At 72.5% G+C, this 56,561-nt stretch carries 50 protein-coding genes and 1 tRNA gene (2 of these 51 cut by a window edge); 25 read left to right on the top strand and 26 right to left on the bottom strand.

Annotation, left to right across the window (positions count from 1 at the left end; translation table 11 throughout):
* Positions 1 to 438, bottom strand: partial view of a cation:proton antiporter domain-containing protein gene (locus tag ACH54P_RS06470; protein WP_489911405.1) — the start only. The gene continues 825 nt to the left of window position 1, outside the view; only the first 438 of its 1,263 coding nucleotides appear in the window; the start codon lies at positions 436 to 438; its stop codon lies off the left edge, out of view.
* Positions 439 to 638: 200 nt separating this feature from the next.
* On the opposite strand from ACH54P_RS06470, the gene ACH54P_RS06465 reads away from it, so the two are divergent.
* Positions 639 to 983, top strand: coding sequence for a hypothetical protein (locus ACH54P_RS06465; RefSeq protein WP_489911404.1), 345 nt, complete (start codon positions 639 to 641; stop codon positions 981 to 983).
* A gap of 38 nt (positions 984 to 1,021) precedes the next feature.
* Positions 1,022 to 2,359, top strand: a complete 1,338-nt coding sequence (locus ACH54P_RS06460) for a cytochrome P450 (RefSeq protein WP_489911403.1) — start codon at positions 1,022 to 1,024, stop codon at positions 2,357 to 2,359.
* 34 nt (positions 2,360 to 2,393) lie between these two features.
* Here the strand turns inward: ACH54P_RS06460 and ACH54P_RS06455 are convergent, their stop codons facing one another.
* The gene (locus tag ACH54P_RS06455; RefSeq protein ID WP_489911402.1) at positions 2,394 to 6,050 is read right to left on the bottom strand and encodes a family 78 glycoside hydrolase catalytic domain; all 3,657 of its coding nucleotides are present in this window, start codon (positions 6,048 to 6,050) and stop codon (positions 2,394 to 2,396) included.
* 273 nt (positions 6,051 to 6,323) lie between these two features.
* Between ACH54P_RS06455 and ACH54P_RS06450 the strand changes: the two genes are divergently transcribed.
* Positions 6,324 to 7,892, top strand: a complete 1,569-nt coding sequence (locus tag ACH54P_RS06450) for an alpha-L-arabinofuranosidase B (protein ID WP_489911401.1) — start codon at positions 6,324 to 6,326, stop codon at positions 7,890 to 7,892.
* On the opposite strand, the gene ACH54P_RS06445 is transcribed toward ACH54P_RS06450, so the two are convergent.
* From ACH54P_RS06445 to ACH54P_RS06430, 4 genes are all read right to left on the bottom strand, one after another.
* Entirely contained in the window at positions 7,874 to 9,181 is a 1,308-nt protein-coding gene (locus ACH54P_RS06445) for a DJ-1/PfpI family protein (protein WP_489911400.1), read from the bottom strand. The two genes, ACH54P_RS06450 and ACH54P_RS06445, sit on opposite strands and share 19 nt — an antisense overlap.
* 1 nt (position 9,182) lies before the next feature.
* On the bottom strand, positions 9,183 to 9,572 hold the full coding sequence (locus ACH54P_RS06440; RefSeq protein WP_489911399.1) for a hypothetical protein: 390 nt from the start codon (positions 9,570 to 9,572) through the stop codon (positions 9,183 to 9,185).
* Positions 9,573 to 9,665: 93 nt separating this feature from the next.
* Positions 9,666 to 10,319, bottom strand: a complete 654-nt coding sequence (locus tag ACH54P_RS06435) for a response regulator (protein WP_489911398.1) — start codon at positions 10,317 to 10,319, stop codon at positions 9,666 to 9,668.
* Positions 10,316 to 11,398, bottom strand: a complete 1,083-nt coding sequence (locus ACH54P_RS06430) for a sensor histidine kinase (RefSeq protein ID WP_489911397.1) — start codon at positions 11,396 to 11,398, stop codon at positions 10,316 to 10,318. Before ACH54P_RS06430 ends, ACH54P_RS06435 begins: the two co-directional genes overlap by 4 nt.
* A 137-nt stretch (positions 11,399 to 11,535) precedes the next feature.
* Here ACH54P_RS06430 and ACH54P_RS06425 point away from each other — a divergent pair, with 137 nt between their 5' ends.
* From ACH54P_RS06425 to ACH54P_RS06415, 3 genes are all read left to right on the top strand, one after another.
* Positions 11,536 to 14,115 (top strand): glycosyltransferase, encoded by a 2,580-nt coding sequence (locus ACH54P_RS06425; protein WP_489911396.1) that lies wholly within the window; start codon positions 11,536 to 11,538, stop codon positions 14,113 to 14,115.
* A complete protein-coding gene (locus tag ACH54P_RS06420; protein ID WP_489911395.1) occupies positions 14,115 to 15,563 on the top strand; it encodes a radical SAM protein in 1,449 nt (482 codons plus the stop codon). The genes ACH54P_RS06425 and ACH54P_RS06420 overlap by 1 nt, the downstream gene beginning before the upstream one ends.
* Positions 15,564 to 15,662: 99 nt before the next feature.
* Positions 15,663 to 16,505 carry a GH25 family lysozyme gene (locus tag ACH54P_RS06415; RefSeq protein ID WP_489911394.1) on the top strand — a complete coding sequence of 281 codons (843 nt, stop codon included), beginning with the start codon at positions 15,663 to 15,665 and terminating at the stop codon, positions 16,503 to 16,505.
* On the opposite strand, the gene ACH54P_RS06410 is transcribed toward ACH54P_RS06415, so the two are convergent.
* Positions 16,502 to 16,762, bottom strand: coding sequence for a hypothetical protein (locus ACH54P_RS06410; RefSeq protein ID WP_489911393.1), 261 nt, complete (start codon positions 16,760 to 16,762; stop codon positions 16,502 to 16,504). The genes ACH54P_RS06415 and ACH54P_RS06410 overlap by 4 nt on opposite strands.
* A 146-nt stretch (positions 16,763 to 16,908) precedes the next feature.
* Between ACH54P_RS06410 and ACH54P_RS06405 the strand changes: the two genes are divergently transcribed.
* From ACH54P_RS06405 to ACH54P_RS06395, 3 genes are all read left to right on the top strand, one after another.
* Entirely contained in the window at positions 16,909 to 18,150 is a 1,242-nt protein-coding gene (locus ACH54P_RS06405) for a GDSL-type esterase/lipase family protein (protein WP_489911392.1), read from the top strand.
* A gap of 91 nt (positions 18,151 to 18,241) precedes the next feature.
* A complete protein-coding gene (locus ACH54P_RS06400; RefSeq protein WP_489911391.1) occupies positions 18,242 to 18,634 on the top strand; it encodes a hypothetical protein in 393 nt (130 codons plus the stop codon).
* A 35-nt stretch (positions 18,635 to 18,669) separates the two neighbouring features.
* Positions 18,670 to 19,038 (top strand): ClpX C4-type zinc finger protein, encoded by a 369-nt coding sequence (locus ACH54P_RS06395; protein ID WP_489911390.1) that lies wholly within the window; start codon positions 18,670 to 18,672, stop codon positions 19,036 to 19,038.
* 17 nt (positions 19,039 to 19,055) lie between these two features.
* Here ACH54P_RS06395 and ACH54P_RS06390 read toward each other — a convergent pair whose 3' ends face one another.
* On the bottom strand, positions 19,056 to 19,898 hold the full coding sequence (locus ACH54P_RS06390) for an SAM-dependent methyltransferase (RefSeq protein ID WP_489911389.1): 843 nt from the start codon (positions 19,896 to 19,898) through the stop codon (positions 19,056 to 19,058).
* Between the two features lie 55 nt (positions 19,899 to 19,953).
* Between ACH54P_RS06390 and ACH54P_RS06385 the strand changes: the two genes are divergently transcribed.
* The 12 genes from ACH54P_RS06385 (at position 19,954) to ACH54P_RS06330 (ending at position 31,585) form a co-directional block, all read left to right on the top strand.
* Entirely contained in the window at positions 19,954 to 20,487 is a 534-nt protein-coding gene (locus tag ACH54P_RS06385; protein WP_489911388.1) for a Chromate resistance protein ChrB, read from the top strand.
* Positions 20,488 to 20,740: 253 nt separating this feature from the next.
* On the top strand, positions 20,741 to 21,892 hold the full coding sequence (locus ACH54P_RS06380) for an MFS transporter (RefSeq protein ID WP_489911387.1): 1,152 nt from the start codon (positions 20,741 to 20,743) through the stop codon (positions 21,890 to 21,892).
* A gap of 207 nt (positions 21,893 to 22,099) precedes the next feature.
* The gene (locus ACH54P_RS06375; protein WP_489911386.1) at positions 22,100 to 22,723 is read left to right on the top strand and encodes a response regulator transcription factor; all 624 of its coding nucleotides are present in this window, start codon (positions 22,100 to 22,102) and stop codon (positions 22,721 to 22,723) included.
* A 265-nt stretch (positions 22,724 to 22,988) separates the two neighbouring features.
* The gene (locus ACH54P_RS06370; RefSeq protein ID WP_489911385.1) at positions 22,989 to 23,894 is read left to right on the top strand and encodes an AraC family transcriptional regulator; all 906 of its coding nucleotides are present in this window, start codon (positions 22,989 to 22,991) and stop codon (positions 23,892 to 23,894) included.
* Positions 23,895 to 23,973: 79 nt separating this feature from the next.
* Positions 23,974 to 25,089: an ATP-binding cassette domain-containing protein gene (locus ACH54P_RS06365; RefSeq protein WP_489916333.1), complete on the top strand. Its 1,116-nt coding sequence runs from the start codon at positions 23,974 to 23,976 to the stop codon at positions 25,087 to 25,089.
* A complete protein-coding gene (locus ACH54P_RS06360) occupies positions 25,086 to 25,865 on the top strand; it encodes an ABC transporter permease (RefSeq protein WP_489911384.1) in 780 nt (259 codons plus the stop codon). The genes ACH54P_RS06365 and ACH54P_RS06360 overlap by 4 nt, the downstream gene beginning before the upstream one ends.
* Before the next feature lie 19 nt (positions 25,866 to 25,884).
* Positions 25,885 to 26,103 carry a DUF5988 family protein gene (locus tag ACH54P_RS06355; protein ID WP_489911383.1) on the top strand — a complete coding sequence of 73 codons (219 nt, stop codon included), beginning with the start codon at positions 25,885 to 25,887 and terminating at the stop codon, positions 26,101 to 26,103.
* A gap of 10 nt (positions 26,104 to 26,113) precedes the next feature.
* On the top strand, positions 26,114 to 27,124 hold the full coding sequence (locus tag ACH54P_RS06350) for a 3-oxoacyl-ACP synthase III family protein (protein ID WP_489911382.1): 1,011 nt from the start codon (positions 26,114 to 26,116) through the stop codon (positions 27,122 to 27,124).
* Positions 27,121 to 29,106: a CocE/NonD family hydrolase gene (locus tag ACH54P_RS06345; RefSeq protein ID WP_489911381.1), complete on the top strand. Its 1,986-nt coding sequence runs from the start codon at positions 27,121 to 27,123 to the stop codon at positions 29,104 to 29,106. The genes ACH54P_RS06350 and ACH54P_RS06345 overlap by 4 nt, the downstream gene beginning before the upstream one ends.
* Positions 29,097 to 29,537, top strand: a complete 441-nt coding sequence (locus tag ACH54P_RS06340; protein WP_489911380.1) for a hypothetical protein — start codon at positions 29,097 to 29,099, stop codon at positions 29,535 to 29,537. The genes ACH54P_RS06345 and ACH54P_RS06340 overlap by 10 nt, the downstream gene beginning before the upstream one ends.
* Positions 29,534 to 30,292 (top strand): phthiocerol/phthiodiolone dimycocerosyl transferase family protein, encoded by a 759-nt coding sequence (locus ACH54P_RS06335; protein WP_489911379.1) that lies wholly within the window; start codon positions 29,534 to 29,536, stop codon positions 30,290 to 30,292. The genes ACH54P_RS06340 and ACH54P_RS06335 overlap by 4 nt, the downstream gene beginning before the upstream one ends.
* A gap of 12 nt (positions 30,293 to 30,304) precedes the next feature.
* A complete protein-coding gene (locus ACH54P_RS06330; protein WP_489911378.1) occupies positions 30,305 to 31,585 on the top strand; it encodes a glycosyltransferase in 1,281 nt (426 codons plus the stop codon).
* Positions 31,586 to 31,858: 273 nt separating this feature from the next.
* Here the strand turns inward: ACH54P_RS06330 and ACH54P_RS06325 are convergent, their stop codons facing one another.
* From ACH54P_RS06325 to ACH54P_RS06290, 8 genes are all read right to left on the bottom strand, one after another.
* Positions 31,859 to 32,551: an ABC transporter ATP-binding protein gene (locus ACH54P_RS06325; protein ID WP_489911377.1), complete on the bottom strand. Its 693-nt coding sequence runs from the start codon at positions 32,549 to 32,551 to the stop codon at positions 31,859 to 31,861.
* On the bottom strand, positions 32,538 to 34,451 hold the full coding sequence (locus ACH54P_RS06320; protein ID WP_489911376.1) for a dipeptide/oligopeptide/nickel ABC transporter permease/ATP-binding protein: 1,914 nt from the start codon (positions 34,449 to 34,451) through the stop codon (positions 32,538 to 32,540). Before ACH54P_RS06320 ends, ACH54P_RS06325 begins: the two co-directional genes overlap by 14 nt.
* Positions 34,448 to 35,389 (bottom strand): ABC transporter permease, encoded by a 942-nt coding sequence (locus tag ACH54P_RS06315; protein ID WP_489911375.1) that lies wholly within the window; start codon positions 35,387 to 35,389, stop codon positions 34,448 to 34,450. Before ACH54P_RS06315 ends, ACH54P_RS06320 begins: the two co-directional genes overlap by 4 nt.
* Positions 35,377 to 36,732 (bottom strand): GH1 family beta-glucosidase, encoded by a 1,356-nt coding sequence (locus tag ACH54P_RS06310; RefSeq protein ID WP_489911374.1) that lies wholly within the window; start codon positions 36,730 to 36,732, stop codon positions 35,377 to 35,379. The genes ACH54P_RS06315 and ACH54P_RS06310 overlap by 13 nt, the downstream gene beginning before the upstream one ends.
* 1 nt (position 36,733) lies before the next feature.
* Complete coding sequence (locus tag ACH54P_RS06305) at positions 36,734 to 38,272, bottom strand: ABC transporter substrate-binding protein (protein ID WP_489911373.1); 1,539 nt, start codon at positions 38,270 to 38,272, stop codon at positions 36,734 to 36,736.
* A 26-nt stretch (positions 38,273 to 38,298) separates the two neighbouring features.
* Positions 38,299 to 40,167 carry a CocE/NonD family hydrolase gene (locus ACH54P_RS06300; protein ID WP_489911372.1) on the bottom strand — a complete coding sequence of 623 codons (1,869 nt, stop codon included), beginning with the start codon at positions 40,165 to 40,167 and terminating at the stop codon, positions 38,299 to 38,301.
* A gap of 117 nt (positions 40,168 to 40,284) precedes the next feature.
* Positions 40,285 to 40,857, bottom strand: coding sequence for a TetR/AcrR family transcriptional regulator (locus tag ACH54P_RS06295; protein WP_489911371.1), 573 nt, complete (start codon positions 40,855 to 40,857; stop codon positions 40,285 to 40,287).
* Positions 40,858 to 40,986: 129 nt separating this feature from the next.
* Positions 40,987 to 41,835, bottom strand: a complete 849-nt coding sequence (locus tag ACH54P_RS06290; protein ID WP_489911370.1) for a helix-turn-helix transcriptional regulator — start codon at positions 41,833 to 41,835, stop codon at positions 40,987 to 40,989.
* 133 nt (positions 41,836 to 41,968) lie between these two features.
* Here ACH54P_RS06290 and ACH54P_RS06285 point away from each other — a divergent pair, with 133 nt between their 5' ends.
* The 3 genes from ACH54P_RS06285 (at position 41,969) to ACH54P_RS06275 (ending at position 44,222) form a co-directional block, all read left to right on the top strand.
* Positions 41,969 to 42,358, top strand: coding sequence for a hypothetical protein (locus ACH54P_RS06285; protein ID WP_489911369.1), 390 nt, complete (start codon positions 41,969 to 41,971; stop codon positions 42,356 to 42,358).
* Positions 42,359 to 42,547: 189 nt separating this feature from the next.
* Positions 42,548 to 43,570 (top strand): alpha/beta hydrolase, encoded by a 1,023-nt coding sequence (locus ACH54P_RS06280; protein WP_489911368.1) that lies wholly within the window; start codon positions 42,548 to 42,550, stop codon positions 43,568 to 43,570.
* A 127-nt stretch (positions 43,571 to 43,697) separates the two neighbouring features.
* Positions 43,698 to 44,222, top strand: a complete 525-nt coding sequence (locus ACH54P_RS06275; RefSeq protein WP_489911367.1) for a DUF4142 domain-containing protein — start codon at positions 43,698 to 43,700, stop codon at positions 44,220 to 44,222.
* Here ACH54P_RS06275 and ACH54P_RS06270 read toward each other — a convergent pair.
* The 6 genes from ACH54P_RS06270 to ACH54P_RS06245 form a co-directional block, all read right to left on the bottom strand.
* Complete coding sequence (locus ACH54P_RS06270; RefSeq protein WP_489911366.1) at positions 44,185 to 44,496, bottom strand: putative quinol monooxygenase; 312 nt, start codon at positions 44,494 to 44,496, stop codon at positions 44,185 to 44,187. The genes ACH54P_RS06275 and ACH54P_RS06270 overlap by 38 nt on opposite strands.
* A gap of 96 nt (positions 44,497 to 44,592) precedes the next feature.
* Positions 44,593 to 44,666: transfer RNA gene (locus tag ACH54P_RS06265), tRNA-Pro, on the bottom strand.
* A 109-nt stretch (positions 44,667 to 44,775) separates the two neighbouring features.
* Positions 44,776 to 45,948, bottom strand: a complete 1,173-nt coding sequence (locus ACH54P_RS06260) for an alginate lyase family protein (RefSeq protein WP_489911365.1) — start codon at positions 45,946 to 45,948, stop codon at positions 44,776 to 44,778.
* A 188-nt stretch (positions 45,949 to 46,136) separates the two neighbouring features.
* Positions 46,137 to 48,392 (bottom strand): glycosyl hydrolase family 18 protein, encoded by a 2,256-nt coding sequence (locus ACH54P_RS06255; RefSeq protein WP_489911364.1) that lies wholly within the window; start codon positions 48,390 to 48,392, stop codon positions 46,137 to 46,139.
* A gap of 113 nt (positions 48,393 to 48,505) precedes the next feature.
* Complete coding sequence (locus ACH54P_RS06250; protein WP_489911363.1) at positions 48,506 to 49,285, bottom strand: enoyl-CoA hydratase/isomerase family protein; 780 nt, start codon at positions 49,283 to 49,285, stop codon at positions 48,506 to 48,508.
* A gap of 2 nt (positions 49,286 to 49,287) precedes the next feature.
* A complete protein-coding gene (locus ACH54P_RS06245; RefSeq protein WP_489911362.1) occupies positions 49,288 to 50,199 on the bottom strand; it encodes a PaaX family transcriptional regulator in 912 nt (303 codons plus the stop codon).
* 147 nt (positions 50,200 to 50,346) lie between these two features.
* Between ACH54P_RS06245 and ACH54P_RS06240 the strand changes: the two genes are divergently transcribed.
* The gene (locus tag ACH54P_RS06240; RefSeq protein WP_489911361.1) at positions 50,347 to 51,984 is read left to right on the top strand and encodes an ABC-F family ATP-binding cassette domain-containing protein; all 1,638 of its coding nucleotides are present in this window, start codon (positions 50,347 to 50,349) and stop codon (positions 51,982 to 51,984) included.
* Between the two features lie 521 nt (positions 51,985 to 52,505).
* Here ACH54P_RS06240 and ACH54P_RS06235 read toward each other — a convergent pair.
* From ACH54P_RS06235 to ACH54P_RS06220, 4 genes are all read right to left on the bottom strand, one after another.
* A complete protein-coding gene (locus ACH54P_RS06235) occupies positions 52,506 to 53,327 on the bottom strand; it encodes a carbohydrate ABC transporter permease (RefSeq protein WP_489911360.1) in 822 nt (273 codons plus the stop codon).
* A complete protein-coding gene (locus ACH54P_RS06230) occupies positions 53,324 to 54,295 on the bottom strand; it encodes a carbohydrate ABC transporter permease (protein ID WP_489911359.1) in 972 nt (323 codons plus the stop codon). Before ACH54P_RS06230 ends, ACH54P_RS06235 begins: the two co-directional genes overlap by 4 nt.
* Positions 54,277 to 55,551, bottom strand: a complete 1,275-nt coding sequence (locus tag ACH54P_RS06225; protein ID WP_489911358.1) for an extracellular solute-binding protein — start codon at positions 55,549 to 55,551, stop codon at positions 54,277 to 54,279. Before ACH54P_RS06225 ends, ACH54P_RS06230 begins: the two co-directional genes overlap by 19 nt.
* 112 nt (positions 55,552 to 55,663) lie before the next feature.
* A protein-coding gene (locus tag ACH54P_RS06220; RefSeq protein WP_489911357.1) for an alpha-galactosidase crosses the window boundary here: on the bottom strand, positions 55,664 to 56,561 show its final stretch. The gene runs 1,193 nt beyond the window's last position; 898 of the gene's 2,091 nt are visible here — the last part of the coding sequence; its start codon lies off the right edge, out of view; it ends in the stop codon at positions 55,664 to 55,666.

The raw sequence follows: 56,561 nt of genomic DNA, 5'->3' as shown, positions 1-56,561 counted from the left end.
GCCGATGTCGCCCGCCAGCACCGGGTCGGTCGGCGCGAGCGCCGCGGCCAGCAGCAACGCCACGCCGGGCGCGAGCGCGAGCCACCAGTACCCCAGCACGGCGATCGCCAGGATCGACAGCGGCATGGTCACGGCGAGCAGCCGCCACGTCGAGCCCCAGCGCCGCAGGCCGAACGGCCGGTCGACGGACAGGCCCGCCCCGGCGAGCGCGACCAGGATGCCCAGCTGGGTGAAGGATTCGACCCCGTGCAGGTGGGCGGCGGGGTCGCCCCAGCCGTCGCCGTAGGGGGCGGGCAGCGGCAGCAGCCCGAGCCCGATCCCGGCGACGAGCATCACCAGCGGCACCGAGAACGGCCGGTCCGCGACGAGCTTCGGCACGATGGCCGCGGCGAGCGCCAGCAGCCCGGCCACCCCGAACAACACGGTCAACGACGACAAAGTCTCCTCCTGCCCGCTCGTGCCCGCGCCACCGCGGTCGGGAGGTCCGCGTGTTGCCGATACCCGGCCGAGCGTAAGTCCGGGTGCCGCCGGGCGCACCGCGATCGCCGGGTACCCGGGAGCCGGGTAGCGTGGCGGGAGAGGCGCGCCGCGGCCCGGATTCCCGGCGCGTGGGCGGCGAAACCGTGAGGAGGCCGCGGGTGACGGCGACGAACGGGGCCGGCGCACCCTGCCGGTTCTGCGGCAGGCGGCGCGACCCCCGCGTGCCCGGCCGCAACGGGCCGATCTGCCTGGACTGCGTGCGGGCCGGCCTGCGGGTGGTGCGGGACGGCGCGGACCGCGAGAGCGGGTCCGGGGACGTCCTGGCGGCGGTGACGTCGCCGCTGGCCGCGGTCTGCGGGTTCTGCGGCCGCCGGGAGCGCCGGACGTTCCTCGGTCTCCGGCGCCCTCTGCTGCGCGTCACCTGCGCCGCGCGGGACGCGGTGATCTGCGCGGACTGCCTGGACCACGCGGGTGACGTGCTGAACCTCGCCCTGCGCCGCTGACGGCGTTTCCGGACCGGCCCACCGGGTAGCCGGACCTCATGACTTCCACTCAGGGGAAGCCCACGAGGACCGAACCGGTGACCGCGTCCGTGGCCGAAACCGTGCAGGTCGCGGTGGGGGTGGCGCTGCCCACCCTGCTGGGCGGGGTGATCAAGCGCCGGCCCGCGGCGATGGCCATGGCGGAGAAGCTCCAGTTCGACCGCCCGGCCGTCCGCCTGCTGCGGCGCCTGCGCGACCGGCACGGCGCCCGGCCGCTGAAGCTGCGCGTTCCCGGCCGGTCCGTCGAGCTGGCGCTCTCCGGTGAGGACGTCGGGGCGGTGCTGGCCGGTTCGCCCACGCCGTTCAGTCCGTCCACAGTGGAGAAGCGGGCCGCGCTCGGGCACTTCCAGCCGCACGGCGTGCTGATCTCGGACGCCGAAGACCGCGTCGCGCGACGGCGGTTCACCGAAGCCGTCCTCGAGCCCGGCCGTCCGCTGCACGAGCTCGCGGCGCCGTTCGCGCGGGCGATCGCCGGGGAAGCCGCCGTCCTGCTCGCCGAAGCCACGCCCGGCGGCGAGCTGAGCTGGGAGGCCTTCAACACCGCCTGGTGGCGGCTCGTCCGCCGCGTCGTGCTCGGTGACCACGCCCGCGACGACGACACGGTCACCGACCAGCTCGCCCGTCTGCGGCTCGCCGCCAACTGGGCCTACGCGCACCCCCGGCGCAAGCAGCTGCGCGCGCGGTTCCACGACCGGCTGACCGCGCACCTCGGCCGGGCCGAGCCCGGCAGCCTCGTGGCCGTGGTCGCCGCCGCCGGCGCCGACCCGCACGTCGGCCCGGCCGACCAGGTCGCGCACTGGCTGTTCGCGTTCGACGCGGCGGGCATGGCGACCTTCCGGACGCTGGCCCTGCTGGCCACGCACCCGGCGGCGCTGGAACGCGCCCGCACGGACGCCGGGGGCATCGACCTCGCCGAGCCGCACCAGCTGAGCTACCTGCGGGCCTGCACGCTGGAGGCGGTGCGGTTGTGGCCGACCACGCCGATGGTGCTGCGCGAGACCACGGAGGAGACGTCCTGGGGCCCGGCGGGCACGACGGTGCTCATCTTCGCCCCGTTCTTCCACCGCGACGCGGACCTGCCGTACGCGGACAGGTTCGAGCCGGAGATCTGGCTCGACGGCCGCGCCGGCGCGAACCCCGCGCTCGTCCCGTTCAGCGCGGGCCCGGCCGTCTGCCCGGGCCGGGATCTGGTGCTGTTCTGCGCGAGCACGATGCTGGCCAACCTGCTGCGTGAGCACCGTTTCGAGCAGGCGTCGGGGCCGGTACTGGCCCCGGACCGCCCGCTCCCGGCGACGCTGGACAACTTTCACCTGCGGCTGAAGCTGCTCCCGGGCTGAGCCGGTGCCGCCGGAGCGGCACCGGCTCACCGGGTCACGCCGGGGCGGTGAACGCGTACGACCCGGCCGGGAGGAAGTACGTTCCCGGCGCCGACGGCACCGCCTGCGGAGGCGCCACCACCGAGCCCGGCGCCGAAGTCGGCACCTGGACCGTGGCCGAGGCGCCGGCCGGGATCGTCACCCGCAGCGTCAGCTTCCCGGCCGCGATCGACCAGTCGCTGACCGCGCCGCCGTACGGCGTCTCGTACGCCGCCTTCGCCGACGTCAGCCCGCCGCCCGGGCGCGGGGCCACCAGCAGCGACGCGTACCCCGGTGTTGCCGGGGCGAGGCCGCCCACCGAGCGGTAGAGGAAGTCGCCCACCGAGCCGAGGCCGTAGTGGTTGAACGAGTTCATCCCCGGGTCGTTGAAGGTGCCGTCCGGCTTGATGCCGTCCCAGCGCTCCCAGATCGTCGTCGCGCCGTGGCCGATCATGTAGCCCCAGCCGGGGAAGCCCGGCTGCAGCAGCACCTGGTAGGCGACGTCGGCGTGGCCGTGCGCCGCCAGCACCGGCAGCAGGTTCTCCACGCCGAGGAAGCCGACGCTCAGGTGTCCGCCGGACGCCGCGACCTTGGCCGCCAGCTTGTCCGCCGCGGGCTGGACCCGGGAGGCGGGCAGCAGCCCGAACGCCAGCGCCAGGACGTACCCGGTCTGCGTGTTCGCCCCCACCGTGCCGTCGGCCGCCACGAACCGCGCGGTGAAGGCCGCCCCGACCTGGTCGGCGAGCGTGCCGTACTTCGCCGCCTCGGCGGTGTGCCCGGTCGCCGCCGCCATCCGCGACACCAGCCGGGACGACCACGCGAAGAACGCCGTCGAGATCAGGTCCTGCGCGGTGTTGTCGTCGACGTTCAGCCAGTCCCCGTAGGTCTGGTGGTCGCGGATCAGGTCGGCACCGGACGTCGAGCGCAGGTACTCGACCCACTTCACCATCGCGGCGAAGTGCTCGTCGATCACGCCGGTGTCGCCGTACCGCTGCCACAGCGTGTAGGGCACGATGACGCCCGCGTCGCCCCAGCCCGCCGTGCCCGAGCCGCCGAGCACGTCCGGCGCGACGTCGGTGAACGACCCGTCGGCGTGCTGCGCGTCGGCCAGGTCGTCGCTGAACTTGCCGAGGAAGTTCGCGACGTCGAGGTTGAACGTCGAGGTGCCGGCGAAGATCCCGATGTCACCGGTCCAGCCGAGCCGCTCGTCGCGCTGCGGGCAGTCGCTCGGCACCGACAGCATGTTCGAGCGCTCACCCCACAGGATGTTGTGCTGCAGCTGGTTCACCACCGTGTTCGACGTCGTGAACGTCCCGGTCTGCGCGCCGGACGTCCACATCGCCCGGCCGGTCAACGTCACTGTCGCCAACGCCGACGGCAGACCGGTCAGCTCGACGTACCGGTAGCCGTGCACGGTGAACCGCGGCTCGTACGTCTCGGCGCCGCCGGTGCCCGCCAGCGTGAACCGGTCGGTGGCCTGGGCCGCGCGCAGGTTCGCCGTGTAGATCGTGCCGTCCGGGTTGAGCACCTCGGCGTGCCGCATGGTGACCGTGGTGCCGGCCGGGCCGGTCACGGACAGCCGGTTCCAGCCGCTGAAGTTCTGGCCGAGGTCGGCGACCCACACGCCCGGCTTGGGCTGCGTCCACGCGACGGGCTTGAACTCCTGCTGCACGGTGACGCCGTTGTCCACCTGGGACACCAGGTTCGGCTTCGCCCCGGTCCTGACGCGGGGTGCCGCCCAGCCGCGGTTGTCGAACCCGGGCCGGTCCCAGCCGGCCGCCGCGAGCCGCGCGTCGTAGGTCTCGCCCTGGTAGAGGTTGTCGGCGCGGATCGGGCCGTCGCCGGCCTTCCAGCTGCCGTCGGTCGCGATCGTGGTGGTCGTGCCGTCGGTGAAGGTCAGCCGCAGCTGCGCGGAGTACCACGGCTCGGTGCCGTACTTCTGGCTGCCGGCGATGCCGATGCTCCCGGAGTACCAGCCGTTGCCGACCATCGCGCCGAGCACGTTCTCCCCGGCGCGGACCTGACCGGTGACGTCGGAAACGCGGTACTGCAGGCGTTTGGTGTAGTCGGTCCAGCCGGGTTCCAGGACCTCGCCGCCGACCTTGGCGCCGTTGAGGTGGGTCTCCTGCAGCCCGAGCGCGGTAGTGAGCAGCCGCGCGCTCGCGACCGGCTTCGAGACGGTGAAGCTCTTGCGCAGCAGGGGAGCGGGGGCGCTCACGGCGACGTTCGCGCCCCACGGCCCGGTGCCGTACGCGGTCAGCGCGCGGGCCGCGGGCCAGGCGCTGTCGTCGAAGGCGCGCTGCTGCCAGCCGTCCGGCCCGGTCTGGCTCGCCTTCCACGTGCCGTCGGTGACGAGTGCCGGTCCACCTGGGACGGTGAGCTTCGCGATCGTCCCGGCCGGGCTCTGGGTGGTGTTCTCGGTGCTGACCGCGATCGTGTTCGTCCCGGCCGTCAGCAGGCTGCCGACCTCGACGACGGCGGCGGTCTTCCACGAGTCGGGCACCCGCGGCGAGTCGCTGACGCGGGTGCCGTTGACCCACACCGTGGCCGTGTCGTCCCCGGTCACGACGAGGGTGGCCTTCGCGGGGGCGGCGGCCAGGTCCAGGGTCCTGCGGAAGAACCGGGTGGCCGGCGGCACGCCGCCGAGCGGATCGCCCTCGGGGTACCAGATCCAGCTCGCGCCGGCGAGGTCCGGACCGGCCGTGGCGCGGCCGAGGAACGCGCCGGTCCACTCGGTCGCCGGAGCGCGCAGCGCGGTTTCGAACCGCTGCACCGGGCTCCAGCCGCTCATCCGGCCTTCGCCGTCCCAGACGCGGACGCGCCAGGTGTAGGCGGCCAGCGAGGTCAGCGCGGGACCCCCGTAGGCGACGTCGGCCTGCTGCGCGGAGGCGACGCGGCCGCTGTCCCAGAGGTCGGTTCCGCCCGCGGAGACCACGAGCTGGTACGCCGACTGGCGCTGCTGCGGTGCCGAAGACGCGAGCTTCCAGCCGAACCGCACCTGGGCGGGATCGACGCCGAGCGGGTTCGCCCGCTGCCCGACCGTCGCGCTCGCGACCGAGAGCGGCGTCCCCGCCGACGGGTTCGGGGTCGTGACCCGGGTGCCCCAGGGCGTCGTGCCGTAGGCGCCGAGGTCCGCGGCGGCGGCCCAGGTCCCGTCGGCGTAGCCCGGCTGTTCCCAGCCTTCCGGCGCGGTTGTCGCGCTCTTCCAGGTGGTCCCGGTGGTCAGGTCGGTGGTGCCCGCCGTGGTGGTGACCCGCAGCCTGCCGAGCAGGCCGGCCGGGCCGGCGGCGTTGCGGACCGCGACGGCGAGGGTGTTCACGCCGGGGGTGAGCGCGGGCCGCAGGTCGACCGGCAGTGCGGTCCGCCACGAGTCCGTGGTCCGGGCCGAGGAGGCGAGCGGCTTGCCGTTGAGCCAGACGTCGGCGGTGTCGTCGCCGGTCACGACGAACCGGGCGTCGGTGACCGCGGCGGCGGGCACGGTGAATGTGGTGCGGAAGTACCGGGTCCCGGCCGGCGCGGCGACGCGCGCGTCGCCTTCGGGGTACCAGATCCAGTGCGCGCCGGCCAGGTCCGGCGGTGGCGCGGCCCCGGCGGGCGGAACGGCGGCGGCGGACAGGGCCAGGATCGCGGCGAGCGTCGTGGTGGTCGCGCGCCAAAGCTTCGAGGGCAGCATGCGGGCTCCCTTGCGGCGGGGACGGAGCTATGGAATTTAAACGTTTCAACCCAGCGTGATACGTGACTTTAATGAGCAAATCACACGTTGGCAATACTCCACTGGGGCGCACGGCCAGGCGAAACGCTTCGACGGAAGGGGCGATTCCTAAATCGTTTTAGGAGCGGCGCGGCGTCCGTTTTGCGCCTGATGAGAGCGTTGACGAAACGCGGACCGGGCTGGATAGTGCTCGCTGGTAACGCTCACATCATTCGGGTCCCCACGGAGGCTTTTATGTCTCAACGTCGAGATAGCAAAAGTGTTAGCGCTAACATTCGCCGGCGAATCCTGCTGGTGGTCACCGGTGCCGCGGCCCTGGTCTGCGCGAGCCTGACCGCGGCGTCGACGGCGTCGGCCGCGACGTCGCTGCCGTGCGACATCTACGGGGCGGCGGGCACGCCGTGCGTCGCCGCGCACAGCACCACGCGAGCCCTTTACGCCGCCTACAACGGGCCCCTCTACCAGGTCCAGCGCGCGTCCGACGGCGCGAAGACCAACATCGGCCTGCTGGCGGCGGGCGGCTACGCCAACGCGGCCGCGCAGGACAGCTTCTGCTCCGGGACGACCTGCCTGATCACCGAGATCTACGACCAGTCGCCGCGGCACAACGACCTGACGATCGAAGGTCCCGGCGGCGCGGGCGGCCAGGACACCGGCGTGCCCGCGGACGGCCTGCCCGTGACGGCGGGCGGCCACCAGGTCTACGGCGCGTCGTTCTCCGGCCGGATGGGGTACCGCGACAACACGACCTCCGGCGTCGCCGTCAACGGCCAGCCCGAGGGCATGTACATGATCACCTCCGGCACCCACGTCAACGATCGCTGCTGCTTCGACTACGGCAACGCCGAGACGAACAACCTGGACACCGGCAACGGCCACATGGACGCGATCAACTTCGGCACCGAGTGCTGGTTCCAGCCCTGCAACGGCACCGGCCCGTGGGTGCAGGCCGACCTGGAGAACGGCCTGTTCCAGTCGAGTGCCGGCGGCAGCCGGAACACCGCGAACACCGGGACGAAGTTCCCGTTCGTCACGGCCCTGCTGAAGAACAACGGCCAGAACTTCTTCGCGCTCAAGGACGGCAACGCGCAGTCCGGCTCGCTCAGGACGACGTACTCCGGTCCGGAACCCACGACCGGGTCCGGGTACTCGCCGATGCACCAGGAGGGCGCGATCGTCCTGGGCACCGGCGGCGACAACAGCAACGGCTCGATCGGGTCGTTCTTCGAAGGCGTGATGACCGCCGGGCTGCCGACCGACGCGGCGGACAACGCGGTCCAGGCGAACGTCGTGTCGGTCGGCTACGGCGGCCCGACCGGGACCACCGGCTCGCTGACGCCGGCTTCGGAGATCTCCGTGCGGGCGACCACCGCGTGCTGCACCGGTGACTACATCCGCCACCAGAACGACAACGCGGTGATCTCGCCCGTCTCCTCCGGCAGCTCCGGTTTGGACAAGAGCGACGCCACCTGGATCGTCCGCCGGGGCCTCGCCGACCCCTCCTGCGTGTCGTTCGAGTCGCGGAACTACCCCGGGGACTTCCTGCGCCACTTCGACTACAAGGTGCAGCGGCAGCCCATGGACGGCACGGCGACGTTCCGCTCGGACGCGACGTTCTGCCCGGTAGCCGGGAAGAACGGCCAGGGAACGTCGTTCCGGTCGGCCAACTTCCCGGCCAAGTACCTGCGGCACTACAACAACACCCTCTACATCGCCGACACCAGTGGCACGAACGCCTGGGACAACCCCACGTCCTGGACCGACGACGTCAGCTGGGTCGTCGGTCAGCCCTGGGCGCCGTGACGGCGCCGGAGCCGCACGACGACGGTGACCACCGCCGCGCCCAGTAGCACGAGCGCGATCGGCAGGACCGTGGGCAGCCACGGCCAGGCCCGGCCTTCGAACACGACCCCGTCGGTGGGCAGTTCCAGCACCTTCGCCGTCCAGCGCGCGGTGGCGACGTCGGTGCTGCGGGAAAGGCCGCTCACCGCGGTGTCGTAGGCGAAGCCGGGCCGGTCGTGGACGTACTCCGCGGCCGGCCCGCCGGGCGGCGGGGTGACCCCGCGCGTCGCGCCCGGCACGAGCAGCCGGTCGAGGTCCGGCGCGGCGGCCAGGCTCGCGCGGGGCACGAAGGTCAGCCCGTGCCGGGACCGGACCGGGCCGCCGTCGGCGCTCACGGCGAGGGTGCGGGACGACAGCGACTGGCCCTGGGTGTCGAACACCGACGCGAGTTCGAGCTCACCGACGCCGTTCGCGAGCAGCACCCCGACGTCGTCCGGGTTCCAGCGGAAGCCGGCGTTGACGATCGCGGCCGGGTCCGGCATCCCGGCCGGCGGCGTCACCGGCACCGCCGTCCCGTAGCGGCGCCAGCCGATCGCCGCGGCGGCGCCGGCTGCCGCTTCGCGGCCGGCGAGCCGCTCGACCCAGTGCAGCGTCCCGTCGACGCCGGAGAGGATCCCGGCGGTGGTGACGACGTCGCCGTCGTCGACGAACCGCCGGCCGGGCACCCAGTGCACGGCCGGGTAATCGGTGGCCCAGGTGCCGAGTTTCAGCCAGTGCGCGGTGGCGGGGCGCCCGTCGAGCAGCCCGGCGGAGGCGAGCACGGCACCGCCGTTGCAGACGCCCAGCAGCTTCGCGCCGCGGGCGGCCTGGGCCCGCAGCCAGGACCGGACCGGCTCGGTGGTGGCCTCGCCGACGTCCGGCAGGGCGGGGACGACGACGAGGTCCGGCGGCTTCGGGCCGAGCCGGGCGGCGAGGTCGTCGAAACTCAGGTCGGGCACCAGGTCGAGGCCGCCGGTCAGCGGCTTCGGCTCGCGGTGCGGCGCGGCCGTGTAGACGTTGAACCGCCCGGTGACGGCGAAGATCTCGTACGGCGCGAGGACGTCGGAGACGACCGCGCCCCGGTCGCCGACGACGACCACCACGGTCGGCTTGGCCGGATCGTGGGGGACGGGCGCCGCGGCGGGGACGGGCCGCGAAGGCCCGGGGGCGTAGAGGGCGCCGACCGCGTCCAGCGCGGAGAGGGTGGCCCCGGCGGCGGGGACGGCGAGCACGGCGACGACGACCGCGCACCACTTCAGGAAGGTGCGCATGTCAGTGCCAGTACTCGGTGCGGCGCCACACCATGGCGGCGAGCATCAGCGGGAACATGACCACGTGCCCGGCGACCATGAGGGTGGTGCCGGAGAGCGCGCCGAGCCAGTGCGGCACGAGCAGCGCCACGAACGGCAGGTACATCACCGCGGCCATCTCGGCGATCCGCGGCCACGAGTGCCGGCGCAGCGCCATCGCCGCGACCATCGCGACGGTCATGTTCGTGGCCATCACGAGCGCGTCGACGTCGGCGCGCTCCAGCCAGGCGGACGGCCACAGCGGCCCGAGGGCCACCATCCCGATGATCATGGCGGCGACCATCTCGGCGTAGTGGCCGGTGAACCGGGCGAGCTTGCGGGCGGTGGTCCGGGTGGTTTCGGTGGTGGTCATGGTTTCCCTCCAGGGTTGCTCCTGGACGAGAATCGCGGGTGCGGGCCGTGGTGCCAGGTGCCGGAAGTCATGACCCGGGTCATGTGACCGCCGTCAGAGCAGCCCGAGGTCCCGGGCCCGCAGCGCGGCCTGGGTGCGGTCGCGGGCGCCGAGCTTGCCCAGCACGTTGGTGACGTGGTTCTTCACCGTGCCCTCGGCGAGGAACAGCGTCCCGGCGATCTCGCGGTTGCTCCGGCCGTCGGCGAGCAGCCGCAGCACCTCGAGCTCGCGCTCCGACAGCGGCACCACCAGTGGCTGCGGGCGGGATTCGGGCGGGTCGGGCAGCTGCGCGAACCGCGCGACGACCTTCGCCGCGACCGACGGCTGCAGCACCGACTCCCCGCGCGCGGCGGCCAGCACCGCCTCGACCAGCCGCGCCGAGGAGACGTCCTTGAGCAGGTAGCCGACCGCGCCCGCACGCAGGGCGGCGAAGACGTCCTCGTCGTCGTCGAAGGTCGTCAGCGCGATGACCTGGGTACCCGGGTGGTCGAGCCGCAGCCGCCGGGTCGCGGCGATGCCGTCGAGCACCGGCATCCGCAGATCCATCAGGACCACGTCCGGCGCCAGGGCAGCCACCCGGCGAAGGGCCTCCTCGCCGTTGCCGGCCTCGCCGACGACGTCGATGCCGTCGTTGGTGGCGAGCAGGGTCGCGAGCGCCTCGCGGAAGAGGGCCTGGTCGTCGACCAGCACGACGCGGACCGGGGTCATCCCGGCACCTCCATGCTCAGCGCGCTGCCCCCGCCGGGCGTCGAGGTGAAGGCGAGCTTGCCACCGAGGTGTTCCGCGCGTTCCCGCAGCCCGACCAGGCCGTAGCCCGGGGGAGCGTCGCCGCCGGTCCCCACGCCGTCGTCGCGCACCGAGACCCGGACGGACGCGTCGGCGTAGTCCAGCAGGAGATCCGCGTGCCCGGCGGCCGCGTGCTTGCGGACGTTCGTCAGCCCCTCCTGCGCGGCCCGGAAGAGCGCTTCGCGGTGCTCTTCCGGCAGCGGCCGCTCGGCCCCGGACACGGTGAGCCGGGCCGGGACACCCGCATCCGCGATCAGCGCCCGCAACGCGTCCGGCAGCGGCGTCGACCGCGGTTCGCGCAACGCCTTCACCGAGCGGCGCACCTCGGCCAGCGCGGTTTCGGCCTGTTCCTGCGCCTTCGCCAGCACCTCGTCGGCCTTCCCGGGATCGGTGGGCAGCACCGCCCGCGCGGCCTTCACCTGCATCTGGACGACGGTGAGCGAATGCCCGAGCCCGTCGTGGATGTCGCGGGCGACCCGGTTGCGCTCCTGCGCCGTCGCGAGCCGCTCCGCCTGGGTCGCGTAGTCCCGCAGCTTCTCGTGCGCCTCGGCGAGTTCGCCGCGGGACCGCTGCTCGCGCAGCAGCAGCTCGGTGATCACCGCCGCGAACAGCACGGAAACGAGCGTGCCGAGCCCTTCCCGCAGGCCCTCGCCCAGCGACATCCCGAGGTGCACGAGCGGCACCACGGCGATGACCAGCGCGACCACCGGCAGCGGCAGGCGCAGCAGCACGCACTGGCTGACCAGCACGACGAGGAACAGCGTCGCCCCGACGCCGGGGTTGATCGTGAAGATGACGAAGGCCAGCGGCAGCTGGACCACGACGTACCCGGCCGGCCAGGCCCGCCGGCCGCGGTCGCGCACCCAGCCGAAGCCCGCGGTGGCGAGCGCGGTGAAGACCGCACCCAGTACGAGGGACAGCACGGGCTCCCCGGAGCCGAGGACCCCGAGCACCACTGAGAGGAAGGCGCCGCAGGTCAGCACCCCGAGGGCCCGGTTCATGGGGTCACTCTGGGGCGTGCGGCGCCGGGGGTCAACCACTTCGCCGCGAGGAAAGCGCTTCCCGCTCAACCGGCCTTCCGGCGCACCGCCGCTTAGGCTGGGAACGACGGCGAAGCCGAGACGGGGGTCCGACAACGATGTCAGTGCTCTGGGGCGTGTCCTTCGACGCCACTCCGCTGTCCGGGCTCGTGGTCGAATTCCTCAAGACCGCGCGCCGGCTCACCGGGCGCCGGGTGCACCTCGACCTCGGCTACGACATCAAGGCCGACAAGGGCGCGTTCTTCCGGCCCTACCGCGGCGAAGCCGGGCTGCTGCCCGGATGGGTCACCCTCGACCGCGTCGAGGGCGTCGAGGAGATCCGCGGCTACGACCGCGAGTTCGTCGAGCGCGTCCTGCGCGAAGTCGTCCAGGGCGAGGACGAGACCCTCCGCCCGGAGATCGACCGGATCGCCGGCGAACTGGCCGGCCGGATCGTGGCCACCTGGGAGCGCCTCGGCGTGACGATGGTGATGGTCGAAAACGGGACCTTGCCGGAGAACCTCACCTACACCGAGGCGCTCTACCGCGCGATCGAGCGCTACGGCGCCCGCCACCGGCTGGGCCGGTTCGTGTTCTGGCGCGACCACGACCTGATGTGGCAGAGCGAACCGGGCATCGCCAAGTACGGGCGGTTCCCGTACCCCGGCGTCCCGGCGCCGCGCAACTCCCCGCACATCCACTACTTCGCCCTCCACGAGCAGGCGAAGGCCCGGACGCTGGAGTGGGTGCCGGGCCTGCGCAACCTCGACGTCCTGCCGAACGCCTTCACCATCGCGCCCGCGCGGATCGACGACCGCAACGCGGGATTCCGCCGGGACCACGGCATCCCCGGTGACGTGCCGCTGCTCGCCCGCATCACCCGGATCATCCCGCAGAAGCGGATCGACCGGGACCTCCACCTCCTCGCGCTGCTGCCGGACGCGTGGCTGTTCGTGGCCGGCGACGTCGCCGAGGCGCCCGCCGAGCACGCCCGGCTCGTGGACCTGGCGGCCCGCCTCGGCGTGCGCGACCGGGTCGTCTTCGGCGGCTGGCTGACGCCGTACGACACGGCCGTGCCCGGGCGGTACTCCGTGCGCGACCTCCTCGCCCACGCGACGGTCGTCTCCTTCTTGACCTCCTACGACTACGAGAGCTACGGCAACCCGATCAGCGAGGCCATCGCCTCCGGGACGCCGTACGCGACGAGCGGGTACGAGCTGTACGACGTCGTCTACGGCAGCAAGGGGTTCCGGGCGCCGGTGCTGGACATCCGGGCCCGCGACCTGCCGGACGCGGCGTTCGCCCGTGCCGTCGCCGAGCTGATCACCGACGAAGGGAAACGGGCGGAAGTGGTGCGGGCGAACTCGGAACTCGGGCAGGCGCAGTTCGGCACCCGGGTTGTCGACGACCTGGTCGAGCGGCTGTACCCGCCGCCGATGGCGGCCGGCACGCGGCTGAGCGTCGTGCTGCCGGTGTACAACGAGGCCGCGAACCTGCCGGAGGTCCTGCGGACGCTGCACGACCAGCGCGACGGCGACGCGCCGCTGGACAAGGGCCGGTACGAGGTCGTGCTCGTCGACAACAACTCGACCGACGACACGGTCGCCATCGCGCACGCCTTCGCGGCGGCGCACCCCGAGCTGGCCCTGCACGTGATCCACGAGCCCGAGCAGGGTGTGTCGTGCGCGCGGCGGGCGGGCATGGACTTCGCCGTGGCGCGCAGCCGGAACCGGCCCGACACCGACCCGGGGGAACGGTTCTACCTCGTGTCCGCCGACGCGGACTGCCGCGTCGACGCGCACTGGCTGAGCGAGCTGTTCGCCGCGATGGAGGAGAGCAAGGCCGCCATCGGCGTCTGCGACTACTACTACAACGAAGAGCACTTCACCGGGCGGCCACGGCTGTGGGACGCGATCCAGCGGACGCTGCGGTGCCGCGCCGTCACCTTCGCGCTCTTCGGCGGCTTCCCGGACGGCAAGGGTTTCGCCGTCGAGCGCGACGCCTACGAGCGCGCCGGCGGCATCGAGATCTTCTACCAGCTGCAGGACGGCAAGTTCGTCAACCACCTCTCCGACGACTGGGACTTCGGCATCAAGGTCGCCAGCGGCGGGGACGCGATCACCTACGCGCCGCGCTCGCGGGTCGAGATCAACCCGCGCCGCGTCGACCACGCCATCGACGAGGTCATCGCCGGCCGGGCCTACGGCTCGGACGGCATCATCGTCATGCGCGACATCCGGCCGTCGGCGCCCGCGGTTTCCGCCGACCTCACCGAGGCCGAGGCGAAGCAGGCGTGGGAGTTCTCGATCAAGGACTTCACCCCGAAGAACACCATCCTGCCGGTGCTGCTGACCCCGGCCCTGCTGGCGGACGACGCCGTCGTCGCGTTCTTCGGCGCGGACCTGGCCGGCCGGCTCGCGCGGCGGATCGCCGAGATCCGCGACGAGATGCGCGTCGTCGACTTCACGCCGATCCACGCGTACAAGACGCCGTCGTACCGGCTGTACTTCGAGTTCGCCGACGAGCTGTTCGCGTGCCTGCGGCGGCACGTCGGCGCCGACATCGGGCACCCGCCGCCGTTGCCGCCGTGCCTGGCGGAGGTCCCGGCGGAGCGGTTCGCGGAGTTCGTCCGCTACTACTGCGAGGACCGCGAATCGGGAGAGGCCCACAACTACTTCGGCAACGGAGGGGTGTTCTGATGACGCTCACCTACGAAGCGGCGATCGGCTCGCTGCACGGCCTCGATCCCGCGTGGCCGCGGCCCGCCGTGCTCGACGTCCTCGAAGCGCCGGAGAACCGGCACCTCCTCGAGTTCGTGCGGGAGGATCCGTTCGGGGCGCACGTCTTTCCCGGCAACGTCCCCGGCTCGCCGCCGGAGTTCCTGCGCGACCTGGACGCGCAGCTGGCTTCGTCCGGGCCGATCCACCTGTGGTCCTACATCCCGACGTGCGCCTACCGCTGCCGGTTCTGCCAGTACCCGGTGGTGCTGGTCAAGGGCAAACCCGAGGTGCAGCACGACAAGGCGAAGCTCTGGGTCGACCTGAACATCGCCGAAGCCCGGCTGTGGCTCGACGCCGTGCCGCACCTGGCCGGCGCCGAAGTGGGGGAGTTCAACGTCTTCGGCGGCACGCCGTCGCTGCTGCCGGAACCGGAGATCCGCCGCCTGCTCGACTTCTACCGTGCGGAGTTCGGGTTCACCGCCGGCACGACGATCCGCTTCGAGGGCGACCCGAGCACGTTCACCCCGGCCAAGCTCGAGCTGCTGCGGGAACTGGGCTGCACCAAGCTCTCCAGCGGCGTCCAGTCGTTCGACGACCACGTCCTGGAGCTGTGCCGGCGCGAGCACACCGCGCGGATGTGCGTCGACTTCGTCTCGGGCGCCACCGCCGCCGGGTTCGAGTGGGTCAGCATCGACCTCATGTACGGCCTGCTCGACCAGACCCTGGACAGCGTCCGGCGCGACCTGGACGTCGTGCTGGAGAACGAAGTCACCGCGGTGGTGTGCACGAAGCTGCACCTGGCGTCCTACAGCGACACCCGCACCGGCGTCACCGGGGAGAAGCCCGCCGCGTGGCAGCTGCCGTCCTACCGCGACAAGCTGGTGCGGGACGGCCACCGCTGGCCGACGCTCGGCGAGCAGTACCAGATGCGGGAGCTGCTGACCGAGGGCCTGCGCTCGGCCGGGTACACCGAGCACCCCACGATGTACTTCGCGCGGGCCGGGCTTGGGCCGGAGAAGTGGAAGGCCATCATGGTCGACCAGGACAAGCAGGAGGCCGAGGTTGCCATCGGGCTGGGCGGCAGCTCGAGCTGCCGCGCGTCCGAAGCGATCACCGACGTGAACTCGAAGCGGTACACCGAAACCGTCGAGGCGGGCCGGATCCCGCTCGGCTCGGCGACGCGGTTCACGCCGGAGGCGCAGGAGGCGCGGGCGGTGAAGATGGCGCTGACGACGTTGCAGCCGCTGCGGGATTCCGTGCACGCCTCGCGGTTCCCCGGGCGGTCGCTGTTCGCCGAGCCATGGCTGGGCAGGTTCCGTTCGCTGGCCGCGCGCGGCCTGGTCAGGCTGCTGCCGGACCGCGGGGTGATCGAGCTGACGCCGGAAGGCGAAGTGCTGGTGGAGGCGATCATCACCACCGAGCTCTGAAAGCCAAGATCACTACATCGAGTGACACAAGCCTCGCGGGGAGCGACGCGGGCAGGCAGCATGGGATCCGGACGTGCCAGTACCGAGATCGGAGCCCGGATGAGCCGAACCGTTGCCGGACACGACGAACAGCGGCGGTGGCGCGCGAAGCTCACGGGAGCGGGCGCGCTGGCCGCGCTGGCGGCGGCGGTCGTCACCACGCCGGCCGACGCCGCGCCTGCCGACTACTCGCTCGCGGCGACGAACTTCGCGGGCACGCAGATCGCCGCGCACGAAGGGGTGCAGGGGAGCGGCCGCGCCGACGCGCCCGGGCAGACGCTCGGCCACGACGTCAGCGGGCACCAAGGGCCGGTCGATTGGCCCGCGGCGGCCGGGGCCGGCGCGAAGTTCACCTACGTCAAGGCGAGCGAGGGCACCGGGTTCGTCAACCCGCAGTTCGGCCAGCAGTACGACGGCGCGCACACGGCGGGGCTGATCCGCGGCGCCTACCACTTCGCCCGCCCGGACGTCTCCGGCGGCGCCGAGCAGGCGGAGTACTTCATCGCCCACGGCGGCGGCTGGCGGTCGGACGGCACGACCCTCCCGGGTGCGCTGGACATCGAGTACAACCCGTACGGCGATGTCTGCTACGGCAAGAGCCCGGCGGACATGACGGCGTGGATCTCGGACTTCACGCGGACGTACCTGGCGAAGGCGAAGCGCAGCGCGCTGATCTACACCAGCACGACGTGGTGGAAGCGCTGCACGGGCAACACGGACCGGTTCGGGAACACCGACCCGCTGTGGCTGGCGCGGTACGGCCCGGAGGTCGGCGAGCTGCCGGCGGGGTGGGAGAAGCAGAGCATCTGGCAGTTCGCGCGCGGCGGCGGGCTGCCGGGCGACCAGAACTACTACAACGGCCCGATCGCCCGGGTCCAGGCGCTGGCGAAGGGCGCGAGCTAGCGTTGGGGCGCCCGGCGGGAGAGGTGCGGCCACGGCGGCCGGTGCAGCACCGCGAGCCCGCCGAGCGTGGCGGCGACCAGCCCGGTGCCCACGGCCAGCAACGCGACGCGCGTCGCGTCCACCGCCGGTTCCCACCTGGCCCGGCCTTCGCGGATCACGAACACCCCGGCCGGGCGGCTCACGGTGATCACCGTGGTGCCGTCGGGGGTTTCGTACGGTTCGCCGAACAGGCCGGGTGCGGACGAGGTGGGTTCCATGCCGCCATCGAACGGCAAACCGCGGTCGCTGACAAGATCGGACAAAACCTTGTCGCGCCGTGATCGCCTGCTTACGATCAGCCGGGGGCCGTCGCCGCGGACTGTCCTCTGTGGACTCTGCGGATTCCGTGGACGAAGGAGGCGCCGTGCGCAGGATCGCCCTTCTCGCCGCCGGTTTCGTGGCCGCGACCGTCGTCGCGTCCGCGCCGGGGGCCGCCGGGGCCGGGCACGCCTGGTTCACCTCCTGGGCGCAGTCGCAGGACGGCCGGGCCGACGCGCCGGTGACCGGCCAGTCGCTGCGGATGATCACCCACCTCAGCCAGGGCGGTGACGCCGTGCGCGTCCGGCTGCAGAACACCTTCGGCACCGGGCCGCTGACCATCGGGCACGCCACCGCCGGGCTCAGCGCGGGCACCGCGGAGGTCTCGGGGGTCCGGGACCTGACCTTCGCCGGCCGCTCCGCCGTCACGATCCCGGCCGGCGGCGAAGCCTGGAGCGACGAAACCCGGCTCGTGACGCGCCCGGACGCGAACCTCGCGGTGAGCCTGTCCGTCGAGGGCACCGCCGTGCCCGGGCGCCACGGCGCGGCGCTGCGGGACAACTACCTCACCGAACCGGGCGCGGGCGACCACACCGCCGACCCCGGGGCGGCCGCCTACACGCGGAAGGTCGGTTCCACGTACGTCGTCAGCGCCGTCGACGTCCACAACACCGCGCTGAAGGGCACGGTCGTCCCGTTCGGCAGCTCGGTCGTCGACGGCATCGGCAGCACCAACTGCGGTCCCGGGTGCACGCAGCTCGGCGCCGACCGGCGCTGGACCGACGACCTGGCCCGGCGGATCGTCGCGGAGTCGCCGGCCCGGGCCCAGCTGGCCGTGGCCAACGCCGGTGTCTCGGGCACGACGAGCGCGCGCTCGTGCCCGGGCATGCCGCCGTCGGTGGCGGGGCTGGACGCTTCGAGCCGCCTCGACCGCGACGTCCTGGCGCTGCACGGCGTCACCGCGGTGATCTACTACTACGGGACCAACGACCTCGCCTACGGCTGCGACGGCGCGACGATCCTGGACAGCTACCGATCGGTGTTCCAGCGGTTGCGCGCGGCCGGGATCGCCGTCTACGTCACGCCGAGCACGCCGCGGCCCGGGTACGGCGACCAGGCCAACCTGGCCCGGCACGAGATCGCGTTGTTCGTCCAGAAGTGGAACGACTGCGGTGGCACGTGTTCCGGCGTGGTCGACTTCGACGAGGTGCTCAAGGACCCGCTGAAGCCGAACAGCATCCTCCCGGCCTACGACAACGGCGACGGCATCCACGCCAACGCGGCCGGCCAGCAGGCGCTCGCCGACTTCGTCTCCCTGCCGATGCTGGCCGGGTCCGCCCGCAAGTGACCCGATCGGGGCGGGTTCTTCACACGATGGCGTGACCCGGCGAGTCGGAACGGCGGGATTGTGCCCGCGGGTCCCCAGAGTACGTCGGGTGATGAACAACTCGATGGACGACGCCGGGTGCTGCCTGCTGTCGGTGGCGTGGAAAGTCGCCCCGCTGAGCGAAGGGCAGCCGGGCTCCCGGCGCGGCGAGATCCGGCGGACCGTCGTGGCCGTCTGCCGGACCGCCGGGCACGGCGCCCGCGACTGGGCCGCGCGGCACGGGACGGGCACCGAAGCCGAGTACCGGCCCTTCCTCCAGCTCGCCGACGTCGCCTACGAGATCGCCACGCTCCTGCTGCTCGTCGAGGACTTCCTGGTGCCGGACCTGGAACGGGAACACCGCCGCTGGGCCGAGATCGAGGACCTGACGGCGCGGCTGACCGAGCTCGCCGGCTGGACGTCCGCCTTCCTGGGCGTGGATTGCCAGTTGTCAGGAACGTCCTGACGCTTGTAAGGTCTGTCCTGACAAGGGAGGCTGTGATGGCAACTGGTCAGGACACCGCCGTGATCGCGCACTGCTCGTTCTGCGCGCGGCCGAACATCGACGTGGAGACGCTCATCGCAGGTCCGGGGGTCTTCATCTGCGACGGGTGCGTGCAGCTGTGCGTGACCGCGATCGAGGGGAAACCGGCGTCGGCGCCGCTCATCGCGCCCTGGGAACACGACATTCCGCTCGAGCAGGTGCTCGCGAACCTGGCCCCGGTCGCGGCCGCGAGCGCGCAGGTGCAGCAGAACCTGGCCGCGTGGGTCGGCAAGGCGCGGGCGCTGGGCGGCACGTGGTCGCAGATCGGCCAGGCGCTCGGCATGACCCGGCAGTCGGCGTGGGGGCGGTTCTCCGGCGAGGAGTGACGCGCCCGGGTGTCCACTCAGGACACCGGCTTCACCCCGACCCCGGCGTAGAGGCCGTCTTCTTCCGGGTCGACGACGGCGGTCACCCGGTCGGGCCGCCAGTTCGCCGACGTGGTCAGCCCGGGCTCGACGAGCTCGAAGCCGTCGAAGAGGGCCAGCACCTCGTCGCGTGAGCGCGGGTAGATGTGGTCCTGCGTCGAGCGCATGGTCTCGGCGACGCGGGGGTCGCGCAACACCGCGAAGTCGTTCGTCAGGTGGGTGAGCGCGAGGTAGCTGCCGGGCGCGAGCGCGTCGCGGTAGGCGGCGAACACCCCGCGGGGGTCCGGTTCGGGCGGCAGGTAGTGCCCGAGCGTGATCGCCAGCAGTCCCACCGGCTCGGTCAGGTCGAGCAGCCGCTTGACCGGCTCGGAGCCCAGCACCGCGGCCGGGTCGGTGGCGTCGGCCTCGAGCGCCGACGCGTTCGGGTTGCCCTTGAGTAGCATCAGGCTGTGCGCCACGGCGACGGGTTCGTAGTCGACGTAGACCACGCGCGAGGCCGGGTCGACGTCCTGGGCGACTTCGTGGACGTTGCCGACGGTCGGGATGCCGGAGCCGAGGTCCAGGAACTGCCGGACGCCCTGGTCGAGCATGAACCGCACGACGCGCCGCAGGAAGGCGCGGTTGCGCCGGGCGACGGAGGCGACCTGCGGCTGGATGGCTTCGAGCCGCTGCGCGACGGCCCGGTCGGTGGCGAGGTTGTGCGCCCCGCCGAGCAGGTAGTCGTAGATGCGGGCCGCGCTGGGCCGGGAAAGGTCGGCACCGGGCGGGATCCAGTCGGCCTCGTCCTGTTCGCTCACGCTCGTCCCCTCGTCGATCGCCACGACGCGACCCACCTTAGCGGGTCCGGCGGATGTAACTGCTGCTACATTCGGAAGTGTGACGCGATGGCTGGTGCTGGTGGTCCGCGTCCCGGCGTCCCCGTCGCGGCACCGGGTCGCGGTGTGGCGCGAGCTGCGCCGGACGGGCGCGGTCTCGCTCGGCCAGGGCGCCTGGGTGGTACCGGACGTCCCGGCCTTCGCCGACGGCGTCGCCCGCGTCCTGGACCTGGCCCAGCGCGGCGGCGGAGAGGTGCTCACCCTCGACGCGACGGGCCGCGCCGAGCAGGACTCCGCGCGGCTGGCGGAGCTGTTCACCGCGGAGCGAGCGGAAGAGTGGGCGGAGTTCCTCGCCGACTGCGGCAAGTTCGAGGCGGAGATCGCCAAGGAGATCCGCACGGCCAAGTTCACGACGGCCGAGCTGGAAGAGGAGGAGCAAAGCCTGGAGCGCCTGCGCCGCTGGCACCGGGACATCAAGATCCGCGACGTGTTCACAGCGCCGGCAGCAGCCGAGGCCGACCGCCGGCTCGAGGACTGCGCTGCCCGGTTGGCCGATTACACGGAGCGGGTCTTCGAGGCCTTGCACCAGTTGTGAGGGGGGTGCCGGAGTTGGTGCGGGCGGAGGGAACGGCGTTGGCGGCGGCCGTGCCCGCACAGCTCGCCGGTTACCCCGAGCGGGCGGCCGTTGCTGCCGGGCGGCGGTTCGAGCACTGCGCTGCCTCGCCCGCCGACTGCTCCGGGCGGGTTTTCGCGGCCAGCGGGGTGATGGCGGCGGTTTCGTCCCCGCGGCGGCTCGAACACCGCGCCCCGCGGCCCTCCGCGCGGGCCGTCCGCGCCCCACATCAGTCATGAAGCGCCCAACCGCACTGGTTCCGCTCTACGGGGCGGGCTTCGTCACCGCCTTCGGAGCCCACAGCATCGCCGCCAGCCTCGGCGGTTATGCCGGTCATTCCTTGCTGGCCCTCGGCATCCTCCTCGCCCTGTACGACGGCACCGAAGTCGTCCTGAAACCCGTGTTCGGCGCCCTGGCCGACCGAATCGGCGCGCGGCCGGTGCTGCTCGGCGGCCTGGTCGCCTTCGCCGTCGCTTCCGGTGCCTTCGTCGTCGCCGGTAATCCGGCGCTGGTCGGTGTGGCCCGGCTCGCCCAGGGCGCCGCCGCGGCGGCGTTCTCCCCGGCCGCCGGGGCGCTCGTCGCCCGGCTCTCGCCGGAATCCCGGCGTGGGCGGGCCTTCGGCGGCTACGGCGCCTGGAAAGGTCTCGGCCACACCCTCGGCCCCGTCCTCGGCGGCGTCCTGATCACCGTCGGCGGCTATCCGCTGCTCTTCGCCGTCCTGGCGGGGCTCGCGCTGGCCGTCGCGGCGTGGGCCGCCCTGGTCGTGCCGGCGGTGGTGCCGTTGCCGCGGAGCCGGCAGACCGTCGCGGACCTGGTGCGCCGCCTCACCGCCGGGAGTTTCGCCCGGCCCACCCTGGCGCTCGCCGGCGCTACGGCCGCCCTCGCCGTCGGGGTCGGCTTCCTCCCGGTGGCCGGGCACGGCTTCGGCCCGGCGGTGACCGGTGCGGCGGTCTCGGTGCTGGCCGCGTGTGCCGCGCTGGTCCAGCCGCCGGCGGGACGCGCTCGCGACGCGGGCCGCGTCCCCGACGGCGCCGGGATGGCCACCGGCCTGGTGCTCGCCGCGGCGGGCCTGGTGCTGGCCGCGGTGGTCCCGGGCGTCGCCGGGCTCTTCGCCGCCGCGGGCGCGATCGGCGTCGGTGCGGGGCTGGTCACCCCGCTCGGGTTCGCCCACCTCGCGGCGACGGCGCCCGCGGAACGGCTCGGCCAGACGATGGGCTCGGCCGAGGTCGGCCGCGAGCTCGGGGACGCGGGCGGGCCGGTGCTCGTCGGCGCCGTCGCGGCGGCGAGCGCACTGGGGCCGGGGCTGGCGGGACTCGCCGCCCTGCTCGTCCTGATGGCCGCCGTGGTCGTGCGGACCCGCGTGCCTCCTTCTGCCGCCCCCGGGTGAACCGGACGGCGCACGCGCGCTGCGGCGAACCGGTGATGTGCGCGAATGGGACGAAGATCCACGGTGTGCCGCTGGTGCGCAGCGTCGCCGCCGCGCTACTTTCCGCCGGCGTCGGCCGGCGCGACCCCGACCCCGGAGGTGACGCGGTTTGTTCAGGGCCATTGGTCCGTACCACTGCAACGGCAGCGAGAGCGGGTCGCCACGACCGTGATCCGCGTCCTCCTGATCCTGTCCTGTCCACGCCGTTCCCGCCGGATCGGGCGGCAGCTCGCCGAGGAGGCGGACGTCGAGGTGCGGCACCGGGCGCCGGAGACCTGGAGCGACCTGGTGACCGAGCTCGAGGACTTCACGCCGTCGGTGGTCGTGCTCGACCGGGCCGTGCTGAACGCCGAAGGCGGCACCGTCGCCGGGGACATCGCGCGCGGCGGCCGCCCGCCGGCCGTCGTGCTGCTGGCCGAGGCGTACCACCCCGGTGACGTCGTCCCGGCCGCGAGAGCCGGGGTCCGCGGTTACGTCGTCGACCGCCCGGGCTGCCCGTGGGGCGCGGTCGTGCGCGCGATCGCCGCCGGGGAGGGCTGGATCGCGCCGCCGGCGGCCGGGGAACTGCTCGACGCCTTCCGGACGCCGGACCGGCCGAGGATCCCGTTGACCGACCGGGAACTGAGCGTGCTCCGGCTCGTCGCGCGGGGCTGCTCGAACCTCGAGGTCGCGACGGAACTGGGGCTGAGCCAGTCGACGGTCAAGACCCACGTGTCCCGGATGCTCGCCCGCCTCGACCTGCGCAGCCGGACCCAGCTGGCGGCCTTCGCCCGCGACCTCGGCGTCGTGTGAAACTGTCGATATTCGTTCTTTCGACCGATGCGGTCGCGGCGGCGGTCCTCATACGATGATGATCGGCGGCCGGCGCGTCCCGAATTCGGGCGCCGGCCGTGGTTTCGTGAGCGGAAGACGCGGCGCTGCGCCTTCCGGCCCGGAAAAATGGCTGAATAGTGGACGGAGGTCGGTGTTGTCCAGGGAAGACGGCTCCGCGTCGGGGTTGCCGCTCGCGCGTTACCAGCTCTTCCGTTCTTGTGACCCGAATCATGTGCGCGAAGAGGTGAGCCGCGTTTTGGCGCCGCACACCCTGCGGGTGCTCGGGGGTGATCCGCGGCTCGACGCGCGAATGCACCACGTGCGGTTGCGCGACCTGTCGATGAGCGTTCTCCGCTACGGCGGAGCCGTGCGTTTCGCGTCGGGGCCGTCCGAAACGTTCTTCACCGTGTTCGTCCCGCTCGCCGGTGAGGCCGAGGCGCTCTGCGGAACCGACCGCGTGCGGCTGACCACCGGAACCGCCGCGGTGCTCTCGCCCGCGGACCCGGTGGTGCTGCGCTGGCCGGGCGACTGCGCCCAGCTGGTCGTGCGGCTGGAGCGGACCGCGCTGGAGGCCCGGCTGAGCGACCTGCTCGGTGCGCCCCTGCGCAAGCCGCTGCGGTTCGCGCCCGCGATGGCCGTGGACTCGGGCAACGGCCGGAGCTGGCTGCGGGGCCTGCGGATGCTGGTGACCGAGCTGGACCGCCCCGGCTCGCTGATCGAGCAGCGCGCGGTCGCGGAGATGTTCGAGCGGACGCTGGTCACCGCGCTGCTGATGGGCCACCCCAGCAACTACACGCGGATGCTCGCCGGGGAGGTACCGGCCGCGCCGACCCGCGCGGTGAGCATCGCGCTGGAGTGGATCGACAACCACCCGAAGTGGCGGCACACGACCGCGAGCCTGGCCCGGGAGGCCGACGTCACCGAACGGTCGCTGCAGCTGGGGTTCCGCAAGCACCTCAAGATGGGCCCGATGGAGTACCTGCGGGAGATCCGCCTGCGCGGGGTGCGCGACCAGCTGCGGGCGGCCCAGTCCGACGCGGTCACGGTGACGGCGGTGGCCGCGGAATGGGGTTTCCAGCACGCGGGGCATTTCGCCGCCCGGTACCACCAGCGGTTCGGGGAACGGCCGTCGGAAACGCTCCGGCGCTGACGCCGGCGAGGAAACAAGGGCCCTTTCCGATCGGGTGCCGTCCCCTGTGGACGGCACCCGATTTTCGTGCGCGTCCGAAATGCCCGGCGGCGGATCGGGAGGAATTGTTCGGTTTTCGGATGTCGCCGGTCGACCCCGCCGGGGAATCATCGACCACGGGCCGGACGGACGGGTGATCCCGGATTTCCAGCCGGAAACGAGGACGCGTGAAGGAGGGAATGTGCCACCGATGATCCGGGTGGAGAACCTGGTCAAACGGTTCGGGCGGACGACCGCGCTCGACGGGGTCAGTTTCGCCGTTCCGGCGGGCACGGTGGTCGGCGTGCTCGGGCCGAACGGCGCCGGGAAGACGACCGTGGTGCGGGTACTGGCCACGCTCCTGCGGCCGGACCGCGGCCTGGTCCGGGTCGGCGGGCTCGACGTCGAGCGGGAACCGGCGCGGGTTCGCGCTCTGCTCGGGCTCACCGGCCAGTACGCGTCCGTCGACGGGGACCTGACGGGCACGGAGAACCTGGTGCTGCTCGGCCGCCTGCTGGGACTGTCCCGCCCCGCGGCGCGGGACCGGGCGGCGGACCTGCTCGAGCGCTTCGAGCTCGGGGAGGCCGCGGCCCGGCCCGCGTCGACGTACTCCGGCGGCATGCGGCGACGGCTGGACCTCGCGGCCAGCCTGATCGGCCGGCCGCGGGTGCTCTGCCTCGACGAGCCGACGACGGGCCTCGACCCGTACGTCCGGCGCGAGCTGTGGCAGGTGGTCCGGGAACTGGTGGCCGAAGGCGTCACCGTGCTGCTCACCACCCAGTACCTGGAGGAGGCCGACCGGCTCGCGGACCGCGTCACGGTGTTCGACGCCGGCCGGGTCGTCGCCGACGGCACGCCCGACGAGCTCAAGCGCCGGGTCGGCGGCCGCACGGTCCAGGTGCGGCCCGCGCTGGCGCAGGACATGGACGCCACCGCCCGGGTGCTGGGCAAGCTGACCGGCACCACGCCGGCCCGCGACTTCGGCTCCGGGCTGCTCACCGCGCCGGCCGCCGACCCGATGGTGCTGTCCACTTTGGTCCGGAAGCTCGACCAGGCCGGGCTGGCCGTGGCCGAACTGGGCCTGCGGCTGCCGAGCCTGGACGAGGTCTTCCTCGCGCTGACCGGGAAAACCGCCGGACCGGACGGTCCGGCGCGGCGGGAAGGCAGCGCCGGATGAGCGGCCGGGTTTCTCCCGCGGACGCGGTGCGGCACGGGCTGATCCTGGCCGGCCGGGGTGTGCTCAAGATCCGCCGCAACCCCGAGCACCTGGTCGACGTCACCGTGCAGCCCCTGCTGTTCCTGGTCATGTTCGGGTTCCTGTTCGGCGGCGCCATCGCCGGCAGCCCCGGTGCCTACCTCCAGGACCTGGTGCCGGGGCTGATGGTGCCGAGCGTGCTGATGGCCACCCTGTCCGCCGGGGTCGGCCTGAACAGCGACGCGGGCAGTGGCGTGTTCGACCGGTTCCGGAGCATGCCGATCGCGCGGTCGGCGCCGCTGACCGGGGTGGTGCTCGCCGGCGCGGTCCGCTACCTGGTCGCGGTCGTGGTGCTGCTGGCGGCGGGCGCCGTCCTCGGCTTCCGCGTCCGCACCGGCCCGCTGGAGGTGCTGGCCGCGACGGCGGTCCTGGTGACCGCCGGCCTGTGCTTCTGCTGGGTCACCGTGTTCCTCGGCATGGTGCTGCGCGACCGGGACGCGGTGCAGGGCAGCGCCGTCGCCCTGTTCATGCCGCTCGTGTTCGCGAGCAACGTCTTCGTGCCGGCCGCGACCATGCCCGGCTGGCTGCGCGCCTGGTCCGGCGTCAACCCGGTGAGCCTGCTCGCCGACGTCGTGCGCGGCCTGCTCGGCGGCGGGCCGGTCGCGGGCCCGCTCGCCGGGGCGCTGGCCTGGTCGGCCGGCGTGCTCGGAGTGTTCTTCCCCCTGGCGATCCGCGCCTACCACCGGCGCGTCGGATGACAGAGAGGTGAATCAGGCCATGGGCTCTGCCGAGCCGACCGTGAAAGTGACCTTGAAGGGAGCACCCGACGGAATGCCCGCAACCGTGCTCGTCCGCTTCGCGGAACTGTCCCACTCCCGGCTGAAGATCCCGTACCGGGCGGGTTACGAGCACTTCGTCTTCGAGAGCAGTGCCCACGGAGTACCGGAAGACGGCGCCGTCTTCGTCTGGTGCGACCGGACGAAGTTCGCGGAATAGAGAGGCGCCCATGAACACCGCCATCCTCGGGACCGGCTCCTACCTGCCGGAGACCGTCCTCACCAGTACCGAGCTCGGCCGCCGGCTCGGCCTCGGCGCGCAGTGGATCTTCGACAAGACGGGCATCGCCGAACGCCGGGTCGCGGCGCCCGACGACGCGACGTCCGACCTGGCCACCCGGGCCGCCGAACACGCCCTGCGCGCGGCGAACCTGGCCGCGACCGACATCGACCTGCTGATCGTCGCCACCTCGACGCCCGACCAGCCCATCCCGGCCACGGCCTGCGCCGTGCAGGCGAACCTCGGCGCGATGCGCGCCGCCGCCTTCGACGTCGACTCCGTCTGCAGCGGCTTCGTCTACGCGCTGGTCACCGCGCACGCGCTGCTTGAAGCGGATCCGTTGCCCCGCAACGCCCTCGTGATCGGCGCGGACACCTACTCGCGCATCCTGAACTACGAGGACCGGCGCACCTGCGTGCTGTTCGGCGACGGTGCCGGCGCCGTCGTGCTCGGCAAGCGCGGCAACGGCCGCGGCCTGCTGTCGAGCGCGCTGGGGTCCGACGGCACGACCGCCGACTTCGTCACCGTGCCCGGTGGCGGGAGCCGCCGGCCGGCGAGCGCGGCCACCCTCGCCGCGGGCGAGCACTACTTCGCCATGCGCGGCAGGCAGGTCCGGGACCTCGCGTCCCGGGTGCTGCCGGACCTCGTCGTCGACGTCGCGAAGTCGGCGGAGCTGGACGTGGCGGACATCGACCTGATCGTGCCGCACCAGGCGAACGGCCGGATGCTGCAGGACCTGGCGAAGACGCTGGACCTGCGGCCCGGGCAGATGCACCTGACCGTCGAGCGGTACGGCAACACGGGCGCGGCTTCGGTCCCGATCACCCTCGACGACGCCGTCCGCTCGGGCCGGCTGTTCGACGACGACGTCGTCCTGCTCGTGGCGTTCGGCGGCGGTATGAGCTGGGGCGGGGCCACGCTGCGCTGGACGCGCCCGCGCACGCCCGGGGAGGTCCGGTGATCCGGCCCCCGGTGCGGGTACCGCCGTCGCGCCCGCCCCGGTACGAGGTCGGGTTCCACGGCGACGTCCGCATCCCGTCGAGCGAGCCGGGCCTGACCCTCGGCGCGGACCTCTACCTGCCGAAGACGGCGCACCGCGTGCCGGCGCTGGTGACCCTCCACACCGGACGGAAGGACGGCCTCGGCGGCATCTCGGCGAGCCGGTACCTGCGGTACTTCGCGGAACGCGGCTACGCCGTGCTGTACGTGGACTGCTTCGGCATCGGGACGTCGGAGGGGACGCCGCGGCCGCTGCTGAGCCCGGGCGAGGTCGCCGACGGCGTGTCGGTGGTCGAGTGGGCCGCCGCGCAGCCGTGGTGCACCGGGCGGGTCGGTATGTGGGGCCTGTCCCACGGCGGCCTGACGACGCTGGCGGTCGCGGCCGAGCGGCCGCCGGCGCTGAAGGCGATCTTCCCGGTGATGGGCTGGACCGACGTCGAACGCGACCTCGTGCACCCGGCCGGCCAGCGCGGCGGGATCGGGATGTTCGGGCACCTGAGCCTGTACAACATCTTCTGCGCGCTGCTGCCCCCGCTGCGTGGCGAGGACCGGGACAACTACGAAAGCCTGTGGAAGGAACGGCTGGAGAAGTTCGAGCCGTGGTTCGCCGACGCCTGGGAGCACCCGCCGGGCCACGCGGTGTGGGCGCAGCGCCGGATCGACCCGCGGCGGATCACCGTGCCGTCGTTGTGCGTCGCGGGCTGGCGCGACCTGTTCTGCGACGGGATGATCGCCGCCTACCAGCAGATCCGGGCGCCGAAGCAGCTGATCGCCGGGCCGTGGCTGCACACGTTCCCGGACGTCGCGCCGGTCGGGCCGTTCCCGTCGGCGGTGCTCGCCTGCGCGTGGTGGGACCGCTGGCTGCACGGCCGGGCGCCGCGGGCCGGGTCCCGCGAGCGGACCGCGACCTTCTTCGTGCAGGGCGCGGGCGCCCGCTGGGTGCGGGCGGAGCAGTGGCCGCCGGACAAGCAGGCCGACCACGTCTTCGTCGCGTCCCGCTCGGGGCACCTCTACCGGTCCGCGCCGGGCGGCCGTCCGTCGGCGGTCGCCACGGTCACCGGCCGGGGCGACCCGACCGTGGGGGCGTTGAGCGGCCTCACGAAGCACCCGACCGACCGGTTCGGCTACCCCCTCGACCAGCACGACGACGACGCCCGGACGCTCGCGTTCACCAGCGCGCCGCTGCCGGAGCCGCTGCTGATCGCCGGGCGCCCGGCCGTGCGGCTGCTGCTGGGTCCCGGGACCACCGCGACCCGGTGCGTGCTCAAGGTGACCGACGTCGACGAGCAGGACCGGTCGCTGCTCGTCTCGGCGGGCACGGTGGACCTGGCCCGGCGCGACGGCGTTGTCCAGGTCGAGCTCGACCCGACGTGCTATCAGGTCGCGGCCGGGCACCGCGTGCGGCTGGTCCTGGCCGAGGCGGACATCCCGCGGCTGTGGCCCGCGGCCGAACCGGGTCTGCTCGGCGTCCGCGTGATCCGCGGTCCCGGCGACTACGTCGGCCTCGCCGCCGAAGAGTACGAAGGCCACCAGGCCACGACCCTCAGCCTGCCGGCCGCCGCCCCGGAGGCGCTCACCGACGTGGTGGTCCCGGTGCCGGACCGGCGGAGCCCGGCCGGCCGGGGCGGCGACCGCTGGGAGATCGCCCGCGACCACCTCCGCTCGGCCGTCCGGCTGACGGTGGAGAAGCGCGACCGGATCCGGATCCCGGGCGAGGACCGCGACTTCCTCGCCATGACCACGCAGGTCGACCTCGGCGTGCCCGAGCACCACCCGGCCGCCGCGCGCATGACGGCGACCGGGGAGAAGACCGCGGAGACCCCGGACGGCGACCGGATCGTCGTCCGGGCCGGCATCGACATGGGCGCCGACGACGCGGCCGTCACGGCCGAGGTGCTCGTCAACGGCACCCAGTTCTTCACCCGGGAGTGGAAATGGACCTGACGATGCTCGAACGTCCCCTGAACTACCTGGAGCTGGCCCACCTCGACCGGGTCGTGATCATGGCCGCGGAGTACGACGGCGACCTCGACGCCGACGCGCTGGCCCGCGCCTTCCGGCACCTGTGCGTGGTGCACCCGGTGCTGCGGGCCCGGGTTCGCGGGACCGCGCCGGAGGCCGTGCTGGCCGTCTCGCCCGAGCACGAACCGGACCTGATCGTCCTGGACGAGGAGCCGGACATCCTGACGAAGGTCGCCGGACTGCCGTGGGACGCCACCGCCGGGGTCGCCGACCTCGTGCTCGTCCGGGGGAGGGGCACGGGTACGTCGCCCTGCGCACGGACCACTCGATCACCGACGCCAACGCGTGGCTCGGCACGTTCCGCGAGCTGCTGCGGCTGTTCACGGCGGTCGCGTCGGGGGAGGAGCCGGTGAGCGAGCCGGGGACGGCGTTGCCCGCGCCGCCCGCCGCGCTCTTCCACGAGCGGCTCGGCCTGATCCCGTACGACCGCAGGCTGTTCCACTCCGCGACCCCGCCCGAGCCGGCGGCCGGGACCGCGGGCCTGCTCAGCGGCTACCTGCGGCTGGGTGTCGAGGAGACGCAGTGGCTCAAGCGCGCGGCGCGGCGCTACGAGACCACGGTGCACGGCCTGGTCGCCGGCGCGATCCTGCTCGCCCAGCGCGTCCTGGCCGGCGGGCGCGAACCCGTCCCGATGTACTGCGTCTCGCCGGTCGACTTCCGGCGCCGCGTCGACCCGCCCGTCGGCGAACTCGAGACGACCAACTTCATGATGTCCTACGTCGCCGAAACGGGCGTGTCCCCGCGGCTGAGCCCGGTCCTCATCGGCCGGGAGGTCAAGGCGCGGATGGACGAAGTCCTGTCCGGCCCGGAAGGGGTCCGTGAGCACGCGCCGATGGAGGACACCCTCGGGCGCAACCTCTCCTACGCGCTGATCAGCAACCTCGGTGTCGTCGACGAGTTCCCGGCTCCGGCCGGGCTCGTGTTCAGCGAGCTGCACATCCTGAACACCGTCGGCGACACGTTCTTCCCCGGCTACTACGTCTCCACCTACCGGGACCGGCTGACGGTGCTGCACATCTTCACCGACCGGTTCTTCACCCGCGGCGACGTCGACCGGCTCGTCCGGGAGCTGCACGAGCAGCTGCTCATCGTCGGCGCGTCGGCCTAGGGAGGGCGGTCTGTGAAGGCTCTGTTGCTGACCCACGGCAGCCGCGGCGACGTCCAGCCGTTCGCCGCACTGGCGGCGGCGCTGACCGGCGCCGGGCACGAGGTGGTGCTGGCCGCACCCGCGTCGTCGGCCGCGGTGGCGGATCCGTACTGCACGCGGGTGATCCCGCTCGACGACGGGACGAACAAGCTGGTCGACGACCGGGCGGCGTGGGAGGCGGTCGAACGCAACTTCCGCGGCCTGCGCGGGAAACGGCTCGGGCTGCGGCTGCTGCGCCGCAACCGCCTCGCGATGCGGCGGGTCTTCGGCGACCTCGCGGCGCTGGGCCGGGTGCTCGCCGAGGACGACGACGTCGACGTCGTGGTGCACCAGGTCAACGTGCCCGGGCACGCGATCGCCGAACTGCTGGGCGTCCCGGCGGTGCCGGTGTGCCTGCAGCCGTTCTGGGTGCCGACGCCGTCGCATCCCGACCCGCTGTTCCCGTACGCGGTGCCCGCGGTGCTCAACCGGGCTTCGTACGTGACGACGAGGACGTTCGTGCGGGCCCTCACCGGGAGCCCGGGACGGTTCCGGCGCGACGGGCTCGGCCTGCCCCGCCGCCGCTTCGCCCACGACCCGCTCCGGCGGCCCGACGGCACCCGGGCGCCGGTGCTGCAGGCGTTCAGCCGGCACGTGCTGCCGCCGCGGGCGCGGTACCCGGACTTCGTGCACACGCCCGGGTTCTTCTTCCTGCCGTCCCGGGTGCCGTGGACGCCGCCGGCCGACCTGGCCGCGTTCCTCGCGGCCGGCGAACCGCCGGTGTACCTGGGTTTCGGCAGCATGGTCGGCAGCGACCCGGCCCGGACCGGGCGGATCGTCGCGGCCGCCCTGCGCGCGGCCGGGGTCCGGGCGGTGGTGGCATTGGGCCGCGGCGGGATCCGGCCGGACGGTCTGGGCCGCGACGCGTTCTGCCTGACGGAAGCACCCCACGCCTGGCTGTTCCCGCGCACGGCGGCGGTCGTGCACCACGGCGGGGCGGGCACGACGGCCGCGGCGCTGGCGGCCGGGCGCCCGCAGGTGGTCTGCCCGTTCATGTTCGACCAGCCCTACTTCGGGCGGCGGCTCTCGGCACTGGGTGTCGCCCCGCGGCCGCAGCCGTTGCGGGAGCTGACGGCTCGTGGCCTGGCTCAGGCGATCGGCGACGCGGTGGCCGGGACCGCGCCGGCCCGGGCGCGCGAGCTGGGTGAGCTGGTCCGGGCGGAGGACGGGACCGGCCACGCGGTGAAGGTGCTGGAAGCCCTCACCCAGGTGTGACGTCCGGGGAGATTGTCCGAGACCGCCGGTACCGCCACCGCGGTGCTGCGCCGGGCGGTGGCCTGGTTCGCCGACCTCGGCGTGAGTGTCGGGCATACGCTCGCTTCTACCGCACCCTGGCGAAGGCCGGGCATACGCTCGCTTCTACTCGTCGGAAACCCCGCGGCGGGCCGCGTTCCCAGGCTGGCCGCACTTCTACGATCATCATCGGCCCCGCAGCTCAACCGGCGGCAAGCCGCCGGTCACCCGGCTGACCAGCGTCCCTGGACGCCCTCACCCAGGCACCGGGTCCTGCTCGGCGATCCGGCCGTCGCGCAGGACCACCGCCCGGTGGCAGAAGAACCGCACGACGTCGACGTCGTGGGAGATGAACAGGTAGCTCAACCCGAGCTGCTGCTGCAGATCCAGGAGCAGGTTGAGGATCTGAGCCTGCACCGACAGGTCGAGGGCGCTGGTCGGCTCGTCGCAGACGACCAGGTCGGGTTCGAGCACCAGCGCGCGGGCGATGGCGATGCGCTGCAGCTGCCCGCCGGAGAACGCGCCGGGGTGCCGGCCGCCGGCGGCGGGGGACATCCCGACCCGCTCGAGCACGTCGGCGACCCGCGCCTCGGCCGCCCGGCGCGGCAGCCGGTGCACGACCCGCAGCGGCTCGGCCAGGGTGCTGCCGACGGTGCGGGACGGGTTCAGCGACCCGTGCGGGTCCTGGAACACGATCTGCAGGTGCGTGCTCAGCTTGCGCCGCCGCCGGGCGGTCGCGTGCGTGATGTCCTCGCCGCGGAAGAGCATCCGCCCGCCGGTGGGCCGCACCAGGCCGACGATCGTGTGCCCGATCGTCGACTTCCCGGAACCGGACTCGCCGAGCAGCCCGAGCGTCTCCCCGGCCCGCAGCCCGAGGTCCACCCCGTCCACCACGGGGTGGCCCGGCCGGTAGGCGACGCGCAGGTCGTGGAGTTCAAGCAGTGGCACGTTCGCCCCCGGGGGACAGCTTGGCGTGGTGGAGGCAGCGGGTGCGGTGTCCGGCGCCGGGCTCCGCCACCGGGATGGGCGCCGCAGTGCATTCGGCCGTAGCGAGGGTGCAGCGCGGCGCGAAGTGGCAGCCCGGTGGCCGGTGCGCGGGGTCCGGGACCGTGCCCGGGATGGCCGCCAGCCGGGTGCCCGGCCGGGCGCGGCCGGGCATCGCGCCGAGCAGCCCTTCGGTGTACGGGTGCCGTGGCCGCGTCAGCAGCTCGCCGACCGGGCCGGACTCCACGATGTGCCCGGCGTACATCACGTAAGCCCGGCGGCAGAACGAAGAGACCACCGACCAGTCGTGGGTGATGAGCAGGATCGCCATCCCGCGCGTCGCCTGCAGCCGCCCGAGCAGGCCGAGCACTTCCGCCTGCACGGTGACGTCCAGCGCCGTGGTCGGCTCGTCGGCGATGAGCAGGCTCGGTTCCCCGGCCAGCGCCATCGCGATCGCGACGCGCTGGGCCATACCGCCGGACAGCTCGTGCGGGTAGCGGCGGGCCACGACGTCCGGCAGGTTCACGTCGTGCAGCAGGCCGAGGACGCGCTCCCGCACCGACGCCCGCGACCCGCCGTGGCGCAGCCGCACGAGCTCGCCCAGCTGGTGCGCCACGGTGAACACCGGATCGAGCGCGCCCACGGCGTCCTGCGAGATCAACCCGATCCGCGAGCCACGCAGGCGGCGCATCGCCCGCGGCCCGGCCAGGGCGAGGTCGGCGCCGTCGAAGAGGAGGCTCCCGGCGGTGACCGCCCCGCCCGCCGGGAGCAGGTCCATGACCGCGCGGCCGGTGATCGATTTGCCGCAGCCGGATTCGCCGGCCAGCGCGACGGTTTCGCCGCGGCCGATGTCCAGGTCGAGGTCCTCGACCACGACCCGGCCGCCGGACAGCGTCACCTCGACGTCCCGCAGCGAAAGCAGGGCCTCCGACGGCTCCGCGCGCGGGGTCAAGGTCGGCGCGGGCGCCCGGTGCGCGCGGTGCAGGCGATCGCGGAAGGGCTCAGCGTGCGCGGTCGCGTCCCGGACGACGTCGCCGAGCAGGCCGAACGCCAGGATCGCCAGGCCGAGCACGACCCCCGGCGGCACCAGCAGCCACGGCTGCCGGTCGATCACCGACGCCGCCTGCGCGATCATGTCGCCCCAGGTGGGGTCCGGCGGCTGCGCGCCGAACCCGAGGTAGCTCAGGCCGGCGTCGATGAGCAGCGCCCCGCCGGCGAGCAGCGAGACCTGGACGATGACCGGGCCGGCGATCCGCGGCAGCACGTGCGCCGTCACGATCCGGTGGTGGGGCAGGCCGCACACCCGCGCGGCGGCGACGTAGAGCTCCTTGCGCACCGCCAACGTGGCGCCGCGGACCACCCGCGCGAGCCCGGGCGAGACGAGCACGCCGAGCGCGACCATCACGACGGTCTGGTGCTCGCCCACGACGGCCAGCACCACCAGCAGCGTCATCAGCACCGGGATGGCGAGCAGCACGTCCACCACCCACGTGAACGCCCGGTCGAACCAGCCGTTCAGGTACCCCGCGGCGATCCCGCTCGTGACGCCGACCCCGATCACGGTGACGACGACGATCGCGGCGTGCAGCAGGCTGATCTGCCCGCCGTACATGAGCCGGGTCAGCACGTCCCGGCCGAGCGTGTCCGTGCCGAGCGGGTGCGCCGGGCCGGGGCCGGCGAGCACGTGGTCCAGGTCGGTCGCCACCGGGCCGGCCGGCGCGAGGACCGGTGCCAGCACCGAACCGGCGACGAGCAGCGCGAGGTACCCCAGCGGCACCCACGCGAGCGGGCGCCGGAGCGCGGCCCGCCACCGCCGTCCGGGCCGGACGCCCCGGGCGACGAACTCCTCCACGCCGGCGGTCACCGGACCCGCGCCTTCGGGTTGAGCAGGCCGTAGGCCAGGTCGACGACCAGGTTGACCACGACGACGATCACCGTGAACACCACCACCACGCCCTGGATCATCCGGATGTCGTGCAGCGACGTCGCCTGGACCGCGAGGCTGCCCAGGCCCGGCATGGCGAAGACCGACTCCACGAACACCGTGCCGCTCAGCAGCCCGATGAACGTCAGCCCCACCAGGGTCACGACCGGGATCGCGGCGTTGCGCAGCGCGTGGCGCAGCACCACCGACGTTTCGGGGACGCCGTTGGCGCGCAACGCCGTCACGTAGCCGCGGGAGAGCGCGTCCAGCATCGCGTCGCGGGTCTGCTTGGCGAACACGGCGATGCCCGGCAGGGCCAGGGTCGCGACCGGCAGCACCAGGCTGAGGGCCCAGCCGGCGGGGGAGGCGCCGAGGGCGACGTACCCGGTGGCGGGCAGGAGCTGGACGGTGACCGCGAACAGCGTCACCATCGTCAGCGCGAACCAGAAGCTCGGCAGCGCGTAGCCGATCAGCGAGAGCACGTCGACGACGCGGCCGATCCGGCCACCGTGGACGGCGCTGACGACGCCGAGCGCGACGCCGACGAACGCGGTCACCGCCGTGGCGCAGCCGATCAGCGACAGCGTGACGGGCAGCCGGTTGACGATTTCGTCCCCCACCGAAAGCCCGCTGATCGGGGACGAGCCGAGGTTGCCGCGCAGCGCGTCCCGCAGCCAGTGCCCGTACTGCGTCAGCACCGGCTGGTCGAGGCCGAGCTGGCGGCGCAGCTGTTCGTAGGCCGGGACGCTGAAGTTCTGCCCGAGGATGGCGCGGGCGAGGTCGCCCGGCGCGGCGGACTGCAGCAGGAACGCGGCCAGGGACACGACGAAGACGAGGGCCACCGAGACGATCAGGCGGTGCGCGATCAACCGGAGCATGCGGACCCGCCCTTCCGCTGACGCCGCTGCTGTGCGGAGACGAGCTGCCGGTACCACCGGTAGGACGCCTTGGGCGTGCGGGCGAGCGTCGCGAAGTCGACGTGCACCAGCCCGAAGCGCGGGCGGTAGCCGTGGTCCCATTCGAGGTTGTCCAGCAGCGACCAGACGTGGTAACCCCGGATGTCCGAACCCGCCTCGAGCGCGGCACGCACCTGGCGCAGGCAGGCCCGCAGGTAGGCGATGCGCCGCAGGTCCTGGACCGAGCCGGTGACGTCCGGCTCGTCCAGCCCGGGGTAGCCGTTTTCGGTGACGTGGACCGGCGGCAGGTCCGGGTAGTGCGCGCGCAGCCAGGCCAGCAGCCCGCCGAACTCCTCCGGCGCCACCGGCCAGCCGAGCAGGTTGGTGCTCGCGCCGGGGAACGGGACCCGGGCGTAGCCGAACACGCCGGACGCCGACGCGGCGATCCGCGCCGGGGCGTACCAGTTGACCCCGAGGAAGTCGAGGGGAGCCGCGATGACCGCGCGGTCGGCGTCGCTCGCCTCGACCACCGGCCGGCCGTCGACGTGGGGGAAATCGCCGCGCAGCAACGGTTCCAGGAACAGCCGGTCCTCGTACGCCTCGGCCAGGGCGGCCGCGCCGACGTCTTCCGGCCGCTCGCTCGCGGGCGTCGTCCCGGCGAGGTTCAGGCTGATCCCGATCTCCCCGCCGCGCGCCTGGGCCCGCAGCCGCGGGACGGCGAGGCCGTGCCCCAGCAGCAGGTGGTGGGCCACCCGCAGCCCGTGGCGGCGCACGGGCTCCCGCGGCGGCCCGGTCATCTCGGCGTGCATCACCGAAAGCGGCTCGTTGAGCGTGATCCAGCGCGTGACGCGGTCGCCGAAGCGGGCCCCGAGCCCTTCGGCGTAGTCGGCGAACCGGGCCGCGGTGTCGCGGCCGGCCCAGCCGCCGGCGTCCTCGATCGGCTGCGGGTGGTCCCAGTGGTACACCGTCAGCATCGGTTCGATGCCCCGCGCCAGCAGCCCGTCGACGAGCCGGTCGTAGAAGGCCAGCCCGCGGCCGTTCCAGCGGCCGTGCCCGGCGGGCTGGACCCGCGGCCACGACACGGAGAACCGGTAGCTGCCGACGCCGAGGCCGGCCAGCAGGTCGAGGTCCTCGGCCAGCCGGTGGTAGTGGTCGCAGGCGACGTCGCCGGTGGCGCCGCCGGCCAGGCCGCCCGGCCGGTGGGCGCGCGTGTCCCAGTTGGACGGTCCCTTCCCGTCCGCGTCCCACGCGCCTTCGATCTGGTAGGCGGCCGTGGCGACGCCCCAGGAGAACCCCGGCGGGAACGCCAGTTCCGGTTCGCTCATGTCAGCCGGCCGGGTGCCAGGCGGCGACGCTGGGGAACGGCTTGCCGGGCACCGGGTCGACGCCGACGGTGTCGCGGTAGAACAGCAGGCCGGGGCTCAGGCACACCGGCAGGAACCAGCCCAGCTCGACCACGCGCCGGACGATCTGCCGGTCGAGGGCGGGCCGGGCGCGTTCGTCGGCGGCCGCGGCCCGCTGGTCGAGGCTCTCCAGCACGGGATCGCTGCTGCGGAACGGGTTCATCCCGATGGCGTCGCGCAGCCAGAGCCCGCGGCCCATGAAGTACGCGGGCAGCACGCCCCAGCCCATGCTCGACGCGGGGAACCGGGTGAGCGCGGTGTTGGCGGACGCCGGCTCCTTCGCCGTGATCCGCAGCGTGACGCCGACCTGCCGCAGGTCCGACGCGACGGCCTGGGCCAGGTCGCCGGGGAACGCCGGGGTCGACGGGATCACCACCGGCAGGTCGAACCCCGTTCCCTGCCCGGCTTCGGCCAGCAGCTGCCGGGCCTTGGCGGGATCGTGGGTGTAGAAGGGCTGTTCGCTGTAGCCGGCCTCCCCGGGCGCCGACGGCTGGTCGACCGGGACGCCGTACTCGCCGAGCAGCGCCGAGGTGATCTTCACCCGGTCGACCGCGTAGTTGAGCGCCTGGCGCACCCGCACGTCGGCCAGCGGCGGGCACAGGGTGCCGGCCCGGTCGTTGAGCTGCAGGCCCATCACGATCGCCGGGCTCGACGCCACCTTGAACCCGGCGGCCTTCGCGCCGCCGGCGATGGCGTAGCTGCCTTCGACGACGTCGACCTGGGCGGTCTTGAGCGCGGCGAGCGCGGTGTTCTCGTTGGGCAGCACCTTGACGGTGATCCTGTCGTAGAACCGGCCCGCGGCGTTCCAGTACTTCGGGTTGGGCCCGTAGGTGTAGTGGTCGTTGGCGACGGTTTCACCGGGCAGCAGCACGTACGGCCCGGCGCCGGAGGTGCGCGTCGCCAGGTCCGCCGGTGCGGCGACGCCGGCCGGGCTGATCACGTCGCCGGCGAGGAAGTCCTGGGTGAACAGCGACGGCAGCAGCGGGTGCGGCTGGTTCAGCGTCAGGCGCAGGACGAGCCGTCCCTGCGGGGTCATCGTGGCGATCGGGGCGAGGAACGCCGCCGCCTGGCCGGCCGCCCGGCGGAAGTGCTCGATGCTCGCCTTGAGCCCGCCGGCGGTCAGCGGGCTGCCGTCGCTGAAGGTCACGCCGTCGCGCAGCGTGAGCTCGAACGCGGTGTTGCCGGTGCCGAGGTAGCGCCACGCCGTCGCGAGCCGCGGCTGGTAACTGCCGTCGGCGGCCCGGTAGATCAGCGGGTCGTAGGCGGGCTGCAGGAACAGCTGGGACTCCCCGCCCGCCTTCGCCGGGTCGAGGCTGGTCGGGGGCCAGTACTGGCCGATGCGCAGGGTGCGGTCGGTCGACGTGCCCGACGGCCCGCCGCAGGCACCGGCGGCGAGCCCGGCGGCGAGCAGCAGGCCGCCGACGGTGAAGTCGCGGCGGGACAGGACGGCGGGGGACGCCATGGAGGCACCTTTCGGTCGGGACGCGGTCAGCCGCGCCAGTGCCGGTCGAGCAGGGAAACGCCGTCCTGGACGACCTTCCCGGACGCTTCGAGGGTGGTGGCGGTCGCGGTGACCGCGACTTCGACGGTGACGTGGGCCCCGGTCGCGGTGTCGACGACGCCGGTGATGCGCCCGGACACGGTGGACGCGTCCGGGTCGGCCCGGTGCGCGGTGGCGACGAGCTCCTGGTCGACGCGCAGGGCGTGCCGTCCGCCGGGGACGTCCTCCGGCCGGATCCGGTTGCCGCCGGCCAGGCGCAGGGAAACCGTGTCGCGCAACAGGTCTTCGGTGACCTCCCAGGACGCCGTCTGGTCGCCGGGGCCGCTGCCGTCGAGCTGTTCCTCGAGGGCCGCGATCGCGGGCTCGGCCGGTTCGGGCATCGGGCAGTCGTGCACGCTCGCGGGATCGGCCACGGGAAGCCGGAGCGTCCGCGCCGACGGCCACCCGCCGGGCGGGTTCCGCGGCCAGACCCGGGGGAAGTCGCCGGGCGAGACGACGACGCGGAGCCGGTGGCCCGCGGCCACTTCGTACGTCGTCGGGGTCAGCGGCACGGTGAGCTCACCCTCGCCGGCGCACTCGAGTCCCGCGCAGATCAGCAGGGACCGCCCGGCGGGGTCGACGTCGGTGAGCTTCACCGACACCCGCGGCCACGGCCGGTCGAGCGTCACCTCGGGCCGTCCGCTGATCAGCAGCGGCCGGGGCAGGGGCGGTGACGTGCGGCAGAGGCTGCGGCTGTCGTCGCCGTGCTGGTCCAGGGGCAGCCCGAACTGTCCCGCGGGGGTCGCCCACAGCCCGGACTGCAAGCCGGTGGCGGGGTCCGGGGCGGCCGGGGTGAACCGTTGCCAGCCCGAGAGGTCCTCGGTCCGGACCGTACCTTCCGGTGGCCAGGAAGCGAAGCCGAGCCAGCGCGGCCGGTCGCCTTGGACGTACACGCGGACGTCGTCGTCCTCCGCGGGGTCCGCCACGCCGAGCAGCCAGCGGTCCCACCAGGACCGGGCGATCTCGAGGAAGTCGATCGGCGTGACCGGGCACTCCTGCGGCATGACGTGCATCCACGGCCCGGCGATGAGACGTTTGGTGCCGCGCAGGCCTTCGTACGCGCGGATCGCGCCGTCCACGAAGAGGTCCCGCCACCCGGCGACGCAGAGGGCGGGCACCTCGATGGCCGGGACGTCGATCCGGCGCCGCGCCCACACGGGGGAGCCGGGTCCGTTGCGGAACATGTCCAGCACGTAGGGCGCGAAGGTCAGCCTGCGGTGCCAGCGCGCCTGCTCGTTCGGATCGGCGAAGTCGTCCACCGGGGGCAGGAGCTGGTTGAACAGCGTGCTCACCGCCCACGACGCCAGCGGCGAGAAGGCGCCGCGCGCGCCGCCCGGGTGGACGAAGTCGCGGCCGGGATCGGTCGGGCCTTCGAGCGCGATGATCGCCTTGAGCGCGTCGGGGCGCCGGGCTGCGGTGCGCAAAGTCGTGATGGCGCCGTAGGAACCGCCCCACATGCCGACCGCGCCGGTGCACCAGGACTGCCCGGCACCCCAGCGGATGGCGTCGAGCGCGTCGTCGGCGTCGCCCGGGTCGAACGGCGGCCGCTGGACGCCGTCGGACGAACCGGTGCCGAGCAGGTCGACGAGCAGGGACGCGTAACCGCGCTCGGCGAACCAGCGTTCGGTGGGCGATCCGGTGAGCGCGGCGACGTCCCGCCGGTAGGGAAGGGCCGTCACGAGCAACGGGAACGGGCCCGGCCCGTCCGGCAGGAACAGGTTGGCCGAGAGCGTGATTCCGGGGTCGAGCGTCGGGATCCGGACGTCGCGCCGGAGCACGACCTCGTGGCGCCGGTCAGTCTCCGTGCGTGCAGGCATCGCCGCCTCCGCTCCGCCCACCCCAGCGTGGGTACGAGATCGAATACTTCAGTACCGGATTCCGTACGTTAGACACACGTGCCGGGGCGGCGCAAGCCCTCGTAGTGGAAGACGTGCCTACTCGTCGCCGGGGTTGGTCAGCGCGGCGAGCACGAGCGCGCCGAGTTCGGTGTAGGCGTCGGCCATGGACAGTCCCGAGCGGTCGAGCAGCTCGCCGTGCTGGATGCCGTCGATGAGCAGGCTGACCGCCGCGCCGACGAAGTCCGCGTTGACCGCGCGGAACGCGCCGGAGGCCACACCGTCCTGAATGGACTCTCGCACCCGGTGGGCCGCGGCGAGGGAATGGCGGGCGTACAGCTCCGCGGTGGCCTCGAAGGTGAGCAGGTCCGCGTAGCACTCCGGCGACATCCGCCGCAGCTCGGCGCCCAGCCCGGCGAGGTATTCGGCGATGCGCTGCGGCGGGTCGGTGATCGGCCCGACCTTCTCCTCGACCCGCGCGGCCGCCTCCTGGAAGAAGTGCCGGACGGCGACGACGACGAGCTGCTCCTTGCTGCCGGCTACCGCGTACAGCGTCGACTTCGAGCACTGCAGCCTGCTGGCCAGGTCGTCCACGGTCAGCCGGGCGAAGCCTTCGTCCAGGAAAAGCCGTTCCAGGCGGAGGATCAGCTCCTCGCGCTTGGCGTCGGACATGCGTCGGCTTCGCGCCGTGCGCGCTCCCGGTGGCGTCATCCAAGGTGGCTTCGCGGTCATGGTTCCGTAGCCTCGCACACCGCCGTTCCCGAGGCGGCGCGAGGTACTACCGTACCGCATTTCGTACCCTCACGGGAGAAGACCGAACCGCCGGGCGGTGACCACGGCCTCCATCCGGCTGCGCGCCACGAGCTTGCGCATGCCGCTGCGCAGGTAGCTCTTCACCGTTTCCGCGGTGATCCCGAGATCCTCCGCAATCTGCTGGTTGGTCCAGCCGAGGGCCACGCAGGCGAGCACGTCGAGCTCCCGCGCCGACAGCGCCGGGACGTTCTCCCGCCGGGCCGGGCGGCCCGTGACCCCGGCGAGGGTCTCGCACACCGCGCGGACCCGCTCGCGCAGCACCGGGTTGTCGACGGTCTGGCCGAGGAGCCGGAGTTCGGCGTAGGCCTCGCGGACCAGCTCCCAGTGCGGCCGGTCGCAGCCGGTCGCGTCGTAGCGGTCCAGCCAGGCGAGCCGCCGGGTCACCTCGTCCCGGACGGCCAGGCTCTGCTCGAGTTCCCGCGCCGACTCCACGACGGACTGGACCACGCGGTCGCCGAGCGGGAGCGCGCTGCGCAGTGCGCCGTAGAGCACCCCGCGCACGGTCCGCCGCACCACCACCGGCGCGGCCACCATCGCGCGCAGCCCCTCGGCGACGATGATGTGGTCGTAGTGGTGGCTGATCCCGGGGGAGCGGACGTAGTCGTCGACGACGACCGGCCGCCGCTGCGCCACGGCCTTCCCGCCCAGCCCGCGCCCGTACTCGAGGCTGACGCCGCGGAGCGCGCCGGTGTCCGGGCCGACGAACTGGCTGAGCTTCACCCGCCGTCCGCCGCCGACCTCGCCGCCGAAGGTCAGCGGCAGGCCGGTCGCGTCCCGCATCCGGGCGAGTGCGCGGTGGATCTCCGGACGGTCGTCGGCCGCGGCGTTCGGATGCACGCCCGCCTCCTCGCAGACGTCACGAATTCGGGCTCGCTCCCCTCACGCGGGGGTAGCTGGGGCGTCCCCGCGATGGGACATTTTGTCCACGGTACGGCACCGCGGCGGTACCGCGTAGGTCCAGGAGGCCCCCATGACGAGCATCCCGCGCCATGCCGAGGACCTGGTGTCGCTGTCCGATCGCCCGCGGGCCGGCGCCGCGGACACCATGGCCTTCCGCGTGGCATTCCCCGTGGTCGAGCCGGATCTTTCCGCCGGCCCGCTGAGGTGGTTCACCGGCTGCCGGATCGGACCGTCCGAAGTGGAATCCGTGCCGCTGACCCACACCGCCGTCGTCGTCCCGGACGGCCTGCGGGGCGAGGTCGTCGTCCGGCCCGGCGCTCCCGCGGGTCCGCGGCCGTCCCTGGTGAAGACCCGCCTCGCCTCCCCGGGGATCGTCCACTTCGTCCCAGAGCTGCCGAAGACCCCAAGCGGCAAGCTCCGGCGCTCGGGCCTGCGTTACGCCGAGCGGCGTTCGCGGTAGCGGCGCCCGTACCGTCCCCCGTTCCCGGTGCGCCGGGATCCCTTGCCCCCGCGCCGGTCCACGCCCGGCGCGGGTCCAGGAGAGCGGTCTGCTCTCCTGCCGCCTGGCGTCCCCGGGCCGGTCGCACCGGCGCGCCCGAGCACGCCCGGGGACGCCAGGCACCCGCATCCCTCACCCCTGGAGGCAACGATGCCCAGGCCCGTCGAAGACCGGCAAACCCCCCTCGACCCCACCGGGTTGTCCAGGCGCAAGTTCGTCCTGGGCGCGGCCGCGGGGTTGACCGCGCTCGCCGTCGCGCTGCCCCGGACCGCGAGCGCCGTCGTCGCCTCCGAGGCGGTCGCGGACGACGGGGCCCGGGTGATCGCGGAACACCGCCTCGATCCGAAGATGGTCGACCTGACCATCGACTCACCGGCCCTGGGCACCACGGCGATGGTGCGCCTGCTGCACCCCGCCGGCTGGACGCCCGGCGCCGGGCGGACGTTGCCGGTGCTGTACCTGCTCCACGGCGCCGGCGACGACTACACGTCGTGGACGCGCTCGACCGACCTCGAGGCCTTCACCAGCGGCGCCGAACTGCTGGTGGTGATGCCTTCGGGCGGCCGGGACGGGTTCTATTCGGACTGGTTCAACCGGGGTGCCGGCGGCGCGCCGCGCTGGGAGACGTTCCACCTGACGGAGCTGCGCCAGATCCTCGAACGCGGCTACGGGGCCGGGACGGTCCGGTCGATCGCGGGCCTGTCGATGGGCGGCCTGGGCGCGATGGCCTACGCGGGCCGGCACCCGGGCATGTTCGCGGCGGCGGCGTCCTACAGCGGCGTGGTGCACACGACGTACCAGGGCGCCCGCGGAACGAGCCTGATCCAGGGCGTCCTGGTGAAGGACGGCTACGACCCGACGGCCCTGTGGGGCGACCCGAACCTGAACGCCGGCATCTGGGCGGCGCACAACCCGTACGACCTGGCCCCCAGCCTGACCGGAATCCCCCTGTACCTGGCGTGCGGCAACGGAACGCCGGGGGTCCTCGACCCGCCGGGCACCCCGCCGGACCTGTTCATCGAGCCCCTGTGCGCAGAGATGAACACGGTCTTCGCCCGGCGCCTGCGCGAGGTGGGCGCGACCGTGACGACCGACTTCTACGGGCCGGGGACGCACAACTGGCCGTGGTGGCAGCGTTCCCTGCACGCGTCGTTCCCCCTGCTGCACGGTTGAGCATCCGGAATGGCCGGCGCTTCCCGCGCGCCGGCCATTCCGGATCTGGCCGTTCGGGCCACGGATTGCCCGCTTTCCCGACGATCCTGACGATCGGAGTGAGCCCCCTTCGAGTCAGGAGAACACGATGAAAGCACGGTTCGTTTTGGTTGTTCTTGTTTCCCTCGGAGTTTTGCTCCCGGCGACGCCCGCGCACGCCGGCGTGTCATCGCAGGATCGCGAGTACCTGAATCGAACGCACCAGAACAACCTGTTCGAGATCGTCACCGGGACGTTGGCGGAGCGGGGGAGTTGCGTCCGCGAGCTGGGTCGCGAGTTCACCGCACACCACACGGCGTTGGACGCTGAGCTGATCGCCGTCTCGGCTCAGGAGGCCGTGACGCTGTATTCGGTGCCGGATCCCGACCAGCTGGCCCAGATCGCAGACCTGTCCACCCGCTCAGGCCCCGACTTCGACACGGCGTGGCGGCGCGACCAGATCGGCGCGCACCTCCGGGCGCTGGCATTGGGCGAGCGCGAGACAAGGTACGGCTGGTCCCCGGAGGTGAAGGCCCTGGCGGCCCGCTCGGCCCCGGTGTTGCGGCACCACCTGAAGCAGGCCACGACTGCCTGCGTCACCCTTGCGGTAGCCCTTTCGCCGTCACGGGGGTGACGAACTCGACGCGAACGGACCGGACGTACTGCTCCCGTTCGGCGAGGAAGCGCCGGGTGTGTTGTTGGCGCTCGTGTTCGTCGAAGGCGTCCTTGTCCCGGTAGACCTCGTAGAAGACACGGGCAAGGGGAGCGCCTTCGACGCGGTGGGTGGCGTAGACGAGGGTCCCGGGTTCGTGGTCGGCAATCCCGCGGCCGGTCTCCTCGACGAGGCGGTCGAAGGCCTCCGCGCGTTCGTCGTCGTGGAGGTCGAACCGGACAACCAGTGCGTACATCGTTCCACTCTGTCAGGACCGGTACGGCGGTCCTGACAGGGGGGTTGCCCAGAAACGACGAAAGCCACGTTTACCTGGGTAAACGTGGCTTGTCCGTCGGGCTGACAGGATTTGAACCTGCGACCCCTTGACCCCCAGTCAAGTGCGCTACCAAACTGCGCCACAGCCCGGACCCGCACTCCCTGAGTGCGTGGAAGTACTTTAGCGCGCCGTCCGAACGGCCCTGCAACCAGGGCACCTTATCCGCCTGACCTGCGGAAACAGGTCAGGCGGCGGTGGTCAGGCCGGGTTGCTCGCGTGGGTCAGGGTCTGCCATGCCACGAAGAGGTTGTTCGTGCCCGCCGGGCGCTGGCGCTCCGTCAGCGTCTGGGTGTTCGTCATCGCGATGCCCAGGCGCGTGTGGAGCGCGTTGAAGCCCACCTCCGTCACCGGGCCCAGGCCCAGCTTCAGGCTGCCCGAGCACAGCCAGGACGGCACCGCCGTGCCCAGCTGGTACTTCGACTGGAAGCCCAGGGCCTGGCGCAGGCGCTCGCCCACGTCCGTTCCGTACACGTCGGCTCCCTGGATGCGGAGCGTCTCCGCCACGTCCGCGATCGCCGCGATGCCGTAGCCCGTGTGGGTGAAGTCGCGGCAGGTTTCCTGGGTCAGGCCGTCCACGAACGTTCCCTGGCCCTGCCAGTAGCTCACGATCTGGTCGCGGGACGACAGGCCGCTGCCGGGGACCGTCTTGGGCAGGGCACCGTCCGAAGACAGGTAAACGTAGGCCGCGACGCGGTTGCGGTAGCGGGTGACCGCCTTGTCGAAGTTGGTCTTGTCCTCGAGGAGCACCGAGATGCCGACCGCGGCCTCCATCATGGACAGTTCCCAGTTGCCGTTGCTGTTGCTGCCGTTGATGACCTTGTTCAGGTACACGTTGCGCAGCATCGTGCCGAACCGGCCGGAGTTCGGCCAGCTCGGGTACGTGTACTTGATGATCTCCGCCGCGCGCGGCCACGACGAGCCCGCCCAGCCCGTCTGCAGCGGCGCGTTGCTGTTCGTGTGGTCGGTGATCACCGCCGACCACGCGTCCATCAGCGCGATCGCCTTCTGCGCGTAGCGGGCGTCGCCCGAGATGTACCAGATCAGCGCGTCCGTGTACGCCGCGATCGCGTCTTCGCGCTCGTCCGTGCAGCCGTAGTTCGGGTTAGAGTACGAGCCGCATTCCACGATCGCCCGGGGTTTCGGGGTGCGGGAAAGCGACGCGTACGAACTCGCCAGCGCCTGGTCGTACGCCGCTTTCCACGGCTGGGCGCCGGCATTCACCTGGGCCTTGACGAAGTCCAGCTGCGGACGGCTCACCAGCACGCCGGGGTGGGTGAACGTCGCCGGCGCCGCGGGGGCCGGGGTGCTGAGCAGGCCCAGCGCCAGCGGGACGAGCGCGGCGACGGTGAAGACTTTTCTCAAGCGGGACATGGCTCTCCTCAGACGACGGTGTCTGTGCTGCGAGGTGGGTCACAAGCGCGCTTCGCCCCAAGTCTCATGGTCCAGACCATCGTCAGTCAAGACGGAGAACCGCCCTTTGTTCGGGTTCTGAAGAAAAGGCGGGAAATGTTCAGCCCGCTGAACGGAAAGCGCATTTCCGTTCAGCGGGCTGAACAAACTCAGCCGAGTCCCGCGCTGACGGCGTTCATCAGCGCCCCGGTGTCGCCCGACATCTCCCACGCCATCACGCCGAGCAGGCCGCGGGACTTGAGCCAGGTGGTCTTCAGCCCGATCGACCACGTGTCGTCGAACGTCCACCACTGCCCGCCGTTGCCGGTGTAGCACGACGTCGCGACGGCGGCCGTGTCGTGGTGCACCGTGCAGCCCGGCACGCTCGCCATCAGGTTCGCATAACCCCGCGTGCCCGCTTCCTCGGCGAACTGCCCCGGCGCCGCGCCGGTCGCCGACTGCCACTCGCCGCTCTTCCCGCCGTCCGCGACGCCCTGCCAGCCGCGGCCGTAGAAGGCCAGGCCGAGGGTGAGCCGCCGCGGGTCCACGCCCGCGTTCGTGTAGGCGTTGATCGCGGCTTCGGCGCTGAAGCGGAACGGGTACGGGTCGTCCGCGTCGGCGTACAGGTTGCCTTGGTGGCCGGTGCGGTTCGGCTCCCACGAGTTGTCGCTGCCGGAGCCGTGGAAGTCGTACCCCTGCACGTTCGCGACGTCGAGCGAGCCGAACACCCGGGACAGGTCCCAGCCGGCCGCGACCTTGGCCGGGTCCGCCGGGGTGAACGCGTGCAGCTGGTAGCGCTTGCCGGTGGTCGCGCCGTACGCGTCGAGCTGCGTGCGGAACTCGGCCAGCAGCGCGGTCAGGTTCGCCTTGTCGTTCGGGCTCCAGTGGTTGCCGGGGTGGCCGTCGGCGCTGGCGGGCCATTCCCAGTCGAGGTCGATGCCGTCGAAGATCCCGGCCGCGGTGCCCGGTCCGCCGGCCCCGCCGTAGGGCGCGATGTTGCCCTTGAGCCACGTGTCGACGCACGACGCGACGAACTTCTTGCGCGACGCCTCCGTCGCCGCGACGTCGGAGAAGTACTTCGAATACGTCCAGCCGCCCAGCGAGACCAGCACCTTCAGGTTCGGGTGCTTCGCCTTCAGCTTCTTCAGCTGGTTGAAGTTGCCGCGCAACGACTCCCAGCCCGTGTCGGCCACGCCGTCGACGGACTGCGCCGCCGGGAACGGCCGCGAGTAGTCCGCCTCGGCGTCGCCGGCGCCGTCACCTTGGTTGGGGTCCTGCGGGTTCGCCGTGGTGCCCTTCGTGACGCCGGACAGGCAGGTCAGGTTCACCGGGTCGATGTTCTCGAACGCGTACAGCAAGTGCGTCAGCTTCGCCGCCGCGCCCGATGTCTCCAGGTTCTTCACGAAGAACTGGCGCCCGTAGATGCCCCACTGCACGAAGTACCCGACCTTCGCGTACCCCGACACGATGTCGCCGGTCTTCGCTGTGACCGCGGCGCTCGGCGCCGAGACGTTGTCGTAGCCGTCGCGGGCCCGCACAGTGAAGGTGTACGAAGTGGACGGTGCCAGGCCGGTCACCACCGCCGCCGTCGTGGTCACCGTCGTGGCCAACGCGGAACCGCGGTAGACGTCGTAGCTCACGACGCCGGTGTTGTCCGTCGACGCCGTCCAGGCCAGCGAGATGCTTCCCGCATCGGCCGCCGTGGACCGCAGCCCGCCCGGCGCGGACGGCGCCTGCGTGTCGTCGGCCGGGTTGTTCGTCGTCACGGCCAGAGCGGCACTCGCCGGGGACGTGTTCCCCTTGGCGTCCTTGGCCTTCACCGTGAACGAGTAGGCCGTCCCCGGCGTGAGCCCGCCGACCGTGGCGCTCGTCCCGGTGACCGAAGCGGCCAGGGAGGTTCCCTGGTAGACGTCGTAGCCGGTCACCGGCAATGAACCGGCCGCCGACGCGTTCCAGGCCAGTGCGACCGTCTTGGTCGTCTTCGCGACCAGGCGCAGGTTCGCCGGCGCGCCCGGTGGTGTGTCCGGTGAACCGTCGCAGTTGGCGTTGTCGACGCGGCACTGCGCCGGCGTCGCGGCGGTGCTGAGCCGGAAGGTCGGGCTGTACGGGTAGGTGTTGCGGCCCGGCGCCAGCGTCGCGATGTAGTAGGCCGGGGTCAGGGTGACCTGGGTGCCGTTCTGGGTCACCGTGCCGTTTTCCCCGGTGCTCGCGGTGACGCCGGCGGGCAGGGTGAAGGTGATCGCCCAGTTGCTCACCGAGGACGTCCCGGTGTTGGCGACGGTGTAGGTGCCGGTGGTGCCGCTCATCGCCAGGGTGGCGGTCAGCGAACCGGCCGCGGCGGCGGGTGGCGCGAGCGCCGCGGCGCCGCCGGCGGCGATCAGCACGGCGGCGAGCGCGGAACGTAGTCGTACGGACGTGCGTCTCATGGCGGTTCTCCGGGAGGGCGGGGACGATGTGGTCTAGACCACAATCGAATGTAACCCGGTGCCGGGAGAACCGCGCACGCCTGAACGGCGGCAACCGTCGTCCGAACGGACTGTTAACGTCCCGAGAAAGTGGCTTTCCCCGGTCCGTCGGCGAGGAACGACTTCACGGCGTTGCGGAGGTCCTCGGTCTCGAATAGCGCCGCCGCGATCTCGGTGATGTGCGCGTTGGCCTCCGGGACACCGCCGGCGGAGAAGTGGTCGAGGACGCGCTTGGTCGCCGCGTGGGCTTGGGTCGGGCCCTCGGCCAGGCGGGCGGCGAACGCGCGGGCCGCGGCGTCGAAGCCCTCGTCCGGCAGGACGCGGTTGACGACGTTCCAGCGCTCGAGCGTCGCGGCGTCGTAGGTGTCGCCGGTCATCACGAACTCCTTGGCGCGGCCGGCTCCCGCCCGCGAAGCGAGCCGCTGGGTGCCGCCCATGGTCGGGGTCAGCCCGACGACCTTCTCGACCAGCCCGAACTTCGCGCGCGACGCGGCGAGGATGATGTCGCAGGCCACCGCGACCTCGAACGCCCAGGTCAGGCACAGGCCGTGCGCGGCGAACACGGTCGGGAACGGCAAAGCCGCGATCCGGTCCGGCACCGCGAGCATCTCGTCGAACAGGACCTTGGCTTCGGCGGGCGAGCCCTGGGCGTCGAACAGCGAGACGTCCACGCCGCCGCTGACGATCTTGCCCTCGGCGCGGATCAGCAGGGCCCGCGCGGGCGTGTCTTCCAACGAGCCGATGGCGGCGGCGAGGTCCGATTGCAGCGAAGCCGTGTAGAGGTTCAACGGCGGAGCGTCGACGGTCAGGACGGCGAGCCCGCCGTCACGATCGAGGCGGACCTGCTCAGTCATGTTCACCCTGCTTCTTCGGCTTCGACGATGTCGTCCCAATACTGCTGGGCCTCGGGGCGCCAGTCGACGTGTTTGTGATGGAACAGTTCCGCCGCCTTCGTCCCGCTCCACTTCGCCGGGAGGAGCTCGGCGGGCAGCTGCGGGTCGAGGAACGGGAACCGCCGCCACTCGTGCACCAGCTCGGTCTGCGCGCGCAGCACCGCGCGGCCGCCGGTGGGGTGCAGGCCGGTGAAGCGGTCGATGAAGTCCTCGTAGCGGTCCTTCAGCTCGGTCAGGTCCCAGGACCGGGCGACCATCGACTCCTGCTCGCCGATCTCGCCGTACGCCGCCGTGAACGACATCGCCTGGGCGTCGAGGCCGAGCTCGCTGACGATCTGCTGCGCTTCGCGCTGACGGCTCAGATCCGGGCTGACCCAGACTCCGGCCACGGGCGAGCCGAAGCCCGCCCAGGTCAGCCGGGTGCGCAGGCGGTGGCGCAGGTCGCGCTTGGCCTCGGGCACCGAGACGATGAGCATCAGCCACTGCCCGTTCCAGTGGCGCTCCTCGCGGCCGAACGCGTAGATCCGGTCGGCGCCCTCGGTCAGCAGGCGGCGCCCCGGCGGGGTCAGCGACCAGCGCACGCGGCGCCCGACGCGCTCGGAGACCACCCAGCCCTCGGCGGCGGAGCGGGCGAGGGCCTGCCGCGCCGACTTCTCCTCGATGTCGAGGATGCCGAGGACCTCGACGAGCATCGACGTCCAGACCGGCTTGTCCCGGGGCAGCGCGTACTCGCCGAGCACGGTCATCAGCAGCGACCGCGCGCTGGCGTGGCTGACCTCGCGCCGCCGGCTGACCGTGGGCCGGGGCGCGGACGGGCGGCCTTCCCTCGGCTTCGGCCTGCGGCCGAGGGTGACCGGGGGAGCGGGTTCGCCCATGCTGATTCACCGACCTCACTGCTGGGGGGTACCGACAACCGAACAGGTTACCCACACTGAGTGATCAAAGCGCCACCGGACACACACAGTCGGTGTCTTTGACCATGATCTGACACTTCACCAGGGCCCCGTAGACTCGGCCACCTCATGAGCGCAACACTCGTCGCGAAGGACCTGGCCGCGGGCCACGGTGACCGTACCCTCTTCTCCGGGCTCGACCTCGTCGTCGCCCCCGGCGACGTCGTCGGCCTGGTCGGGGTCAACGGCGCCGGCAAGTCGACGCTGCTGCGGACCCTCGCCGGGCTCGCGAAGCCGGACGGCGGGGAGATCCGCCTGAACCCGCCGACCGCCACCGTCGGGCACCTCCCGCAGGAGCCGGAACGGCGGGAAGGCGAGTCGGTGCGGGCGTTCCTGGCGCGCCGCACCGGCGTCTCCGCGGCGCAGGCGGATCTCGACGAGGCGACCGAGGCACTGACCGCGGGCTCGGCGGGAGCGGACGACCGGTACGCCGCCGCGCTCGACCGGTGGCTCGCCCTCGGTGGCGCGGACCTCGACGAGCGCGCCGGCGAAGTGGCCGCCGACCTCGGCCTGGCGGTCGACCTGGACCAGCCGATGACGTCGTTGTCGGGCGGCCAGGCCGCGCGCGCCGGGCTCGCTTCGCTGCTGCTGAGCCGGTACGACATCTTCCTGCTCGACGAGCCGACCAACGACCTCGACCTGGACGGCCTGGCCCGGCTGGAGCGGTTCGTGTCCGGGCTGCGCGCCGGGACGGTGCTGGTCAGCCACGACCGCGAGTTCCTGGTCCGCACCGTCGACCGCGTCGTCGAGCTGGACCTGGCGCAGCAGCAGGTGAACGTCTTCGGCGGCGGTTACGAGGCCTACCTCGACGAACGCGAGGTCGCGCGGCGGCACGCGCGTGAGGAGTACGAGGAGTACGCCGGGACGAAGGCCTCGCTGGAGGCGCGCGGGCGGATGCAGCGGGCGTGGATGGAAAAGGGCGTCAAGAACGCCCGCCGGAAGCAGCCCGACAACGACAAGTCCGCTCGTAAGTTTCGCACCGAGGCCACGGAGAAGCAGGCGTCGAAGGCGCGGCAGACCGACCGGATGATCGAGCGCCTCGACGTCGTCGAGGAGCCGCGCAAGGAGTGGGAGCTGCGGATGGAGATCGCCGCGGCCCCGCGGGCGGGCGCGGTGGTCGCGACCCTGCGCGGCGCGGTGGTCCGCCGGGGCGGGTTCACCCTCGGACCGGTCGACCTGCAGATCGACTGGGCGGACAAGGTCGCCATCACGGGTGCGAACGGCTCCGGGAAGTCGACGCTCTTGGCGGCGCTCCTGGGCCGGTTGTCTTTGGACGAAGGTGCTGCCGCGCTGGGCCCGGGTGTCGTGGTCGGCGAGGTCGACCAGGCTCGTCGCCTGTTCCTCGGTGATGTCCCGCTCGCTTCGGCGTTCGCTCAGGAAGTGCCTGAGTTGGCGGATGCGGACGTTCGGACGCTGCTGGCGAAGTTCGGGCTTAAGGCCGCCCACGTGCTTCGGTCGGCGGCGACGCTTTCGCCGGGGGAGCGCACCCGGGCGGCTCTGGCTCTGTTGCAGGCTCGTGGGGTGAACCTGCTGGTGCTGGACGAGCCGACCAACCATTTGGACCTCCCGGCAATCGAGCAGCTCGAGGCGGCGCTGGACAGCTACCCGGGGACGCTCCTGCTCGTGACGCATGACCGGCGGATGCTCGACGCTGTGCACGTCACCCGCCGCCTTGAGGTCGATGGTGGAAAGGTTCGCGAGGTGTGAAGCTCAGGCTGGTCGCCGAGTGCCTTCGGTGAGCAGTGCTCTCGGTTGGGAGCGCTGGGTCGGAATGGTGCGAGATCGGCGCTCTCGCTTTTGAACGGTGCTCGCCAGACGGGGTGAGCAGTGCTCTCGAAGCCGAGCGCCGCCGGCTGTGGAGGGTGAGCGGTGCTCTTGAATCGGCTGGCTGCCCGCGGTCAGGGGTGAGCAGTGCTCTTGGATCTGCCGACTGCGCGCGGTCGAGGATGGGCGGTGCTCTCTCGGGGTGAGCACGCCGCGCCAAGTCGGTGAGCAGTGCTCTCGATGCTGCTCGCTGCGCGCGGTCGAGGGTGAGCGGTGCTCTCGGTTGTGGACATGGCGCAGAGTCGGGGAGAGCGGTGCTCTTGGGTGTGAGCGCCGTTGACCGCTGTGAGTGAGCGGTGCTCTCGAACCTGGACGCTGCTCGCTGAAAGGGGAGAGCGGTGCTCTCGGGGGTGAGCACCCGCTGCGTCGGCTTGGTGAGCGGTGCTCTCGCAAGAAAGCACCGCTCACCCCTTTGTCGCGCCGCCCGTCAAGCCCTTCACGAACTGCTTCTGCAGCGCCAGGTAGAAGATCAGCACCGGCAGCGTCGCCAGGAACATCAGCGCGAACACGCTCCCCAGATCGGCCTGGTACTGGCCGATCGAGCGGTAGATGCCCGTCGTGATCGTTGTGCCCTGGCTTGGGCCGAGGATGATCAGCGGGTCGATGAAGTCGTTCCAGATCCAGACGCCGAGGAAGATCAAGACCGAGGCCGTCGCCGGGCGGAGGAGGGGGAACACCACGCGCCAGAACACCTGCATGCGGCTCGCGCCGTCGAGCAACGCCGCCTCCTCCAGTTCCACCGGCACGCCACGGATGAACCCGGTGAACACGAACACCCCGAACGGCACGTAGTACCCGACGTTGAACAGGATCAGCCCCTGCAGCGTCGCCATCAGGTGGGTGACCCGCAGGACGTCCGTGATCGGGATGAGGATGACCTGCGGCGGAATCATCAGCCCGGCGAGGAGCACGAGCGTCAGCACCTTCGTCCACCGCTTGCCCGAGCGCGCGAGGTAGTGGCCCAGCATCGCCGACAGCACGGTCAGCACCAGGATCGACAGCAAGGTCACGACCACGCTGTTGGTCAGGCTCACCCAGAACAGACCGTCCGGGCGGGTCAGCACGGCGTGGATGTTGGCCAGGGTCGGCGGCAAGGGAAGCGATGCCGGTTCCGTAGCGATCTCCGAGCCCTGCTTGAAGACGTTCGTCAGCACCAGGTACAGCGGCACGGAGAACACTGCGCTCACAAGGAGCGCGACCGCCGGGCGCAGCCAGGAGCGCGTCACAGGTCCACCTCCCGGCGCCGCAGGAACCCGAGCACCACCGTCGTCGCGATCGCGACGATCACCAGCATCAGCACGGCCATCGCGGACGCGTAGCCGACGTGGTTGGAGTCGAAGCCGGTCTGCAGGACGTCGAACGCGATCGTCGCGGTGGCGCCGGAACCCGGGCCGCCGTTGGTGATCACCTTGACGTAGTCGTAGGTCTTGAACGCCGAAATCAGCAGCACGACCGTGTTGATCGTCAGCGACGGCGCGAGCAGCGGCCAGGTCACCGCGCGGAACCGGCGCAGCGGCCCGGCACCGTCGATCTCGGCCGCCTCCAGCAGCTCCGCGGGCACACCCTGCAGCCCCGCGAGGTAGACGACGACGCAGAACCCGAGCATCTGCCAGCACACGATCGACGCGACCGAGTACAGCGCGACGTCCGGATCGGACAGCCAGCCGGGCGGGTGCTCGATGCCCAGCCCCCGCAGCAGGTTGTTCAGCGGCCCCTGGTTGTCGAGCAGCCGCGACCACACGATCGACACGACGACCGAGCTGAGGATCACCGGCGTGAAGAACACACTCCGCAAGGCGTTGTACAGCCAGCCTTTCCGGTCCAGCAGCAGCGCGACGCCTAGACCCAGCACGTTCGGCACGACGACCACGATCACCGTCAGGATCGTCGTCACCTTCAAAGCGGTGAGGAACTGCTCGTCCGTGAAAAGGAGCTTGTAGTTGTCGAGCCCGACGAACTTCACCGGCGGGTTGAACGGGTTGTAGTTCGTCAGGCTGTACCCGAAGCTGATCAGGATCGGGGCCATCACGAAGCAGAGGTAGACGAGCACCCCCGGCGCGCCGAACGACGCGAAGTGCCACACCCGCGGCAGGATCGGCTTGCGCCGCGCGCGGCGGGCGGGGGACCGGCGGGTATCGGGCGGAGCGGGGGAAGCAACCACGGCGGTCAAGGACGTCAGCCCGCCTTCGCCCACTCGGTGTCCAGGAACGCGCACGCGTCGGCCACGGACTTCCGGCCGGTGATGACGTCCTGGGCGGCCTGGTCGACCTTGTCCTTCATACCCGGCAGCAGCCCGTCGTCGGCGGTCTCCCAGCGGAACGCGTGCACGACGGCGTTCTGCTGCACGGCTTCGGTGTAGAGGTCGTAGCCGGCCTTGAACGTCGGGCCGACGTCCGCCGGCGGGGTGTAGCCCTTGATCGCCGGGAACAGGCCGTCGGCCTTGACCGACGCGTCGAGCTGGTCCTTGTCGAGCTGGAAGCCGAGCGCGAACTTCCGCGCCGCGTCGAGGTTCGCGGCCTTGGCGTTGACGATCATCCCGCCGCCCGTGTAGGCGGGAACGACGAGCTTGCCGTCCACCGTGGGGAAGTTGAACACGCCCACCTCGAAGTCGTGCTTCTTCGCATCGGCGTTGGCGGCGAACCAGTTGCCCATCGGGTACATCGCGCTCTTGCCGTCGAGGAACGCCTGCTCGGTCGCCGCGTAGTCGCGGGACACGCTGGTCTTGTCCACGTACCCCTTCGCGGCGAGGTCGGCCAGCTTCGCGAAGGCGGCCTGGAAAGCGGGGTCGGTGAACTTGACCTTGTCCTGCCGGCGCCGGGTCAGCCAGTCCGGCATCGTGTTGTAGACCTCGGTGCTCACGAGCCCGGACAGGATCATCGACGACGGGAAGCCGTCCTTGCCGCCGCCGATGGTGAACGGCGCGTAGCCCTTGTCCTTGAGCTTGCCCGCGTCGGCGACGAGCTCGTCCCACGTCTTCGGGGGCGCGCCGATGCCCGCGTCGGCGAACATCTTCTTGTTGTAGTAGATCGGCGGGATCGTCTGGGTGTTCGCCGGCAGCTGGTAGTACCGGCCGTTGACCGGGTTGGCCTGCGGGAACTGGAAGTCCTTGAGCTCGTCGGGCGTCCAGGCGTAGAGGTTGCCCGCCTCGGCGAAGCCCGCCGAGTCGACGGCGATCATCACGTCCGGGAACTGGCCGGACTGCAGGAGCTGCTTCGCGTACGACGTCCGCCCGTCGGCGGTCGGCGCGACGAGCTTCTTGACCTGGATCCCCGGGTTCTTGTCCGTGACGCGCTTGATGGCGGCGTCCCAGTAGGCCGGGGTCAGGTTCGGGGTTTCGAACGTCAGGAAGGTGATCTCCGCGGCGCCGCCGCTGCCGCCGGTGCCCGATCCGACCGAGCACGCGCTCACCGCCAGGAGCGCCGCCGCTCCCAGCGCCAGGGACCTTCTCATGACCGCCGCCTCTCGTCACCCACCATATGTGATGTATGACGCATTCGATCGGACGTTTTCGGGGGTGTCAAGCATCGAATACCGTCGAAAGTGGCGCAGGAAGGAGAATAGATCAGATCTTTACGGCCTCAAGCCGGACGACTTTGCTCGCGAAGTCCCCGGTCGGGAGGGTGAGGGCCAGTCCGCGGGCGAGCAGCACGGCCCCGCTGTGCGTGGCTCCGGAATCCGGATCGAGGTACCGCTGAGCGGGATCGAGGCCGTCGAGGCGAAGCGGTCGCTCCGGCGCGTTGAAGTGCGCGGCCTGCCGGTAGGCGAAGACGACCGCCCGGTCGCCGAGGACGTACTGCAGCGCGACCACGCCGTCGGCCGCCGGCGGTCGCAGCCGGTACAGCGCGCCGTGCTGCACCACCGGCCGGATGTCGCGGTACAGCGCGATCAGCTCGCGGGCGAGCGCGAGGTCTTCCTCCGGCCACCGGACGATGTCGCCGCCGACGCCGAGCACCCCGGCCATGGCGACGTGGAACCGGAACCGCAGCGGGATCGAGCGCGCCGTCACGAAGTTCGGGTTGTCGGTCACCCACGCCGACATCGCGCGGGCCGGGTAGAGCTGGCCGTAGCCGTGCTGGATCCGCAGGCGGTCGAGGGCGTCGGTGTTGTCGGAGGTCCAGACCTGGTCGGTCCGGGCGAGCACGCCGAGGTCGATCCGCCCGCCCCCGCCGGCGCACGACTCGACGCGCAGGCCGGGGTGATCGGCGCGCAGCCGGTCCAGCAGCGCGTAGACCGCGCGGGTGTGCTCGACCCACAGCCGATCCTGGTCGTCTTCGCCCGGCCAGCCCGCTTCGCTGAACGGGCGGTTCATGTCCCACTTCAGGAAGTCGACGCCGTGCTCGCCGACGAGCCGGTCCAGCCAGTCGTGCGCCCACGCGGCGACGTCGGCGCGCGCGAAGTTGAGGACGAGCTGGCGCCGCAGTTCCGAGCGGCGCCGGTGCGGGTGGTGCAGCACCCAGTCC

Source organism: Amycolatopsis sp. N2S4-7 (genome assembly GCF_058119595.1).
Note: the sequence above shows the minus strand (reverse complement) of the source record. Positions and strands in the feature narration are given on the sequence as shown.

Bases quoted from the DNA above. Each gene is read 5' to 3' on its own strand.
- ACH54P_RS06310 (WP_489911374.1), bottom strand. From the start codon at position 36,732: ATGAGCGAACCGGAACTGGCGTTCCCGCCGGGGTTCTCCTGGGGCGTC.
- ACH54P_RS06425 (WP_489911396.1), top strand. From the start codon at position 11,536: ATGTCAGTGCTCTGGGGCGTGTCCTTCGACGCCACTCCGCTGTCCGGG.
- ACH54P_RS06455 (WP_489911402.1), bottom strand. From the start codon at position 6,050: ATGCTGCCCTCGAAGCTTTGGCGCGCGACCACCACGACGCTCGCCGCG.
- ACH54P_RS06420 (WP_489911395.1), top strand. From the start codon at position 14,115: ATGACGCTCACCTACGAAGCGGCGATCGGCTCGCTGCACGGCCTCGAT.
- ACH54P_RS06260 (WP_489911365.1), bottom strand. From the start codon at position 45,948: ATGTCCCGCTTGAGAAAAGTCTTCACCGTCGCCGCGCTCGTCCCGCTG.
- ACH54P_RS06255 (WP_489911364.1), bottom strand. From the start codon at position 48,392: ATGAGACGCACGTCCGTACGACTACGTTCCGCGCTCGCCGCCGTGCTG.
- ACH54P_RS06285 (WP_489911369.1), top strand. From the start codon at position 41,969: ATGACGAGCATCCCGCGCCATGCCGAGGACCTGGTGTCGCTGTCCGAT.
- ACH54P_RS06430 (WP_489911397.1), bottom strand. From the start codon at position 11,398: ATGAACCGGGCCCTCGGGGTGCTGACCTGCGGCGCCTTCCTCTCAGTG.
- ACH54P_RS06380 (WP_489911387.1), top strand. From the start codon at position 20,741: ATGAAGCGCCCAACCGCACTGGTTCCGCTCTACGGGGCGGGCTTCGTC.
- ACH54P_RS06270 (WP_489911366.1), bottom strand. From the start codon at position 44,496: ATGTACGCACTGGTTGTCCGGTTCGACCTCCACGACGACGAACGCGCG.
- ACH54P_RS06445 (WP_489911400.1), bottom strand. From the start codon at position 9,181: ATGCGCACCTTCCTGAAGTGGTGCGCGGTCGTCGTCGCCGTGCTCGCC.
- ACH54P_RS06295 (WP_489911371.1), bottom strand. From the start codon at position 40,857: ATGTCCGACGCCAAGCGCGAGGAGCTGATCCTCCGCCTGGAACGGCTT.
- ACH54P_RS06245 (WP_489911362.1), bottom strand. From the start codon at position 50,199: ATGGGCGAACCCGCTCCCCCGGTCACCCTCGGCCGCAGGCCGAAGCCG.
- ACH54P_RS06350 (WP_489911382.1), top strand. From the start codon at position 26,114: ATGAACACCGCCATCCTCGGGACCGGCTCCTACCTGCCGGAGACCGTC.
- ACH54P_RS06305 (WP_489911373.1), bottom strand. From the start codon at position 38,272: ATGGCGTCCCCCGCCGTCCTGTCCCGCCGCGACTTCACCGTCGGCGGC.
- ACH54P_RS06440 (WP_489911399.1), bottom strand. From the start codon at position 9,572: ATGACCACCACCGAAACCACCCGGACCACCGCCCGCAAGCTCGCCCGG.
- ACH54P_RS06365 (WP_489916333.1), top strand. From the start codon at position 23,974: ATGCCCGGCGGCGGATCGGGAGGAATTGTTCGGTTTTCGGATGTCGCC.
- ACH54P_RS06435 (WP_489911398.1), bottom strand. From the start codon at position 10,319: ATGACCCCGGTCCGCGTCGTGCTGGTCGACGACCAGGCCCTCTTCCGC.
- ACH54P_RS06400 (WP_489911391.1), top strand. From the start codon at position 18,242: ATGAACAACTCGATGGACGACGCCGGGTGCTGCCTGCTGTCGGTGGCG.
- ACH54P_RS06315 (WP_489911375.1), bottom strand. From the start codon at position 35,389: ATGCTCCGGTTGATCGCGCACCGCCTGATCGTCTCGGTGGCCCTCGTC.
- ACH54P_RS06225 (WP_489911358.1), bottom strand. From the start codon at position 55,551: ATGAGAAGGTCCCTGGCGCTGGGAGCGGCGGCGCTCCTGGCGGTGAGC.
- ACH54P_RS06240 (WP_489911361.1), top strand. From the start codon at position 50,347: ATGAGCGCAACACTCGTCGCGAAGGACCTGGCCGCGGGCCACGGTGAC.
- ACH54P_RS06450 (WP_489911401.1), top strand. From the start codon at position 6,324: ATGTCTCAACGTCGAGATAGCAAAAGTGTTAGCGCTAACATTCGCCGG.
- ACH54P_RS06275 (WP_489911367.1), top strand. From the start codon at position 43,698: ATGAAAGCACGGTTCGTTTTGGTTGTTCTTGTTTCCCTCGGAGTTTTG.
- ACH54P_RS06360 (WP_489911384.1), top strand. From the start codon at position 25,086: ATGAGCGGCCGGGTTTCTCCCGCGGACGCGGTGCGGCACGGGCTGATC.
- ACH54P_RS06415 (WP_489911394.1), top strand. From the start codon at position 15,663: ATGAGCCGAACCGTTGCCGGACACGACGAACAGCGGCGGTGGCGCGCG.
- ACH54P_RS06250 (WP_489911363.1), bottom strand. From the start codon at position 49,285: ATGACTGAGCAGGTCCGCCTCGATCGTGACGGCGGGCTCGCCGTCCTG.
- ACH54P_RS06280 (WP_489911368.1), top strand. From the start codon at position 42,548: ATGCCCAGGCCCGTCGAAGACCGGCAAACCCCCCTCGACCCCACCGGG.
- ACH54P_RS06395 (WP_489911390.1), top strand. From the start codon at position 18,670: ATGGCAACTGGTCAGGACACCGCCGTGATCGCGCACTGCTCGTTCTGC.
- ACH54P_RS06355 (WP_489911383.1), top strand. From the start codon at position 25,885: ATGGGCTCTGCCGAGCCGACCGTGAAAGTGACCTTGAAGGGAGCACCC.
- ACH54P_RS06410 (WP_489911393.1), bottom strand. From the start codon at position 16,762: ATGGAACCCACCTCGTCCGCACCCGGCCTGTTCGGCGAACCGTACGAA.
- ACH54P_RS06340 (WP_489911380.1), top strand. From the start codon at position 29,097: ATGGACCTGACGATGCTCGAACGTCCCCTGAACTACCTGGAGCTGGCC.
- ACH54P_RS06460 (WP_489911403.1), top strand. From the start codon at position 1,022: ATGACTTCCACTCAGGGGAAGCCCACGAGGACCGAACCGGTGACCGCG.
- ACH54P_RS06300 (WP_489911372.1), bottom strand. From the start codon at position 40,167: ATGCCTGCACGCACGGAGACTGACCGGCGCCACGAGGTCGTGCTCCGG.